Origin of the sequence: Pseudomonas flexibilis (genome assembly GCF_000802425.1) — a bacterium.
GTDB lineage: Bacteria > Pseudomonadota > Gammaproteobacteria > Pseudomonadales > Pseudomonadaceae > Serpens > Serpens flexibilis.
This window is the reverse complement of record NZ_JRUD01000006.1, coordinates 1-55,438: the sequence shown is the minus strand read 5'-3', so window position 1 is coordinate 55,438 and position 55,438 is coordinate 1. Positions and strand designations below refer to the sequence as shown.

The window sequence follows — 55,438 nt, the reverse complement described above, 5'->3', positions numbered from 1 at the left end:
TCGACCAGATCCACCGCACGCTGCGCCGCGATGCGTCGGCGCGTGCGGCCGACGCGGTGCTGGCACTGGTGGGCCGCTGAGATGCAGCTGGGGCTGGATTTCGAACTGGTCGAGGAACTGGTCGCCGGTGTCGACGAAGTTGGCCGCGGTCCGCTCTGCGGCCCGGTGGTCACCGCCGCGGTGATCCTCGATCCGGCCCGCCCGATCCGGGGCCTCAACGACTCCAAGAAACTCACCGAAGCGCGCCGCGAGGCGCTGTTCGACGAGATTCAGGAAAAAGCGCTGGCCTGGTGCATTGCCCGCGCCGAGGTGGACGAAATCGACCGCCTCAACATCCTCCACGCCACCATGCTGGCCATGCAGCGCGCTGTGGACGGCTTGAGCGTTACACCGAAGCTGGCGCTGATCGACGGCAACCGCTGTCCCAAACTCTCTGTGCCCAGCGCCCCGGTGATCGGCGGCGACGCCGAGGTGCCCGCCATCGCCGCCGCCTCCATCCTCGCCAAGGTCAGCCGCGACCGGGAAATGCAGGCGCTGGACCTGATCTACCCCGGCTACGGCCTGGCCGGCCACAAGGGCTACCCCACGCCCGTCCACCTCGAAGCGCTGCAGCGCCTTGGCGCCACGCCTATCCACCGACGCAGCTTTGCGCCGGTGCGCAAAGCACTGGAAATGATCTTGCCCAGCAGTAGTGGACACGGATTTAGGCACTCATCCGAGCTTCAAAGGCTTCCGGGCTGATGTGCCCCAGCGTGCGCATTGTCGTAGCAGTTGCCTTTCGCGCTCATGCTGCAGCGCAACTGATGGGCTCGGATCAGCGTCTGGTAGGCCATCGAGCAGTACTGGCTGCCGCGGTCGCTGTGCACGATCACACCGGTGGGCTGCTTGCGTCGCCACAGCGCCATGCGCAGGGCATCGCAGACCAGGTCGGCCGTCATGCGTTCGCTCATGGCCCAGCCGATCACCCTCCGGGAATACAGATCAATGATCACCGCCAGATACAGCCAGCCTTCTTCCGTGTGCAGGTAGGTGATATCGCCCACCCATTTCTGATTCGGAGCCGATGCCGTGAAGTCCTGCTGGAGCAGGTTGTCCGCAACGGGGAGCGAGTGCCGGGAGTTGGTCGTGGCCTTGAACTTCCTGGCCGCTTTGGCGCGCAATCCTTGCCGTCGCATCGAGGCAGCAACCGTCTTGCGATTGCAGGGCAACCCCGCGTCCCGCAGGTCATGGCAAAGCCGTGGAGCTCCGCTGCGGCCTTTGCTTGCGCTGTAGGCCTGCGCGACCCGCTGATCCCGTTCGGCCCGTTGCTGATGGCGTGTAGAGGGGCGGCGTGAGCACCAGGCGTAGAAGCCGCTACGAGCGACGCCCAGCACACGGCACATGGCTTTCACCGAAAACTGCGAGGTGTGGGTTCTCATGAAGGCGTACTTCACTTGAGGCTCTTGGCAAAGTACGCGGCGGCCTTTTTTACGATGGCCAGCTCTTCGGCTTGCTCGGCCAGAAGCCGCTTGAGTCGGGCGTTTTCGTCGGCCAGAGATTGCTCACGCTCACTGCTGGTCTGTGATTGCTGCTGCTTGCTCCGCCAGCCATAAAGCTGGGACGCATGAAGGCCAAGCTGCTCGGCGGCTCTGCTGACGCCGACTCGCTCAGCGAGCGCCAAGGCTTCATCCTTGTAGGCTTGGGAGTGGCGGGTACGGGTTTGCTTCATCGTGCTTGCGGGTCTTGCCATGGTTCACCTCGTGCAGTGTATCGCTTAACGGGGTGTCCACTGGAGCTGGGCAAGATCAAAATTCTCTAGAGCTTCCCAGCCGATCTGCTGGTGGCTTCGATCCCGGTCAAACGCTTGCGTCATCTTTCTTGGTAACGAAAACGGGGCCTACTCTTTCGAGTGGCCCCGTCTGCCCGGCTAATGCTGCGTAATAGGGGGCGGGTTTAGTTACGCTTCCGGTTCCGCATACGCATTGGCGTTGTTTCGATTGTGTTGAATGACCAAGCCGATGAGGCAGGCTACGGCGATCAGGATGCCAATCGGTTTGGCATAGTGGATTGGCAGATTAAAACCAATCCCGGCCGTTGCGATATACGAAATGGTCACGGCGGTGCCGATCACGGCGGGGATGCTGACAATCCAGTGGAAGCTGCCCCGATCCAACAGATACTTGGTTGCCAGCCACAGCACGCTGGTGGATAGCAGCATGTTGGAGAAGGCGAAGTATCGCCAGATCAGCGAGAAGTCCAGGAACGTCATCAGATACGCCACGCCCAGCAGCGGCGCCGACAAAGCCAGGCGGCGCATGGCGGACTGGGGAATGTTGAAGGCGTCGGTGATGGTCAGGCGCAGCGAGCGGAAAGCGGTGTCGCCGGAGGTGATCGGGAAGATGGCCACTGCCAGGATCGCCATCACTCCGCCAAAGATGCCCAGGTAGCTGGTAGCGATATGGTTGATCACAAAGCCCGGCCCGCCCTGGTCGAGCATAGCCTTGAGTTCGACATAGCCGCCGGGGAAGGTGGCGATGCCTGCCGTAGCCCACACGCAGGCGACTATGCCTTCGCACATCATCGCGCCGTAGAACACCGGGCGAGCATATTTTTCATTGGTGAGGCAGCGGGCGATCATCGGCGACTGGGTAGAGTGGAAACCACTGATGGCCCCGCAGGTTATGGTCAGGAACAGCAACGGCCAAATGGGCAGTCCGCTGGGGTTGGGCGTCAGGAAGTCATGCTCATGGTGGCCGTCGAAGTAGGCGAACAGATCGGTGACCTGAGGCAGGTGGGGCGCTTCACGCAGCAGCGCTAGAGCAACCAGGCTGGTCATCACGATCATCAGCAAGCCAAACAGCGGATACAGTTTGGCGATGATTTTGTCGATGGGTAGCAAGGTCGCGAAGAAATAATAGGCGAGTATTAACAATACCCAAAATGTATTTCCGGCCAGGAACGTGCCTTCGAAATAGGACAGGTTGCTCAGCAGGCCTGCCGGGCTCATGATGAAAACCACGCCAACGAAGAAAAGCAGCATGCAAGTGAAGACCAGCATGAAGCCTTTGAAGATCACGTTGTAATAGTTGCCGGCAATCTCCGGCAGGCTTTTACCATCTTCCTTGAGGCTCATCACGCCGGAGAAATAGTCATGCACCGCACCGCCAATAACGTTGCCGATGACAATCCAGACCAGCGCGATCGGGCCATACAGGGCGCCCAGGATGGGGCCGAAAATAGGGCCGATACCGGCAATGTTCAAAAACTGAATCAGAAATGCCCGCATGGGGCTGATGGGGACGTAGTCGACGCCGTCATGCAGGCGCTGTTGGGGGGTTATGGCTGTAGGGTCTATGCCCGCTTGTTTTTCAACAAATGGGCTGTAGAACTTGTAGCCGAGTAAAAGTATTGCAAGGCTGGCAAAGAAAATGAGCATTTATGGACCTCGTTTTGTAGGAGTAAGCTCCGCTGGCTGCTCTGCTCTAATGGGAGCTTTTTTGAGGGTAAGCCAATGAGCGCTCTCGCTTATTGAGCATCAGCCTAAAGTCGTAGATGTAGAGCGAAGGGGGGCAGATTTATTTTTCCGTCTAGTCTGACTCGTGCAGGAATGAGGGAAAAGGCACGGCATTTATTTATCGCCCCGTTCTTTAAAGCAGAAGACTGCGGGTAACGGCTCGGTTAGCCCCCTCCGGGACCTGATTTTGCCCAGATGGACACCCCCTTGACCCGTCACGCAACACTGGAAGCGTCCGCCATGCCCGCCACTCGCCTCTGGATCAAGAACCCCCTCGCCCTGTTCACCGCCAACGAACAGCGCGCGCCGGGCGGGCTGGTGATTGAAGGCGGGGTGATCGTCGAGCTGCTGGGCGCCGGTCAGGCGCCGGCGCGGCCGGTGGACAGCACCTTCGATGCCCGCGAGCACGTGGTGTTGCCGGGGCTGGTCAATGCCCATCATCACTTCTATCAGACCCTGACCCGCGCCTGGGGGCCGGTGGCCAGTGTGTCGCTGCTCGACTGGCTGATGACGCTCTACCCGGTGTGGGCCGGGCTGACGGCCGAGCAACTGGCACTGGCCAGCCGGGTCGCGCTGGCCGAGCTGTTGCTGTCGGGTTGCACCACCACGGTGGATCAGCATTACCTGTTCCCGGACGGCCTGGAGCAAGCCATCGATATAGAGGTGGAAGCGGTGCGCGAGCTGGGTATGCGCGCCACCCTGTGCCGGGGCTCGATGAACCAGGCCAAGCCCGACGGTGGGCGGCCCTACCGGCGCCTGGAGCAGGACGCCGAGGTGATCCTCGCCGACAGCGCGCGGCTGATCGACCGCTACCACCAGCGCGGCGACGGCGCGCAGGTCCAGATCGCCCTGGCGCCCTGTTCGCCGTTCTCGGTCACCCGTGAGCTGATGCGCGACACCGCCGTGCTGGCCGAGGCGCGCGATGTGCGGCTGCACACGCACCTGGGCGAGACGCCGGACGATGCGGCGTACTGCCTGCGGCGCCACAACATGCATGCCGTGGACTACCTGAAGAGCGTCGGCTGGCTGGGGTCGCGCACCTGGCTGGCCCATGGCATCCACTTCAGCCAGGTGGAGATCGACCGCCTCGGCGCCGCCGGCGTCGGTATCTGCCATTGTCCGAGCGCCAACATGCGCCTGGGCAGCGGTATCTGCCGGACCCTGCAGCTGGAGGTCGAAGGGGCGATCATTGGCCTCGGCGTCGATGGCTCGGCCGCCAACGATGCCTCCAACCTGATGCTCGAAGCCCGCCAGGCGCTGTACCTGCAGCGCCTGCGCTACGGCGCGGCGGCGATCACGCCGGAGAAGGTGCTCGGCTGGGCGACCCGGGGTTCGGCGCGCTTGCTGGGCCGCACGGATATCGGCGAGCTGGCGGTGGGCAAGCAGGCCGACCTGGCGCTGTTCAAGCTCGACGAGCTGCGCTTTTCCGGCAGTCACGACCCGCTGGCGGCGCTGCTGCTGTGCGGCGCCGAGCGGGCCGACCGGGTCATGGTCGGCGGCCGCTGGCGGGTGGTCGATGGGCGGATCGAAGGGCTGGACGTTGCCGCGCTGATCGCCGCGCACAACCAGGCGGCGCGGCAGCTGATTGCCGGTTAGCAGTTGTGGCGCTGCCCACCGCCCCGCCTGCGCGCTTTCCGTTACAATCCCGCCCCTTACCGTCAGTCGTGCCCAGGTCAGCCATGCCCGTTTCGTTCGTCCATCTGCGTCTGCATACCGAGTTCTCGCTGGTCGATGGCCTGGTGCGCGTCAAGCCGCTGGTCAAGGCCGTGGCGGCGGCGGGCATGCCGGCGGTGGCGGTGACCGAAATCAGCAACATGCATTCGCTGGTGCAGTTCTACAAGGCGGCCAATGGCGCGGGCATCAAGCCCATCTGCGGCGCGGACATCTGGCTGGCGAGTCCCGAGGAAGACGGCCCGCTGAGCCGCATGACCCTGCTGGTGATGGATGCCAAGGGCTATCTGAACCTCACCGAGCTGGTCTCCCGCGGCTGGACCGAAGGCCAGCGCAACGGCATGGTGGTGATCGAGCGCGACTGGGTCAAGGAAGCGTCCGAAGGGCTGATCGCCCTGTCTGGCGCCAAGGAAGGGGAGGTTGGCCAAGCGCTGCTGAATGGCGACGAGGCGCTGGCCGAGCGTCTGCTGCGTGAATGGATGGATGCCTTTCCGGAGCGTTTCTACGTCGAGCTGCAGCGCACCAACCGGGTCAACGACGAGGAATACCTGCACGCCGCCGTGCCGCTGGCCGATCGCTTCGGCGCGTCGATCGTGGCCACCAACGATGTGCGCTTCCTCAAGCAGGACGATTTCGCTGCCCACGAAACCCGCGTTTGCATCGGCGAAGGCCGCTCCCTGGACGACCCGCGTCGCCCGCGCCTGTACAGCGACCAGCAGTACCTGAAATCGCCCGAGGAAATGGCCGAGCTGTTCAGCGACCTGCCGGACGCCATCGAGAACACGGTGGAAATCGCCCGGCGCTGCAACATCGAAGTGAAGCTGGGCAAGCACTTCCTGCCGGATTTCCCCACCCCCAACGGCATGAACATCGACGACTACCTGCGCCATGCCTCCTACGAGGGGCTGGAAGAGCGTCTGGCGGTGCTTTGGCCGAAGGACACCACGCCCAACTATGAGGAAGTGCGCCAGCGCTACGTGGATCGCCTGGAGTTCGAGCTCAACACCATCATCCAGATGGGCTTCCCCGGCTACTTCCTGATCGTGATGGACTTCATCCAGTGGGCCAAGAACAACGGCGTGCCGGTGGGGCCGGGGCGGGGCTCGGGTGCGGGCTCGCTGGTCGCCTATGTGCTGAAGATCACTGACCTCGATCCGCTGGCCTACGACCTGCTGTTCGAACGCTTCCTGAACCCCGAGCGGGTGTCCATGCCCGACTTCGACGTCGACTTCTGCATGGACGGCCGCGACCGGGTGATCGAGTACGTGGCCGACAAGTACGGCCGCAACGCGGTGAGCCAGATCGTCACCTTTGGCACCATGGCCGCCAAGGCGGTGGTGCGCGACGTGGCGCGCGCCCAGGGCAAGTCCTACGGCCTGGCCGACAAGCTGTCGAAGATGATCCCCTTCGAAGTGGGCATGACCCTGGAGAAGGCCTTCGAGATGGAGGAGCCGCTGCGCGAGTTCCTCAAGAACGACGAGGAAGCCCAGGAAATCTGGGACATGTCCCTCAAACTGGAAGGCATCACCCGCGGCACCGGCAAGCACGCCGGCGGCGTGGTAATCGCACCGACCAAGCTCACCGATTTCTCCGCCGTGCTGTGCGACGAGGACGGCAACGGCCTGGTGACCCAGTTCGACAAGGACGACGTGGAGCAGGCCGGCCTGGTGAAGTTCGACTTCCTCGGACTGCGCACCCTGACCATCATCAAGTGGGCGCTGGAGACCATCCACCGCGAGCAGCGCCGTCGGGGGGAAAGCGAGCTGGTCGATATCGACCGTATTCCGCTGGACGACAAGAAAACCTACGACATGCTGCAGAAGGCCGAGACCACGGCCGTGTTCCAGTTGGAATCGCGCGGCATGAAGGAGCTGATCAAGAAGCTCAAGCCCGACTGCCTGGAAGACATGATCGCCCTGGTGGCGCTGTTCCGCCCCGGCCCGCTGCAGTCGGGCATGGTGGACGACTTCATCAACCGCAAGCACGGCCGCGCGCCGCTCTCCTACCCGCACCCCGACTACCAGTACGCGGGCCTCGAGCCGGTGCTCAAGCCCACCTACGGCATCATCCTGTACCAGGAACAGGTGATGCAGATCGCCCAGGTGATGGCCGGCTACACCCTCGGCGGCGCCGACATGCTGCGCCGCGCCATGGGCAAGAAGAAGCCCGAGGAAATGGCCAAGCAGCGCGGTGGCTTCATCGAGGGCTGCGCGAACAACGGCATCGATGCGGAGCTGGCGGGCAACATCTTCGACCTGGTGGAAAAATTCGCCGGCTACGGTTTCAACAAGTCCCACTCGGCCGCCTATGGTCTGGTTTCCTACCAGACCGCCTGGCTGAAGGCGCATTACCCGGCGCCGTTCATGGCGGCGGTGCTCTCGGCGGACATGCACAACACCGACAAGGTGGTGATCCTCATCGAGGAATGCCGCCACATGAAGCTGCGCCTCGATGCGCCGGACGTGAACACCTCGGAGTTCAAGTTCACCGTCAACGAGGATGGCCGCATCGTCTACGGCCTGGGCGCCATCAAGGGCGTCGGCGAGGGGCCGGTGGAGGCCATCGTCGAGTGCCGCGCCGAGGGGGGGCCGTTCAAGGACCTGTTCGACTTCTGCAGCCGCGTTGACCTCAAGCGCATCAACAAGCGCACCCTGGAGGCGCTGATCCGCTCCGGCGCCCTGGATCGACTCGGTCCCTACTATCAAGACGAGCCGAAGGCCTACCAGGCCAGCGTGGACCTCAATCGCGCGGTGCTGCTGGCCGCCATGGAGGAAGCCGTGCAGGCTGCCGAGCAGACCGCGCGCAGCGAGCAGAGCGGCCACATGGACTTGTTCGGCGGCCTGTTCGCCGAGCCGGAGGCGGACGTGTACGCCAACCACCGCAAGGTGCGCGAGCTGTCGATCAAGGAACGCCTGCGCGGTGAGAAAGAAACCCTCGGCCTGTATCTGACCGGCCACCCCATCGACGAGTACGAGAAGGAAGTGCGGCGTTTCGCCCGCCAGCGCATCGTCGATCTCAAGCCGTCGCGCGAGCTGCAGACCATCGCCGGGCTGATCGTCAACCTGCGGGTGATGAAGAACAAGAAGGGCGACAAGATGGGCTTCATCACCCTGGATGACCGCTCTGGGCGCATCGAGGCTTCGTTGTTCGCCGACGCCTTCGCCAGCAACCAGGCGCTGCTGCAGAATGACGCGCTGGTGGTGGTGGAAGGCGAGGTCAGCCACGACGATTTCTCCGGCGGCCTGCGCCTGCGCGCCAAGCGCGTGCTGAGCCTGGAAAGCGCGCGCACCGCGCTGGCCGAGAGCCTGCGCCTGAAGGTCGATCATCAGATGCTGCAGGGCGAGCGCCTGCGCTGGATGGCTGATCTGTTCAAGCGCCATCGGGGCGCCTGTCCGCTGACCCTGGACTATACCGGTAGCGAGGCACGCGCCCAGTTGCAGTTCGGGGAGGCCTGGCAGGTGGACCCGACCGACAACCTGATTCAGGCGTTGCGTGACCAGTTCGGACGCGACAACGTCTTCCTGCACTACCGCTAGCGGGAATGACCGCCAGCTCGACCACGGGAGCCCCGAATCTTCGAGGTGGGCTCCTCCCGGAACAGCCGCCCGGCCCCTGGCCGCGAAACAAGACGGATGACTATGAACCCGAACTTTCTGGATTTCGAACAGCCGATTGCCGACCTGCAGGCCAAGATCGAGGAGCTGCGCCTGGTGGGCAACGACAATTCGCTGAACATCGGCGAAGAGATCGGTCGTCTGCAGGAGAAGAGCCTGTCGCTGACCGCCAGCATCTTCAGCAACCTGACCAGCTGGCAGATCGCCCAGCTGGCCCGTCATCCCAAGCGTCCCTACACCCTGGATTACATCAGCCACATCTTCAGCGAGTTTGAAGAGCTGCATGGTGACCGGCACTTTTCCGATGACGCCGCCATCGTCGGTGGTGTGGCGCGCCTGGGCGAGCGCCCGGTGATGATCATCGGCCACCAGAAGGGCCGCGACGTGCGCGAGAAGGTGCGCCGCAACTTCGGCATGCCGCGTCCGGAAGGCTACCGCAAGGCCTGCCGCCTGATGGAAATGGCCGAGCGCTTCAAGATGCCGATCCTCACCTTCATCGATACCCCCGGCGCCTATCCGGGCATTGATGCCGAGGAGCGCAACCAGAGCGAGGCCATCGCCTGGAACCTGCGCGTGATGGCGCGCCTGAAGACGCCGATCATCGCCACCGTGATCGGTGAAGGCGGTTCCGGCGGCGCACTGGCCATCGGCGTGTGCGACCAGCTGAACATGCTGCAGTACTCCACCTATTCGGTGATCTCCCCGGAAGGTTGCGCCTCTATCCTGTGGCGTACTGCCGAGAAGGCCCCGGAAGCTGCCGAGGCCATGGGCATTACTGCCGAGCGCCTGCGCGAGCTGGGCATCGTCGACGAGATCATCAAGGAGCCGCTGGGCGGCGCCCACCGCGATCCGGGCAGCATGGCCGCCAGCCTGCGCGACAAGCTGAATGCTCAGCTGGATATGCTGCAAGGCCTGGAAACCGACGCCCTGCTGGCGCGTCGCTACGAGCGCCTGATGAGCTACGGCGTGGCCTGATCGGTCCGTCCGCGTTGCTGCACCTCGGAGCCGACGTCAGTCGGCTCCTTGCTTTCCGGGGCCTGGCCCCGCTAGCCTCCCGCCATGACGCTTCCTGATCGACTTCTCCATGCCCTCGCGCCCTGGCGCGACGCGGCTGCCTGGCGCGTGGCCTTTTCCGGTGGGCTGGATTCAACGGTACTCCTGCATCTGCTCGCCGAGCTGCGCGAGCGCGAAACCCTGCCGCCGCTTTCCGCCATCCATGTCGCCCATGGCCTGCAGGCCGCCGCCGAACCCTGGCCGGCGCATTGCCGCGCGGTGTGTGAGCGGCTGGGCATCGCACTGCAGGTTGTCCGGGTCGATGTGGATCGCAATGCCGCCAGCCTGGAACAGGCGGCGCGCGAGGCGCGTTATGCCGCGTTCGCCGCGGCGCTGCGGCCCGGCGATGTCCTGCTCACCGCCCAGCATCGCGACGACCAGGCTGAGACGTTGCTGTTTCGCCTGTTGCGCGGCGCCGGCGTGCGTGGCTTGGGCGGCATGCCGGTGAGTCGTCCGCTGGGGGCGGGGAGCCTGGTCCGGCCGCTGTTGGCGGTGTCGCGCGCCGAGCTTGAAAGTTGGGCGAGACAGCACGGTCTGCAGTGGGTGGAAGACCCTTCGAACACCGATACCCGCTTCGCCCGCAATTTTCTGCGCCAGCAGGTCATGCCGCTGCTGGCGGGCTACTGGCCTCAGGTGGCGGGCAATCTGGCGCGCACGGCCGCGCACCTGCGCGAGGCGGATGCCCTGCTGGGCGAGCTGGCCGACCAGGACCTGGTCGCGGCGCGCGAACCGTCGCCCTGGCCCTGGCTGAGCCTGCCTTCATTGCGCCTGGAACCGCTGCAGATGCTGTCCGAAGCACGTCAGCGCAACGCGCTGCGTCACTGGCTGGCGCCGCTGACGCGGCTGCCGGACAGCGAGCATTGGGCGGGCTGGGCCTGCCTGCGCGACGCCGTCGACGATCGTGCGCCGGTCTGGCGTCTGCAGGGCGGCGAGCTGCGTCGCGCCGCCGGCCGGCTCTGGTGGCTGTCGGGCCCCTGGCTGAACAGCGTTCATCTGAACGCCGGCTTTGCGGGAGGGCAGATCGACCTGCCGGGCAATGGCCTGGCGCGCTGGGAGGGCCGCCTGCCTTCGGGGGAGCTGCGGCTGGCCTACCGGCAAGGCGGCGAGCGGATGACGCTGGCGGCGCGCGGCACGCGTGACCTGAAACGGCTGCTCAACGAGAGCGGGCTACCGCCGTTCGTGCGCGACCGTTTGCCACTGCTGCTGCGCGGCGACGAGCTGTTGGCGGTGGCCAACCTGCCCGCGCTATGCACCTCGGAAGTGCGAGGTCGCCTGCATTGGGAATGCCCGAAGGCCAACCTCGGGTTTGAGCTGACCGGTTGATTCCGGTAGACTGCGCTCCCGTCTTATTACAGCTTCTGCGGCTTCCTCCGGAACCCGTGGTAGCTGGCTATTGTCGCATTGCGCAATCGCTCCTTCGCTTACCCCGCGGCGCCGGCCGCTTACTAACGCAGACTTCTAGGGTTTTTCATGACGCGCTACATCTTCGTCACGGGTGGTGTTGTTTCTTCATTGGGGAAAGGCATCGCCTCGGCTTCATTGGCGGCCATCCTGGAGGCGCGGGGCCTGAAGGTCACCATGCTGAAGCTGGACCCCTACATCAACGTGGACCCGGGCACCATGAGCCCGTTCCAGCACGGTGAGGTCTTCGTCACCCACGACGGCGCCGAGACCGACCTGGACCTGGGCCACTACGAGCGCTTCATCCGCACCCGGATGACCCAGAACAACAACTTCACCACCGGCCGCGTCTACGCCGACGTGCTGCGCAAGGAACGCCGGGGTGACTACCTGGGCGCCACCATCCAGGTGATCCCGCACATCACCGACGAGATCAAGCGCCGGGTGATCAAGGGCGCCGGCGACGCTGACGTGGCCCTGGTGGAAATCGGCGGCACCGTGGGTGACATCGAATCCCAGCCGTTCCTGGAAGCGATCCGCCAGTTGCGCGTGGAAGTGGGCGCCAAGCGCGCCATGCTGATGCACCTGACCCTGGTGCCGTACATCGCCACCGCCGGCGAGACCAAGACCAAGCCGACCCAGCATTCCGTCAAGGAGCTGCGCTCCATCGGCCTGCAGCCGGACGTGCTTGTCTGCCGTTCCGAACAGCCCATCGACGTCTCCTCGCGCCGCAAGATCGCCCTGTTCACCAACGTGGAAGAGCGCGCGGTGATCAGCCTGCCGGACGCCGACACCATCTATCGCATCCCCGGCATCCTGCATGCCCAGGGCCTGGACGACTACGTGCTCGAGCGCTTCGGCCTGGAGTGCGACAGCGCCGACCTGTCCGAATGGGAGCGTGTGGTCGACGCCAAGCTGCATCCGGAGAAGGACGTCACCATCGCCATGGTCGGCAAGTACATGGAGCTGCTGGACGCCTACAAGTCGCTGATCGAGGCGCTGAACCACGCCGGCATCCAGAGCCGCACCAAGGTCAATCTGCGCTACATCGATTCCGAAGACATCGAGAACCAGGGCACCGGCCTGCTGGAAGGCGTCGACGCCATCCTGGTTCCTGGTGGCTTCGGTCTGCGCGGCGTGGAAGGCAAGATCAAGACCGTGCAGTACGCCCGCGAAAACAAGATCCCCTACCTGGGTATCTGCCTGGGCATGCAGGTGGCGGTCATCGAATACGCCCGCAACGTGCTGGGCTGGAGCGACGCCAACTCCACCGAATTCGACAAGTCCAGCCAGCACCCGGTGGTCGGCCTGATCACCGAATGGCAGGACGCGACCGGCGCCGTGGAAACCCGTACCGACGCCTCCGATCTGGGCGGCACCATGCGCCTGGGCGCGCAGGAATGCCGTCTGGAAGCCGGCTCGAAGGTGGCCCAGGCCTATGGCGCCGAGGTGATCGAAGAGCGTCACCGCCACCGCTACGAAGTGAACAACAACCTGCTGCCGCAGCTGACCCAGGCCGGCCTTAAGGTCTCCGGCCGCTCGATGGACGGCGCGCTGGTCGAAGTGGTGGAAGCACCGAACCATCCGTGGTTCGTGGCCTGCCAGTTCCACCCGGAATTCACCTCCACCCCGCGTGACGGCCACCCGCTGTTCAGTGGCTTCGTCAACGCCGCGCTGGAATACAAGGCGAACAAGGCATGACCCAGAAGATCATCCGCGTCGGTAACATCGAGATCGCCAACGACAAGCCGTTCGTGCTGTTCGGCGGCATCAACGTGCTGGAGTCCCGCGACCTGGCGATGCAGGCCTGCGAGGAGTACGTGCGGGTGACCGAGAAGCTCGGCATTCCCTACGTGTTCAAGGCCAGCTTCGACAAGGCCAACCGCTCCTCGATCACCTCCTTCCGCGGCCCGGGCCTGGAAGAGGGCATGAAGATCTTCGAGGAAGTGAAGAAGACCTTCGGCGTGCCGGTACTCACCGATGTGCACGAACCCTACCAAGCCGCCCCGGTGGCCGAGGTGTGCGACATCATCCAGCTGCCGGCCTTCCTGTCGCGCCAGACCGACCTGGTGGTGGCCATGGCCAAGACCGGCGCGGTGATCAATATCAAGAAGGCCCAGTTCCTCGCCCCGCAGGAGATGAAGCACATCCTGCGCAAGTGCGAGGAGGCCGGTAACGATCAGCTGATCCTCTGCGAGCGCGGCTCCAGCTTCGGCTATAACAACCTGGTCGTGGACATGCTCGGCTTCGGCATCATGAAGCAGTTCGAGTACCCGGTGTTCTTCGACGTGACCCACGCGCTGCAAATGCCGGGTGGTCGCGCCGACTCCGCCGGCGGCCGCCGCGCCCAGGTCACCGACCTGGCCAAGGCCGGTCTGTCGCAAGGCCTGGCCGGCCTGTTCCTGGAAGCCCATCCGGACCCGGACAACGCCAAGTGCGACGGTCCCTGTGCTCTGCGCCTGAACAAGCTGGAAGCCTTCCTCACCCAGCTCAAGCAGCTGGACGACCTGATCAAGCAATTCCCCGCTATCGAGACCGCTTGAGGCGCTCGCCCAAGCCCCTTTCACTGGAGTGTTAGCAAGCATGGCAAAAATCGTCGACATCAAGGGCCGCGAAGTCCTGGACTCCCGCGGTAACCCGACCGTGGAAGCCGACGTGATTCTCGACAATGGTATCGTGGGCAGCGCGTGCGCCCCGTCCGGCGCCTCCACCGGTTCGCGCGAAGCGCTCGAGCTGCGCGATGGCGACAAGAGCCGTTACTTGGGCAAGGGCGTGCTGAAGGCCGTGGCCAACGTCAATGGGCCGATCCGTGACCTGCTGCTGGGCAAGGACCCGGCCGACCAGAAGGCCCTGGACCGCGCAATGATCGAGCTGGACGGTACCGAGAACAAGGCCAAGCTGGGCGCCAACGCCATCCTGGCGGTCTCCCTGGCCGCCGCCAAGGCCGCTGCCAAGGCCAAGGGCATTCCGCTGTACGCGCATATCGCCGACCTGAACGGCACCCCCGGCGTCTATTCCATGCCGGTGCCGATGATGAACATCATCAACGGCGGCGAGCATGCCGACAACAACGTCGACATCCAGGAATTCATGGTCCAGCCGGTAGGCGCCAAGACCTTCGCCGACGCGCTGCGCATGGGCGCCGAGATCTTCCATCACCTGAAAGCCGTGCTGAAGGCCCGTGGCCTGAACACCGCCGTCGGCGACGAAGGTGGCTTTGCGCCGAACCTGGCCTCCAACGAAGATGCCCTGGCCGCCATCGCCGAAGCCGTGGCCAACGCCGGCTACAAGCTGGGCACCGACATCACCCTGGCCCTGGACTGCGCGTCGTCCGAGTTCTACAAGGATGGCCAGTACGACCTGGCCGGTGAAGGCAAGGTGTTCAGCGCCGAAGGCTTCGCCGACTACCTGGCCGGCCTGACCCAGCGCTACCCGATCATCTCCATCGAAGACGGCATGGACGAATCCGACTGGGCCGGCTGGAAGGTGCTGACCGACAAGATCGGCGCCAAGGTGCAACTGGTCGGCGACGACCTGTTCGTCACCAACACCAAGATCCTCAAGCGCGGCATCGAAGAGAAGATCGGCAACTCGATCCTGATCAAGTTCAACCAGATCGGCTCGCTGACCGAGACCCTGGAAGCCATCCAGATGGCCAAGGCCGCCGGCTTCACCGCGGTGATCTCGCACCGTTCCGGTGAGACCGAGGACAGCACCATCGCCGACCTGGCCGTGGGCACTGCCGCCGGTCAGATCAAGACCGGTTCCCTGTGCCGTTCCGACCGTGTGTCCAAGTACAACCAGCTGCTGCGTATCGAAGAGCAGTTGGGCGGCAAGGCTCCGTACAAGGGCCGCGCCGAGTTCCGTGGCTGATCGCCGACGGTGAAAAAGGGCAGCGCAGGCTGCCCTTTTTGTATGTGTGGGCGTGGATCTTTGTAGGAGCGGCTTCAGCCGCGATGCTTTGTGCGAGGTCTAGCCTGGCCGGCCGCGCCTAGCCGGTCGCCCCTAGCCGGTCGCCCCAAAAGCTCGCGACTGAAGTCGCTCCTACAGGTCTTTGCCGGTCGCCGCTTTTGTGGGGGCGGGCCTAGCCGTCCGGGCATGCACGCATTACCTTAGCCCCTCACTCTGGCTGGGCCGATTCATGTTGAGACCTTTCTACCTGCTTTTTGCTGTACTGCTTCTGCTGCTGGCCGGCCTGCAGTACCGCTTGTGGCTGGGCGATGGCGGCGTGGCGCAGATTCGCGACATGAACCGGCAGATCGAGGCCCAGCGCAGCGAGAACGCCCGCCTGCTGGAACGCAATCGCATCCTCGAAGCCGAGGTCAGGGAGCTCAAGCAGGGCATGGAAACCGTGGAAGAGCGGGCGCGACATGAACTGGGCATGGTCAAAGAGGGCGAAACCCTCTTTCAGTTGACGGAATGATGTCTGACTCCCTGCCGGCCTTCTGGGCCGTGATTCCCGCCGCCGGCATCGGCAGCCGCATGCGCGCCGACCGTCCCAAGCAATACCTGGCGCTGGCCGGCCGCACGATCCTCGAACATACCCTGGCCTGCTTCCTCGACCATCCCGGCCTCAAGGGTGTGGTGGTCAGCCTGGCCGAGGATGATCCGTTCTGGCCGCAGCTGTCCTGCGCCCGGGATCTGCGCATTCACCGCGCGCCGGGCGGCAGCGAGCGCGCTGATTCGGTGTTCAATGCCCTGCTTCGGCTGGTCGAGCTGGGCGCCGGGGAGGACGACTGGGTGCTGGTGCATGACGCCGCGCGGCCCAACCTGGCGCGCAGCGACCTGGACAACCTGTTGGCGGTGTTGGCCGACGACCCGGTGGGCGGCCTGCTGGCGGTACCCGCGCGCGACACGCTCAAGCGCGCCGGCCCGGACGGGCGGGTGCGGGAAACCGTCGACCGCTCGGTGATCTGGCAGGCCTACACGCCGCAGATGTTCCGCCTGGCGCCGCTGCAGCACGCACTGGCCGATGCCCGGGTGGCTGGTGTCGCAGTCACCGACGAGGCTTCGGCCATGGAATGGGCCGGACTGGCGCCGCGCCTGGTGGAAGGGCGCGCCGACAACCTCAAGGTCACCCGCCCCGAAGACCTGCAGTGGCTGGCCCAGCGCTGGGGCCGATGAGGCGAGCGTAGGGCGCTCGGCGCTGTTCCGACCGCCGGCACGGCGTTGCCACCATGGTGGCCAACGCGACATGGCCAGCCCCGTAGGGTGGGTAACTCGCGCAGCGATTACCCACCGAAAGGTGCAGACCGGTGGTGGACAAGCAAAGCGTTGCCCACCCTACGCCAGCGACATCGGCCGTGTGCGGTGGCTAATACCGGTAGATCGCCGCCGCCCCGCTGCGGGTCGGCATGCGTTCCTGCGGCACCACCACGACCTCACCCCCCTGTTGGATCGTCCAGCTGGCCAGTTCCTCGAGCAGGTCCGCGCAGTTGCTCTGCTCGCTGTCCACCTCCAGCGCCTGGCCGGCGCTCTGGTCGGCGTGGCCGGGGATCTTGCGATCGGCTTCCACCAGCAGGGTGGATACCCGCCCTTCACGGGTGGCCTGGGCGATCAGGTTGAGCTGGTCGCTGGACTGCCCCCGGTTGGCCAATGCCTGGAACTGCCCCACCAAGCCCTCCAGGCGCTTCAGGTAGCGCGGCTGCATCACCTGCCAGCTCTTGTCCCGCAATTGCTGGTCATTGAGCAGGCCGGGGTCCAGCGGTATGCCTTCCGGCAGCAGGAACTCGTTGCGGCTGAGCGCGCGGAACATCGCCTGGTTATCCGGTAGCGCGGCCAGCAGCAGTGGCAGCTCGGTGGGGCGGCTGTGATGTTCCAGGATGGCCTTGTCCAACAGGCGGAAGAAGCGCTCGCGATCGCTGTTGATCTCGTCCTGCTTGCCGGAACCGCCGCTTTCGGCGTGCATCGAGCCGGCTCGCTCGCTGGCGCGACCGTAACCCTGGGGCAGTCCGCTCTGGCCTTTCTCGGTCAGCTCGCTGCCCAGCGCCGCTTCCAGCGTTTCCGGGACGCCTTCGGCCAGCGGTACGCGGCTGATGCCATCGCGGTTGCCTTCATACAGGCGCACCCGCTCCAGGGTCAGGCAGAGGATCTGGTAGCGGTCGGCCGATTGCACGATGCGCACCAGTGGGCGAATGCTGGGGCGATCATTGACCACCGCCAGTTCGGGAACGCGGCGTTGCAGGTGAAACACCTGGAAATGACCGGGTGCACTGAAGGCGGCCAGTCCGTCCAGACTGTGGTTCCAGAATTCCTGGGCCTGGGCCAGGGTGCGCAAGGGCTTGAGCAGATCCTCGATGAGCGGTTCGCTGACATCCTTGCGCTCGCGCAGCATGCTCTCCAGCTGGCGGATCAGGGCCTTGAAGCGGATCGGGTCCTGTTCCCGTTCGGGGAAGGTGCGGTGGGTCGGCTGGTAGAGGGAAAGGCAGGGGGTGGCGCTTTCGGTCAGCAATTGGCGAAGGGATTCGCGGGTGAGCAACGCAGCCATGACGCATCTCCTTTGAGGTCAAGAAAGATTCACAGTTGATGCTTGCCGATCAGATGGTCCAGCGCGTTGCCCAGCTTGGTGGTGGCCCCCGTGATGGCCAGTTCGAGGGAGTCGGCCTTGTGGGTCACCGACAACGGATCATGATTCTTCAGTCGTGCCTCGATCTGGCAGCGCTTGTCCTGGGCGCCGCCCTTGCCGCCGTTCTCGTCGTGCAGATGCACCTGCAGGCGGGTCAGGTAGTTGTCGAAGCGGTTCAGCGTGCTTTCCAGCGAAGCGCGCACGCGGTCCTCCAGACCCTGGCTGACGTCGATGCTGTGGTTGCTGTGAACCTGAATGAGCATGGGGGTCTCCTTTCATGTTCAGCGGGCCGAAGAGCCAGGTTTCCCCGGGGCGTCTCGGAAGGCTGATATGCTCTAACGCCATAAACGCCTCTGGAGCATGCTCATGACCATCCGCTCACGCGCCGCGGTTGCCTTCGCCGCCAATCAGCCCCTGCAGATCGTTGAAGTGGATGTGGAGCCACCCCGCGCCGGCGAAGTGCTGGTGCGCATCGTCGCCACCGGGGTCTGCCACACAGATGCCTACACGCTTTCGGGGCAGGACTCCGAAGGCGTGTTCCCCTGCATTCTAGGTCACGAAGGGGGAGGCATCGTGGAAGCGGTGGGCGAGGGTGTCACCTCGGTGGCAGTCGGTGATCATGTGATTCCGCTCTATACCGCCGAATGCGGGGCTTGCAAGTTCTGCACGTCCGGCAAGACCAACCTGTGCAGCGCGGTGCGCGAGACGCAAGGCAAGGGCCTGATGCCCGATGGCACCACGCGTTTCAGCTACCAGGGCCAGCCGGTCTACCACTACATGGGCTGCTCGACCTTCTCGGAGTACACCGTGCTGCCCGAGGTCTCGGTGGCGAAGATCCCCAAGGAAGCCCCCCTGGAAAAGGTCTGCCTGCTGGGCTGTGGCGTGACCACTGGTATTGGCGCGGTGCTCAACACCGCCAAGGTCGAGGAGGGTGCCACGGTGGCCATCTTCGGGCTGGGCGGCATCGGCCTGGCGGCGATCATCGGCGCCAAGATGGCCAAGGCCAGCCGCATCATCGCCATCGACATCAACCCCGCCAAGTTCGCCATCGCCCGCGAGCTGGGCGCCACCGACTGCGTCAATCCCCAGGACTACGACAAGCCGATCCAGAACGTGGTGGTCGAGATGACCGACGGTGGTGTCGACTACAGCTTCGAATGTGTCGGCAATGTGCAACTGATGCGCGCCGCGCTGGAGTGCTGCCACAAGGGCTGGGGGGAGTCCACCATCATCGGCGTGGCCCCGGCGGGCGCGGAAATCAGCACCCGTCCGTTCCAGCTGGTCACTGGCCGGGTCTGGCGCGGTTCGGCGTTCGGCGGCGTCAAGGGTCGTACCGAACTGCCCGGCTATGTGGAAAAGGCGCAGCGCGGCGAGATCCCGCTGGACACCTTCATTACCCACAACCTGCCGCTGGACAAGATCAATGAGGCTTTCGAGCTGATGCACGAAGGCAAGAGCATTCGTACCGTCATTCACTTCTGATTCGTGGGTGTGGAGCCGTCGCCGCCAGGCGCCGCCTCCACCTCGACTGCACGAGGCATCGGCATGACCCTTGAACTCCTTTCCAGCAACAAGTGCTTCGGTGGCTGGAACAAGCGATACCGCCATCGTTCCCGCACCCTCGACTGCGAGATGGTATTCGGCATCTACCTGCCGCCCCAGGCCGTGCGGGGTGCGAAGTTGCCGGTGGTGTACTGGCTGTCCGGCCTGACCTGCACGGACGAGAACTTCATGCACAAGGCCGGTGCGCAGCGGCTGGCGGCGGAGCTCGGCCTGGTGCTGGTGACGCCCGACACCAGCCCGCGCGGCCCCGGTGTGCCCGATGATCCGGAGGGCGCCTGGGACTTCGGCCTGGGTGCCGGCTTCTATGTGGATGCGACCCAACACCCCTGGGCTCAGCATTACCGCATGCACGACTACGTGGTGCGGGAGCTGCCCGCGCTGATCGAGGCCGAGTTCCCGGTATCGGAGCTGCGCGCCATCAGTGGCCACTCCATGGGCGGTCATGGTGCGATGGTCTGTGCGCTGCGCAACCCCGGACGCTACCGCTCGGTCTCGGCCTTTGCGCCCATTGGCAATCCGATCAGCAGCCCCTGGGGGGAGAAGGCCTTCACCCACCTGCTGGGAGACGATCACGCAACCTGGAAGCCCTGGGATGCCTGCGCGCTGATCGCCGCCACCCGCGGCAAGGACTGCGAGCGTCTGCCCATACTGGTGGACCAGGGGGAGGATGACGAATTTGTTGATCTGCAGCTCAAGCCCGAGGTGCTCAGGGCCAGCGCCGAGACCAGCGGCTACCCCCTGACGCTGCGTCGCCAGCCCGGTTACGACCACAGTTATTACTTCGTGGCCAGTTTCATCGAGGACCACCTGCGCTATCACGCCCAACACCTGGCGCAGCCGAGCGCCTGATAGCCGAGTCGGGTAGAATCACGCCCTGTTTTTCTCCAGGGCGTTTCTTCATGCGTATCGGCCACGGCTACGACGTTCACCGCTTCGGCGAGGGCGATTTCATCACCCTTGGCGGAGTGCGGATTCCCCACAAGTTCGGGCTGGTTGCCCATTCCGATGGCGATGTCGTGTTGCACGCGCTGAGCGACGCGCTACTCGGTGCGGTCGCCCTGGGCGACATCGGCAAGCACTTCCCGGATACCGACCCGACCTTCAAGGGCGCCGACAGCCGCGTGTTGCTGCGCCATGTGGTCAAGCTGGTGCGCGAGAAGGGCTGGCAGGTCGGCAACGTGGATGCCACCATCATCGCCCAGGCGCCCAAGATGGCGCCGCATATCCAGGTCATGCGCGAACGCATCGCCGAGGATCTGCAGGTGGAGCTGGATCAGGTGAACGTCAAGGCGACCACCACCGAGAAGCTCGGTTTCACCGGCCGTGAGGAAGGTATCGCCGTGCATGCGGTGGCCCTGCTGCTGCCGCTATGACCGAGACCGATCTGCTCGGGCCTCGCGCCCATGGTGAGCCCTGCGGCAGCGCGCTGCTGAAGGAAACCGCCGAGGACTTCCAGGTCGACGAAGTGCTGGACATCCCGCTCAGCGGCAGCGGCGAGCACCTCTGGCTGTGGGTCGAGAAGCGCAATCTGAATACCGAGGATGCCGCGCGGCGCATCGCCAAGGCCGCGCGCCTGCCGATCAAGGCCGTCAGCTATGCCGGCCTCAAGGACCGCCAGGCGCTGACGCGCCAGTGGTTCAGCCTGCACCTGCCGGGCAAGACCGATCCCGATCTGAGCGCCGCCGAGGACGACAGCCTGCGCCTGCTCAAGCAGGTCCGTCACAGCCGCAAACTGCAGCGCGGTGCCCATGCCGCCAACGGCTTCACCCTGCGCCTGACCCACCTGCAGGCTGACCGCGAGGCACTGGAGCAGCGCCTGCTGCGCATCCAGGCCGAGGGTGTGCCGAATTACTTCGGCTTGCAGCGTTTCGGCTTCGACGGCGGCAATGTCGCGCAGGCGCGCGAGTTCGCCGCCCGGCAGGAGCTTCCGGTGCAGCGCAACCTGCGCTCGCGCCTGCTGTCTGCGGCGCGCAGTTATCTGTTCAACCGGGCACTGGCCGCGCGGGTTGCCAACGGGACCTGGAACCGCGCGCAGGTGGGTGATCTGCTGGCCTTCACCGACAGCCGCAGCTTCTTTCCCGCCGGCGAGGCGGAGTGCAGCGATCCGCGCCTGGCCATCCTGGACCTGCATCCCACCGGTCCGCTGTGGGGCGAGGGGGAGACGCCCGCCGCGGGCGCGACCGGAAAGCTGGAGCAGGAGTTGGCGGCGCGCGAAAGCGAGCTCTGCGCCTGGCTGCAACAGGCGGCCATGGCGCAGGAGCGGCGTATCCTGCGCCTCCCCATCGTCGGCCTGGCGTGGCATTATCCGGCCCCTGACATTCTGCAACTGAGCTTCGTCCTGCCGTCCGGCTGCTTCGCCACCGCTGTGGTGCGCGAGCTGCTCGAGCTGATCCCGGCGGGGCCGACGGATTCTTCATGCGTATTCTGATTGCCAACGACGACGGGGTGCATGCGCCGGGCCTGGTCGCGCTGCACGATGCCCTGGCCGACTATGCCGACTGTACGGTGGTCGCGCCGATGCGCGACATGAGCGGCGCCAGCAGTTCGCTGACGCTCGACCGTCCTCTGCACCCGCAGCGCATGCCCAACGGTTTTATCGGCGTGGACGGCACGCCCACCGACTGCGTGCACCTGGGCCTCAACGGCCTGCTCGAGGACAAGCCTGACCTGGTGGTGTCCGGCATCAACCTGGGCGCCAACCTCGGGGACGATGTGCTTTACTCCGGCACGGTGGCGGCCGCCATCGAGGGTCGTTTCACCGGCAAGCCCGCCTTCGCCTTTTCCCTGCTGTCGCGTAGCCCGGACAACCTGCCGAGCGCGGCGCATATCGCGCGCACCCTGGTCGCCAATCATCACCGGCTTGATCTGCCGCCGCGCACGGTGCTCAGTGTGAACATCCCGAACCTGCCGCTGGGGCATATCCGGGGCATCCGCCTGACCCGTCTGGGGCACCGCGCCTGCGCTGCGCCGCCGGTGAAGGTGGTCAACCCGCGTGGCAAGGAAGGCTACTGGATCTCGGTGGCCGGCGACGCGGAAGACGGCGGTCCGGGCACCGATTTCCACGCGGTGATGCAGGGTTATGTTTCGGTCACGCCGTTGCAGCTGGACCGCACCTTTCATGAGGCCTTCAAGGGGCTCGATACCTGGCTGGAGGATTTGTTGTGATCAACCGCGAGCCACGCCTCTCCCATCGCGGCATCGGGATGACTTCGCAGCGCACGCGGGAACGTCTGATCCAGCGCCTGTACGAAGAAGGCCTGTCCGATGCACGGGTGTTGGAAGTGATTCGTCGCACGCCGCGCCACCTGTTCGTCGACGAGGCCCTGGCGCATCGCGCCTACGAGGACACCGCGCTGCCGATCGGCCATAACCAGACCATTTCCCAGCCCTATATCGTCGGGCGGATGACCGAGCTGCTGCTGGCCGCCGGCCCGCTGGACAAGGTGCTGGAGATCGGCACCGGCTCCGGCTACCAGACGGCGGTACTGGCCCAGCTGGTGGAACGGGTATTCTCCGTGGAGCGCATCCAGGCGCTGCAGGACCGCGCCAAGGACCGCTTGCAAGAACTGGAATTGCGCAACGTGGTCTTTCGCTGGGGCGATGGCTGGGAAGGCTGGCATGCGCTGGCGCCGTACAACGGCATCCTGGTCACCGCGGCAGCCTCGCAGGTGCCGCAGGCCCTGCTGGATCAGTTGGCACCGGGTGGCCGACTGGTGATTCCGGTGGGCGGCAATGGTCATGATCAACAGCTTCTGCTGATCACCCGGGAGGAGCAGGGCTTTGTCCGCCAGGTGCTCGACCCGGTCCGCTTCGTGCCTCTTCTCAGCGGGCCGCTGGCCTGATTTGCATGGACGACACATGAAAGACGCGTTTCTGTTGTACATCAAGGGAATGGCCATGGGCGCCGTGGACGTGGTACCCGGCTTTTCCGGCGGCACCATGGCGCTGATCACCGGCATCTACGACCGGCTGCTGGCCGCACTGGCCGCCACGCCCCAGGCACTGGGGCTGTTCGTGCGCGGTCGCATCGGCCAGGCCTGGCAGGCCTGCGATGCCAGCTTCCTGCTGGTTCTGCTGCTGGGCATTGCCACCAGTATCTTCAGCCTGGCCAAGGGCATCAGCTACCTGATGGAGCATCACCCCATACCGCTGTGGTCGTTCTTCTTCGGACTGGTGATGGTTTCGGTCTGGCTGGTGGGGCGCGAAGTGTCCCTCTGGCGCTGGGACCGGCTGCTGGGGCTGGTCGCAGGCACTGCCTTCGCCATCTGGATCACCCTGGCGGCGCCGCTGCAGCTGACCGCTGATCCCGTGACCCTGTTCTTCGCCGGTGCCCTGGCTATCTGCGCGATGATCCTGCCGGGCATCTCGGGCAGTTTCATCCTGGTGCTGCTGGGGCTTTACCCTGCGGTGCTCGGCGCGCTCAAGAGCTTCGACCTGCCGGTGCTGGCGGTCTTTGCGCTGGGTTGCCTGCTGGGCCTGATGAGCTTTTCCCGCCTGCTCAGCTGGCTGCTGGAACGCGTCCGCGACCTGACGCTGGCCTTCCTGGCCGGCATCATCCTCGGTTCCCTCGGCAAGGTCTGGCCCTGGAAGCAGACGCTGACCTGGCAGACCAACAGCCGGGGTGAGTCCTACCCTTTGCTGCAGGAAAACCTGTTGCCGGAGCGTTACGCCGCCCTCAGCGGCCAGGATCCCCAGGTGCTGCTCGCCCTGTCGTTGGCTGTGCTGGCCATCGTGCTGGTGCTGGGCATCGAATGGCTGGGCCGCCGTACCGCCCCTGTCCGTCCGGGCCTGGCGGACTGATGAAGCGCAGGAGGTCGGCTTGAAGCGAGCGAAGCCAGGCTACCTCGGACTGCTGATCGGCGGCGCCGTGCTGGTCGCCGGGCTGCTGGGCGGTTGCGCCTCGTCTCCCCCTGGCGGGGTGCAGGTCATCGACCGCAACCAGAGCGCCTACATGCGCGAACCCTTGCGTCGCGGTCGCTATCTGGTTCGCCCGGGTGACACGCTCTACTCGATCGCCTTCCGCTTCGGCTGGGACTGGAAGACGCTCGCCGTTCACAACGGCATCGGTGCGCCCTATCTGTTGCGCCCGGGTGATTACATTCGCTTTGACGGTCCTCTCAAGGGCGAAACTTCCCGACAGACGGCAAGCGCGGCGCCACGGCCCCGTGCTCCTGTGCAGCCGGTTACCAAGCCGTCGCCCCCGCCCAGCCCTCCGCCGGTATCCAAACCCAGTCCCGCTGCGGTTGCCCGGCCCAGCGTGCCGCCGACGCCGTCACGCCCCCCGGCGAGTCGGTCAGCAACCGCCTGGACATGGCCAACGGCGGGAACTATGGTTGGGCGCTTTGCTCCAAACGGTAGTTTGAATAAAGGCATTGATATCGCCGGGGAATTGGGACAGCCTGTTTTCGCCGCATCGGATGGCATGGTGGTGTACGCCGGGAGTGGTTTGCGGGGCTACGGCGAGCTGTTGATCATCAAGCATGACGATGTGTATGTGAGCGCCTACGGCCACAACCGTAGGCTGTTGGTGCGGGAGGGACAGCAGGTCAAAGCCGGGCAGACCATTGCGGAAATGGGCTCGACGGGTACTGACCGGGTGAAGCTCCACTTCGAGATTCGCCGTCAGGGCAAACCTGTCGATCCACTGCAGTATCTACCGCGGCGTTGATCCGCAGCCCATCCCGCGAGCGGATGGGCTCTGGTGTACTAGGGAAAGTGCATCTGAGCTGTTGTCGAACTCAGTAAGGGACAATAACAATGGCACTCAAAAAAGAAGCGCCTGAGTTTGATGTCGACGACGAAGTGCTCCTGCTGGAGCCGGCCCTTGTTCTCGATGAAGTCGAGGAGAACGAGAAGTCCTTCGTCAGCGCCAGGATCAAACCGGCGACATCTTCAGCCAGGCAGCACAAGCACATCGACTATAGTCGGGCACTCGATGCCACGCAGCTCTATCTCAATGAAATCGGTTTCTCACCTCTTCTGACTCCCGAAGAAGAGGTCTACTTCGCGCGGCTGGCCCAGCGGGGCGACCCAGCCGGGCGCAAGCGCATGATCGAAAGCAACCTGCGCCTGGTGGTCAAGATCGCCCGTCGCTACGTCAATCGAGGCCTGTCGCTGCTCGATCTGATCGAGGAGGGGAACCTCGGTCTCATCCGTGCGGTGGAGAAGTTCGATCCCGAACGCGGGTTCCGCTTCTCCACCTACGCCACCTGGTGGATTCGCCAGACCATCGAACGGGCCATCATGAACCAGACCCGAACGATTCGCCTGCCGATCCACGTGGTCAAGGAGCTCAACGTCTACCTGCGGGCCGCCCGCGAGCTGACGCAGAAACTCGACCACGAACCATCCGCCGAAGACATCGCCAACCTGCTGGAGCGCCCGGTCTCCGAGGTCAAGCGCATGCTGGGCCTCAACGAGCGGGTGACGTCCGTGGACGTGTCGCTGGGGCCGGATTCCGACAAGACCCTGCTCGATACCCTGACTGACGACCGTCCCTCCGACCCGTGCGAGCTGCTTCAGGACGATGACCTGTCCCAGAGCATCGATGCCTGGCTGTCGGACCTGACCGAGAAGCAGCGTGAAGTGGTGATCCGCCGCTTCGGCCTGCGCGGCCATGAAAGCAGCACGTTGGAGGAGGTTGGGCAGGAAATCGGCCTGACCCGTGAGCGGGTTCGGCAGATCCAGGTGGAGGCGCTAAAACGTCTGCGGGAAATCCTCGAAAAGAACGGTCTGTCGAGCGAGGCGCTGTTCCAGTGAAGGGGTGATGACAACGAAACGGGGCGCCGCAGGGCGCCCCGTTTCGTTTGTACGCGCTGGACTCAGCGTTCGGCGAGCCGCACGCCAAAGTCCTGGTAGCCGCCGGCATTGATCACGTGGCGGTAGCCCATCTCGAGCAGGCGATCCTGCGCCAGGGACGAGCGCCGCCCGCTGCGGCAGTAGAGCACGATGGGTGTGTCCTTGTCGGGCGCTACGGCGGCAATGCCCTCGGCAATGCGGAAATGCGGAATGTGCTGCGCCCCTGGCAGCGCACCCGCGGCGAATTCCTGGCTGGTGCGCACATCGATCAGCACGGCGCTTGGCCCGGCCATGGCCGCCACTGCGGCAGAGTGATCGATGGGGCCGGCCACTGCAGGGCCGCCGGCGAGCAGGGTGGCAGCGAGAAACCATGAGCGCATGGGAACCTCCGGCTACTGATGTCCCTGCCAGCATACTCCCGCGGCGTGATAGCATCGCGCGGTTTTTTCGCGGGTGTCGTCATGCTGGCCGAACTGTTCGCCATTCTGGCTCCGGTGCTGATCACGGCGGGTATCGGCTACGGCTGGGCCCGCAGTGGCCAGGAGTTTCCCTCCTCCTTCATTGCTCAGCTCACCCTGCGCATTGGTACGCCCGCGCTGGTGCTCTCCGCGCTTACCCGCACGCGTATCGAACCCGATGCCTTCCTGGAGATGGTGTTTGCTTGCGTGCTGGTGACCCTGCTGATGGGCGCCACGGGTTGGCTGATCAGTCGCCTGCTGCGCAAGGACTGGCGCATCCTGGTGCCTGCCTTCCTGTTCTCCAACACTGGAAACCTCGGCTTGCCCATTTGTCTGTATGCCTTTGGCGAGCCGGGGCTGGCGCTGGCGGTGGCCTTCTTCATCGTGCTCAGCGTCAGTCAGTTCAGCCTGGGTGAGCTGTTCTCGGGCGAGCGTTCCCTGAAAAAGGCCTTGCTCAATCCCACCCTGCTCAGCGTCGCGCTGGCCTTGCCGGTGGTGTTTCTGGAGCTGCAGCTGCCGCGCTGGCTGCAGAACAGCCTGGACCTGCTGGGCGGCATGACCATTCCGTTGATGCTGCTGACCCTCGGTGTCTCGCTGGCCACCATTCGCGTGCGCCACCTGGCCCAGGGCCTGGTGCTGGGGGGCTTGCGGGTGGGCAGCGGTGCGCTGCTGGCCTGGCTGGTCGGCACCGCGTTGGGCGTGCCGGCCCTGACCCTCGGGGTGCTGGTCCTGCAGGCGGCCATGCCGGTCGGGGTGTTCAACTACCTGTTCGCGCTGCGCGCCAACCGTTCGCCGGAGGAGGTGGCCAGCCTGGTGCTCTGTTCCACGCTGCTGGCGCTGCTGCTGTTGCCCGTGCTGCTGGCCTGGTTGCTGCCGGCCCTGCGCCTCAACTGAACAGACGCGGCAGATTGGGCAGCACCAGCACCAGGGTGACGCCGGCCAGGATGAATCCGGCATCGCGCAGTTTCTTCGACGATTTGCGCATGATCGGGGCCTCGATTCTTGTTGTTGGCACCCTCGTTTCGACTCGCCGGACTTCTACGGGGTTCTGCCGGTTGGCGTACACCCGCCTTGCCGCAGGCAGGAAGGGCGTTCCAGACGCTGCGCTGCAAGCTGCCATTCATCTGAGCACTGCCGTCAACCCGGCTGAGCGCATTGGTCATTGCCCAACGGCTCGCCGCGGCTAAGGTAGGACGAGCGCCGCATCGCCGGCACCTACAACAAGAGAGACAACCTATGACCGATGCCTGGATTTTCGACGCGGTGCGTACGCCGCGCGGCAAGGGCAAGCCGGACGGCGCGCTGTACAGCGTCAAGCCGGTGGACCTGGCCGCCGGACTGCTGCGCAGCCTGCGAGCACGCAACGACCTGGACACCGCCGAGGTGGACGACATCCTGCTCGGCTGCGTGACGCCGGTTCGCGACCAGGGCGCCGACATCGCCAAGACCGCCGCGCTGGTCGCCGGCTGGGACGAGCGGGTCGCCGGCGTGCAGCTCAACCGTTTCTGCGCCTCGGGACTGGAGGCGGTCAATATGGCGGCCATGAAGGTGCGTTCCGGCTTCGAGGACCTGGTGGTGGCGGGTGGCGTGGAGTCCATGTCGCGGGTGCCGATGGGCTCCGATGGCGGCGCCTGGGCGCTGGACCCGTCCACCAACCTCGCGTGTCAGTTCGTGCCCCAGGGCATTGGCGCCGACCTGATCGCCACCCTGGAAGGCTTCAGTCGCGAGGATGTCGATGCCTTTGCCCTGCGCTCCCAGCAGAAGGCGGCACAGGCGCGGCGCGACAACCTTTTCGAGCGCACGCTGGTGCCGGTCACCGACCAGAATGGCCTGGTGCTGCTCGATCACGACGAGTTCATCCGCCCCGATACCAGCCTGGAAGGGCTGGGCAAACTCAAGCCCAGCTTCGAAATGATGGGGCAGATGGGCTTCGATGCCACCGCGCTGCGCAAGTACAGCCAGGTGGAGCGCATCAACCATGTGCACACGCCGGGCAACAGCTCGGGCATCGTAGACGGCGCCGCGCTCATGCTGGTCGGCAGCGAAGCCAAGGGGCGTCAGCTGGGGTTGACGCCGCGCGGCCGCATCATCGCCACGGCGGTGACCGGCAGCGACCCGACCATCATGCTCACCGGCCCGGCGCCGGCCACCCGCAAGGCACTGGCCAAGTCCGGGCTCTCCATCGACGACATCGACCTGTTTGAGGTCAACGAGGCGTTCGCCTCGGTGGTGCTCAAGTTCATGAAAGAACTGCGCGTACCGGAGGAGAAGGTCAACGTCAACGGCGGCGCCATCGCCATGGGCCATCCGCTGGGCGCCACGGGCTGCATCATTCTCGCCACGCTGCTCAATGAGCTGGAGCGCCGCCAGCTGCGCTACGGGCTGGCCACGCTCTGCGTGGGTGGCGGCATGGGCATCGCCACCATCATCGAACGGGTCTGAGCAGGGAGAACGCCATGAGCCAAGCCATTCGCTACGAAGCCGGCGCCGACGGCATCGTCCTGCTGACCCTGGACATGCCCGGGCAGAGCGCCAACACCATGAACGCCACCTACCGCGCCGCGATGGCCGAGACCCTTGAGCGCCTGGAAGCCGAGCGTGAGCAGATCGCCGGCGTCATTCTCACCTCGGCGAAGAAGACCTTCTTTGCCGGCGGCGACCTCAACGAGCTGGTCGCGGTTACCCGTGCCGATGCCGAACCCTTCTTCCGCATGGTGCAACTGCTCAAGCAGCAGCTGCGCCGCCTGGAAACCCTCGGCAAGCCGGTGGTCGCCGCGATCAACGGTTCCGCCCTGGGCGGCGGCTGGGAAATCTGCCTGGCCTGCCAGCACCGTATCGCCCTGGACGCGCCGGACGTGCAGCTCGGCCTGCCGGAGGTCACCCTGGGTCTGCTGCCGGGCGGCGGCGGCATCGTACGTACGGTGCGCCTGCTGGGCATCGAAAAGGCCCTGCCGTTCCTGCTGGAAGGCAAGAAGCTGCGCCCCCGCGAGGCGCTGAAAGCCGGCCTGCTGCATGAAGTGGTGGGCAGTCGCGAGGCGCTGCTGTCCCAGGCCCGCGCCTGGATCCTCGCCAACCCCGAGGCCACGCAGCCCTGGGACGCCAAGGGCTACAAGCTGCCCGGCGGAACCCCGAGCCACCCGGGCGTGGCGCAGATGCTGGCGATCGCCCCGGCCATGCTGCAGGACAAGACCAAGGGCTGTTTCCCGGCGCCGGAGAAGATCCTCTGCGCCGCCGTGGAAGGCGCCCAGGTGGACTTTGCCACCGCCGAGCTGATCGAAACCCGCTACTTCACCGAGCTGGCCACCGGGCAGGTGGCCAAGAACATGATCGGCACCTTCTGGTTCCAGCTCAACGAGATCAATGCCGGCCGGTCCCGGCCGTCCGCGCCAGAGCGCCGTCAGGTGGGCAAGGTCGGTGTGCTGGGCGCCGGCATGATGGGCGCCGGGATCGCGTACGTGAGCGCGGCCGCCGGGGTCGAGGTGGTGCTCAAGGATGTGTCCGTCGAGGCGGCGGAGAAGGGCAAGGCATACTCCGCCGGCCTGCTCGACAAGAAGCTGAGTCGTGGCCACCTGACGGCGGACGAGCGCGAGGCTTTCCTGGCGCGCATTCGCACCACTAATGACGAAGCGGACTTCGCCGGCTGCGACCTGGTCATCGAGGCGGTGTTCGAGAACCGCGAGCTGAAAGGCCGGGTGACCGCCGCGGCCGAAGCCGCCGCGCTGCCCGATGCGGTAATCGCCTCGAACACCTCGACCCTGCCGATCACCGGGCTGGCCCGGGCGGTGCAGCATCCGGAAAGGTTTGTCGGCCTGCACTTCTTCAGTCCGGTGGACAAGATGCCGTTGGTGGAGATCATCCGTGGCGAGCAGACCAGCGACGAGACGCTGGCCCGCGCCTTCGACTTCGTGCAGCAGATCCGCAAGACGCCCATCGTGGTCAACGACAGCCGTGGCTTCTTCACCTCGCGGGTATTCGGCACCTATACCAACGAGGGGTTGGCCATGCTGGGCGAGGGCGTCAGCGCGGCGATGATCGAGAACCAGGCGCGCCAGGCCGGCATGCCGGTTGGGCCGCTGGCGGTCTCGGACGAGGTCTCGCTGAGCCTGATGGCGCATATTCGCGCGCAGACCCGCGCCGATCTCGCCGAGGAGGGCAAGTCGATCCCCGAGCACCCGGCCTTCGTCGTGATCGATGCAATGCTGGAGTGCCACCAGCGCCCTGGCAAGGCGACCGGCGGCGGCTTCTATGACTATCCCGCCGGGGGCAAGAAACAGCTGTGGCCCGGCCTCAAGGAGGCCTTCGCCGAGTCCGCGCAGCAGCCGGAGGCGCAGGAGATTCGCGACCGTCTGCTGTTCATCCAGGCCATCGAGACGGTTCGGTGCCTGGAGGAGGGCGTGCTGACCTCGGTCGCCGACGCCAATATCGGCTCGGTGTTCGGCATCGGCTTCGCCGCCTGGAGTGGCGGGGCGCTGCAGTTCATCAACCAGTACGGCGTGGCGCGGTTCGTCGCCCGTGCCCGCGAGCTGGCGGAGCGACACGGCGAGCGGTTCGCGCCGCCGTCCCTGCTGCTGGACAAGGCGGCCACAGGCGGGCAGTTCTAATGCGCGGGGCCCGTCGCCAGGAGTGGCGGCGGGCCTGGGGCATCTGGTAGAAAGAGGGCGCACCGCACTGTCTTTCGAGTAACCCCTCATGCCCCTGCGTATCTGCATCCTCGAAACCGATCACCTGCGTCCGGAGCTGGCGGACACTTTTGTCGGCTACGGCCACATGTTCAAGCAGTTGTTCACGGACCAGCCCATCGAGGCCGAGTTCGAGACCTTCAACGTCGTGGACGGCCAGTACCCGCCCGAGGATCGGCACTACGACGCCTACCTGGTCACCGGCAGCAAGGCCGACTCCTTCGGCACCGACCCCTGGATCCAGACCCTCAAGGACTACCTGCTCAAGCGTTATGAAAAGGGCGACAAGCTGCTGGGCATCTGCTTCGGCCATCAGCTGCTGGCGCTGCTGCTGGGCGGCCAGACCGAACGTGCGCAGCAGGGCTGGGGGGTCGGGCTGCACCAGTACCGCCTGGAGAATCGCGAGCCCTGGATGCAGCCGGCGCTGGAAGACCTGTCCCTGCTGATCAGCCACCGCGACCAGGTCACCCGTCTGCCGGAGAACGCCACTGTCCTGGCCTCCAGCGAGTTCTGCCCGGTCGCGGCCTTCCGCATCGACGACCGCGTGCTCTGCTTCCAGGGCCACCCGGAATTCGTCGTCGATTATTCGAAGGCGCTGCTCGATGCTCGCCAGGACATGCTTGGCGAGGTCCTGTATCAACAGGCGCTGGGCAGTCTGCAGGAGTCCCACCACGGCAAGGCGGTGGGCGAGTGGATGCTGCGCTTCGTCGCCCAGGGCCGGGACCCGCAGCCGGCTTGAGCGGCGAGGTCAGTGGCCGGCGGCTGAGGGGAGTGCAGCCGCCGTCTCGGCGCTCAGTTCATCGATCACCGTGCTCATGCGTGCACGGCAGCGCTCCATCAGCGCCGGCATGTCGTCGAGCGTCAGTCCGGTGGTGGCGATGGCTGGCAGCGCGCGTACCTTCACCCGCACGCTTTCCGGCCGGTTCAGGTCCAGCAGCTCGGTATAACGGCTGACGCACACCGGCACGATGGGGGCGCCGGCGGCAATCGCCATCTGGAACGCACCCTTCTTGAAGGGCAGCAGCTCGGTCCCGGCGTTGCGGGTGCCTTCCGGGAATACCCAGATGGATACTTGCCGGTCGCGCAGGGCTTCGGTGGTGGTCAGCATGGCCTGCTTGGCGCGGATGGCGTTGCCGCGGTCGAGCAGCACGTTGCCGGCCAGCCAGTAGAGCTGGCCGAACAGCGGAATCCACTTCAGGCTCTTCTTGCCAAGGCTCACCGTGCGCGGCGGCACTACGCCGCCCAGTACGAACAGGTCGTAGTTGGACTGATGGTTGGCGACGATCACGCAGGCCTGATCAGGCTTGTTCAGTTCCTCGATATCGGCATCCACCCGGATGCCCAGGAAACGCTGGCTGGGCAGCGCGAACAGACGGGCGCAGCGCCGCGTATTCTCCGGGTTGAAGGGATGCAGGAGGCACAGGAACAGGCCAGTCAGACTGGCCAGGGCGGAGTAGGCGCACAGCAGGAACAGGCGCAGAGCAGACAACATGGACAGGCTCGTGGCGATTCGGGCGGCTCAGTGTACGGATGTCCATTGAGCCGGGCAAATCAGGCGAAAGGCAAAGAGCAGGGGCCGTCGACCGGCCCCTGCTTGGGTTCAGAAGCCGTACTGCTTGTCCAGTTCGATGGCCTTGTTGAGGGTTTCCAGCAGGTCCTTGCGTACCTTCAGCTTGGTCTGGCGGTGGGCCTTCATGTTGATCTTCAGTAACTGGCCGGCTACCTCGCGGGCGGTAGCCATCAGCGCCTCCGGCTCGACCACGCGATCCAGGAAACCCGCGTCCAGGGCGCCCTGCGGATCGAACATCTCGCCATTGATCACCGAGCGCTGGAAGGCCGCCTTGCTCAGCCGGTCGCGGGACAGCTCGATGCCCACGTGGTGCATGGTCATGCCGATCTGCACTTCGTTGAGCCCGATATTGAACGGACCCTTGACGCCGATGCGGTAGTCCGAGGACAGCAGCAGGAAGGCGCCCTTGGCCACCGCGTGGCCCGGGCAGGCGGCGATGATCGGGTAGGGGTGGGCCAGCATGCGGCGCGCCAGAGTCGAGCCGGAGGCGACCAGATCCAGGGCGTTCTGCGGACTGGAGGTCATGACCTTGAGGTCGTAGCCGCCCGAAAGAATGCCCGGCTGGCCGGTGAAGATGACCACCGCGCGATCCTGCTCGGCGCGATCCAGCGCGGCATTGAAGGCGGCAACCATGGCCGGGGAAATCGCATTCACCTTGCCGTTGTTCAGGGTGAGGGTGGCGATGCCGTCGGCGAATTCGTAGGAGATCAGCTCACTCATGGCGGGTTCCTTGTTGGCAGTGGCGCTGACGTTAACCAGCCGCGGCGGTCAGGTAAAGCACGGTGACCGACCGGTGGGTCATGCGGGACGCCGTTCCACCCGTCTCGCCAGCCCCAGTGTTCGGATGGAACCCTAAGCGCATGAAAAAAATGAAGAAAATGAAAAATAAAATTTGCTTTTGGAAAAACACTCGACTAGATTAGCGGGCCTCGACGGGGTGAACGCCTCGATCGAGATCCGGTGAGGTGTCCGAGCGGTTGAAGGAGCACGCCTGGAAAGTGTGTATACGGGAAACCGTATCGTGGGTTCGAATCCCACCCTCACCGCCACTTTCAATACACAAAGCCCTGCATATGCGGGGCTTTGTCGTTTCCGGGGTTTGGCTATTCCACACCAGCCCAGCTTCACACTTCCTTGGCCTGACCGCTGGGGGTGAAGTGCCCTACACGATCATTTCTTCGTGCTGCAAAGCCGGGATAATGGCGAACATTCTTTCTCGTATTCCGGTAGTGCCGCATGGAAATCAAGGTCAACTTTCTCGACAACCTTCGCCTCGAAGCCAAGTTCGATGACTTCACCGTGGTGGCGGATCAACCCATCCGCTACAAGGGCGATGGCTCGGCGCCCGGGCCGTTCGATTACTTCCTGGCTTCGTCAGCGTTGTGCGCGGCGTACTTCGTGAAGCTGTACTGCCAGACGCGCGATATTCCCACCGAGAACATTCGCCTGTCGCAGAACAACATTGTCGACCCGGAAAACCGCTACCAGCAGATCTTCAAGATCCAGGTCGAGTTGCCTGCGGATATCTCGGAAAAGGACCGCCAGGGCATCCTGCGCTCCATCGAGCGCTGCACGGTGAAGAAGGTGGTGCAGACCGGACCGGAGTTCGTGATCGAGGAAGTCGAGAACCTGGACGCCGATGCCCAGGCCTTGCTGCTGCCCGGCACGAACCCCGAAGCGAGTACCTATATTGCCGGCAAGGACCTGCCGCTGGAGCAGACCATCGCCAACCTGTCCGGCATCCTGGCCGGCCTGGGCATGAAGATCGAGATCGCCTCGTGGCGCAACATCGTGCCCAATGTGTGGTCGCTGCACCTGCGCGATGCGCACTCGCCGATGTGCTTCACCAACGGCAAGGGCGCGACCAAGGAAAGCGCGCTGGCGTCGGCGCTGGGCGAGTTCATCGAGCGGCTGAATTTCAACTTCTTCTACAACGACCAGTACTGGGGCGAGGAGCTCGCCAATGCGGCGTTTGTGCACCACCCGGACGAGCGCTGGTTCCAGCCCGGTCACGACGATGCGCTGCCGGCCGAGATTCTCGACGACCACTGCCTGGAGATCTACAACCCCGATGGCGAGCTGCGCGGTTCGCATCTGTACGACACCAACTCCGGCAATGTGCAGCGCGGCATTTGCTCGTTGCCGTTCGTGCGTCAGTCGGACGGCGAGGTGGTGTATTTCCCATCCAACCTGATCGAAAACCTGTACCTCAGCAACGGCATGAGCGCCGGTAACACGCTGGCCGAGGCGCAGGTGCAGTGCCTGTCGGAAATCTTCGAGCGCGCGGTGAAGCGCGAGATCCTGGAAGGGGAACTCGCCCTGCCGGACGTGCCGCACGAGGTGCTGGCCAAGTACCCGGGAATTCTCGCCGGCATCCGGGGGCTGGAAGAGCAGGGCTTCCCGGTGCTGGTCAAGGATGCGTCCTTGGGCGGGAAATACCCGGTGATGTGCGTCACCCTGATGAACCCGCGTACCGGCGGTGTGTTTGCCTCGTTCGGGGCCCACCCGAGCTTCGAGGTGGCGCTGGAGCGCAGCCTGACCGAGCTGCTGCAGGGCCGCAGCTTCGAAGGCCTGAACGACCTGCCTCAGCCGACCTTCGAAAGCCATGCGGTGACCGAGCCGAACAACTTTGTCGAACACTTCATCGATTCCAGCGGCGTGGTGTCCTGGCGCTTCTTCAGTGCCCGGGCCGACCATGCGTTCGTCGAATGGGATTTCTCCGGCCAGGGCGAAAACTCCAATGCCGAGGAGGCCGCCACCCTGTTCGGCATCCTCGAAGACATGGGCAATGAAGTGTACATGGCGGTCAATGAGCATCTGGGCGCTACGGCGTGCCGCATCCTGGTGCCGGGCTACTCGGAAATCTATCCGGTGGAAGACCTGATCTGGGACAACACCAACAAGGCCCTGCTGTTCCGCTCCGACATCCTCAACCTGCACAGCCTGAACACCATGGGTCTGCGGGCGCTGCTGCGCCGGCTGGAAGACAGCGAGCTGGATGACTACAGCGATATCGCCACGCTGATCGGCATCGAATTCGACGACAACACCGCCTGGGGGCAGCTGACGATTCTGGAGCTGAAGCTGCTCATCTGCCTCGCCCTGAAGAAGTTCGCCGACGCGAAGGAGCTGGTGGAAGCCTTCCTGCAGTACAACGACAACACCGTCGAGCGGGGCCTGTTCTACCAGGCCCTGAACGCGGTGCTGGAAGTGCAGCTGGACAAGGACCTGGCGCTGGAAGACTACGAGGTCAACTTCCGCCGCATGTTCGGCAACCCGCGCATGGACGCGGCGCTCGGCTGCCTCGACGGCAGCGTGCGCTTCTACGGCCTGACGCCGACCAGCCTGCAGCTGGAAGGGCTCGAGCGGCACCAGCGCCTGATCGACAGCTACCGGAAGCTGCACGCAGCGCGCGCCCGGGTCGTGGCGTAACGAGTGCGACGCGCGCCCGCACGGCGGGCGCGCCTTGTGTCCGGGTCACTCGGCCCGCGTCACCCGCCAGACCACATTGGCCAGATCGTCGGCGACGATCAGCGCCCCGCGCGGATCGACAGTCACGCCCACCGGCCGGCCGCGCGTCTTGCCATCCTCGGTTCGAAAGCCTGTGACGAATTCCACCGGCTGTCCCGCCGGCTGCCCGCTTCTGAACGGCACGAAGATCACCTTGTAGCCCACCGGGTGCTTGCGGTTCCAGCTGCCGTGCTCGCCAATGAACACCCCGTCGGCGAACCGCTCGCCCATCGCCGGGGTGGAGAAGTCCAGGCCCAGGGCGGCGACGTGGGAACCCAGCGCGTAGTCGGGGGTGATGGCCGAGGCGACCTTGTCGGGATCCTGCGGTCGCACGCGGTCATCGACGTTCTGCCCCCAGTAGCTGTAGGGCCAACCGTAGAAGCCGCCTTCGCGCACCGAGGTGAGGTAGTCCGGCACCAGATCCTCGCCCAGTTCGTCCCGCTCGTTGACCACCGCCCACAACTGCCCGGAACCCGGCTGGATCGCCAGCGCCGTCGGGTTGCGCAGGCCGGTGGCGTAGGGCTTGTAGGCGCCGGTTTCCGCGTCGATCTGCCAGACCATGGCGCGGTCCACCTCGGCCTCCATGCCGCGCTCGGTGATATTGCTATTCGAGCCGATACCGACATACAGGTAGCGGCCGTCCGGGCTGATGGTCAGCGCCTTGGTCCAGTGGTGATTGATCTCGGCGGGCAGGCGGGTGATCTCGGCGGGCGGTCCACTGGCCTTGGTCTGCCCGTCCCGATAATCGAAACGCACCAGGGCGTCCTGGTTGGCCACGTACAAATTGCCCTCGAACAGCGCCAGCCCATACGGCGCGTTGAGGTTGTCGGCGAAGACCGTCTGCAGCTCGTAGCTGCCGTCGCCATCGGCGTCGCGCAGCAGAGTCAGGCTATCGCCGCTCTCGACCGGGGTGGTGCCCCTGGCCTTGATAACGCCGGCGATCACATCCTTCGGCTGGAGAGCCGGCGCGCTGCCGCCGCGTCCCTCGGCGACGAGAATGTCGCCATTGGGCAGCACCAGTGTCTGGCGCGGGATCTTCAGGTCGGTGGCGATGGCCGTGACGCGGTAACCCGACGGTACGGTCGGCGTCTGGTCGCCCCACGGCACCGGTTCGGCAATGTTCATGCTCGGCAGCAGCCCGCGCGTGGGCTCGGGCAGGGTGGGGGAGGTGCCGTATTCCTGAACGGTATCCTCACCGCCGCCGCAACCCGCGAGTGCCAGGGCCAGCGCCGAGGCGGTCAATGCATTCGACGGTTTCATCGGACCTCCCTCGCGTGCGGGCCGGCAAGGCCGACCCAGGTCGCAATGCATGCCAGCAGGGTGACGATCACCGAAAGCACCAGCCCGGTCGGCATGGTCGCCCAGGCGTCCTTGGCGTGCTGGAGGGCATTGATGAAGCCCAGCCCCCAGGTCGCCACCAGAAGCAGCACGTAGGTCATGGCCCGTCCCCGGCGGCCGGCAGCGATCAGGTTGGCCAGGGCAAACAGAATCGCCAGGCCGCAGAAGACCAGCCCCCCGGCAATCAGCCAGGAGGCGAAGTTGCTCCACTGGATGTGGTAGCTGCGGTAGTAGGCGATATCGCTCAGCAGGGCGCCGAGAAACAGCGGCACGGTCCCGGCCAGCAGCGTCGCATGCAGCGGGTTCGGCGTGCTTCGATAGGTGCGGTAGATGGTGTCGGTCACGGTGTTCCCCTCATCGCTGGGTGAGCCGGCTCGCTCTGACTGTGCCTAGAAGGGGATCGTGCGCTTGGCCCAGAGTTCAGTCGTCTGGTGGCGCCGCCTCGGATTCGCAACTGATCGGGCCCCTGTGCCCAGTCACGAACTAACCCCTGGCCATGGAGTCACGTGCACGTCTGCGGCGAAAAAGCCGGAACTGCCTCGTCAGCCGGCATGAGGAGCACGCCATGAACAACATGACGGTCAGCGACTACTTCGTCGAACGGCTCTATCAGTGGGGCGTGCGGCGCATCTATGGCTATCCCGGGGATGGCATCAATGGCGTGTTCGGCGCGCTGAACCAGGCCGATGGCAAGATTCGGTTCATCCAGGCGCGCCATGAGGAAATGGCGGCGTTCATGGCCTCGGCTGATGCCAAGTTCGGTGGCGGACCGGGGGTGTGCATCGCCACCTCAGGCCCCGGAGCTTCCCACCTGGTCACCGGCCTTTACGATGCGCGCCTCGACCACATGCCGGTGTTGGCCATCTGCGGCCAGCAGGCGCGTACCGCCATGGGCGCCCATTACCAGCAGGAGGTCGACCTGGCGTCCCTGTTCAAGGACGTCGCCGGCGCCTTCGTGCAGCAGGCCGCCGCGCCGGCCCAGGTGCGTCATCTGGTGGACCGCGCCATTCGCAGCGCGTTTGCCGAACGCAAGGTGGCGGTGATCATCCTGCCCAACGACCTGCAGGACGAGCCCTACAACGAGCCGCCGCGTGCCCACGGCGCGGTGCGTTCCGGCATCGGCTACAGCCGCCCGAAGGTGGTGCCCTACGAGCGCGAACTGCAGCAGGCTGCCGAGGTGCTGAATGCGGGCAACCGCGTGGCGATCCTGGTGGGCGCCGGCGCGCTGGATGCCACCGACGAGGTCATCGCGGTGGCCGAGCGGCTGGGCGCCGGCGCTGCCAAGGCGCTGCTCGGCAAGGCGGCCCTGCCGGACGACCTGCCGTGGGTCACCGGCTCGATCGGCCTGCTGGGTACCGAGCCGAGCTATAAGCTGATGACTGAATGCGACACCCTGCTGATGATCGGCTCCGGCTTTCCCTACGCCGAGTTCCTGCCGGAGGAAGGCCAGGCGCGCGGCGTGCAGATCGATATCAACGCCGACATGCTGAGCATTCGCTACCCCATGGAAGTGAACCTGCATGGGGATGCCGCCGAGACCCTGCGCGCCCTACTGCCACTGCTGGAAGAAAAGACCGACCGCGGCTGGCGCCAACAGGTGGAGCACTGGCGTGGCGAGTGGGAGAGGACCCTGGAAGCACGGGCGCTGGCCAGCGCCAACCCGATCAACCCGCAGCGGGTCGCCTGGGAACTGTCGCCGCGCCTGCCGGACAACGCCATCATCACCTGTGATTCCGGCTCCTGCGCCAACTGGTTCGCCCGGGACATCAAGATCCGCCGGGGCATGCGCTGTTCGTTGTCCGGAGGCCTGGCCTCCATGGGCGCCGCAGTGCCCTATGCCATCGCCGCCAAGTTCGTGCACCCGGATCGCCCAGTGGTGGCGCTGGTGGGCGACGGCGCCATGCAAATGAGTAACCTGGCCGAGCTGATCACCGTGGCCAAGTACTGGCGGGAGTGGCAGAACCCGCACTGGGTCTGCTGCGTGTTCAACAACCAGGACCTCAACCAGGTGACCTGGGAGCAGCGCGTCATGCAGGGTGATCCGAAGTTCGCGGCCTCCCAGGACATTCCCGACGTGCCCTACCACCGCTTCGCCGAATCCATTGGGCTGAAGGGCATCCATGTCGATCGGGAAGACGCCGTGGCGGCTGCCTGGGACGAGGCGCTGGCGGCCGACCGGCCGGTGGTGATCGAATTCAAGACCGACCCGGATGTCCCGCCGCTGCCGCCACACATCAAACTGGAACAGGCCAAGGCTTATCTATCGGCGCTCTGGCAGGGCGATCCCGACCGCTCCGGAATCATCCGGCAGACCGCCAAACAGGTACTGGGATCGCTGATGCCGGGGCATCGCGACAGGCAGTGAACGCTCCCGCGGCTTCTGCCGCGATGGGGCTGCGCCAGGACATTGCGGCTGAAGCCGCGTCACAAAGGCGGGCCGGCAGCCGCGTCCGCCGATGGAACTAATTCCAGCCGACGAACCCGAAAAACCTGGGCCTGTCCGTTCGGGCAGGCCGTTTTTTGCGTGTTGATAGGAGGTTCAGGCGATGAATTGGGAGCTGTTATTGGAAGAGGCGCTGTGGATCCGGGTCGCCCTGATCGTGGCCGTGACGCTGCTCAGTTACTGGGTACTGCGCGTGGCGCTGTCCTTCGTGACCAAACGGCTGCACAAGCGTGCCGAGGCAACCGCCAGCCGGCCGCTCAGTATCGTGGCGCAGATGCTCGCCCACACCAGCCACCTGCTGCTGTTCGCCTTCTCGCTGCTGATCGGCTTGAAGGTGGTCGAGCTGCCGGCGCGCTGGGAAGTCGCCCTGTCGCACGGCTGGTTCATTGCCCTCGCCTTCCAGGTGGCCCTGTGGGCGGACATGGCGGTGCGCCTGTGGGTGGAGGGTCTGACCCGCAACGGCAAGGCACGCAATCCGGTCACCACCACGCTGATCGGCATCATGGTGCGCCTGGTGGTGTGGACCATCATGCTGCTGTCGATCCTGGCCAACCTGGGCGTCAACATCACCGCGCTGGTGGCCAGCCTGGGGGTGGGCGGCATCGCCATTGCCCTGGCCGTGCAGACGCTGCTCAGCGACGTGTTCGCCTCGCTGTCCATCGGCATCGACAAGCCCTTCGAGATCGGCGACTTCGTGGTGTTCGGCGAGGTGGCCGGCACCATCGAGCACATTGGCCTGAAGAGCACCCGCATTCGGGCGTTGAGTGGCGAACAGGTGGTGTGTTCCAACGCCGACCTGCTCGGGCAGATCGTGCACAACTACAAGCGCATGAATACCCGACGCATCGTCTTCAAGTTCGGCATCGCCTACGAGACATCGAGCGCCCAGGCCCGCCAGGTGGGGCAACTGGTCAAGCGCATCATCGATGGGCTGGACGAGGTGACGTTCGATCGAGCCCACCTGCTGGCCTTCGACGACAGCCAGATGACCTACGAGGTCGTCTACATCATGCAGAGCGCCGACTACAACCGGTACATGGACATCCAGCAGGAGATCAACCTGGCGCTGATCGACGGGCTCGACGAGCTGGGCGTGAGTTTTGCCTATCCGGTGCGGCGGGTGGAGTTCATGGGCGGGCGCCTCCCGGAGGTCAAGGTGGCCGGCGTGGCGAAGGAGGCGACTCGGCAGGATGCTGCACGGATGGGTTAGCGGTGACGGCTGCGGTTGTGCCGACGGACGGATGATCTGGCAAACTGCCATGCCCTCTCGGAACGCCCGCGCTGTCGCCGATGCCCACGCCGTTGTTTGCCTGTCGTCTCCTGCTGCTGCCCACCCTGTTGCTGCTCGCCGCCTGCGCCGGGGTTCGCGTGTCTGCCCTGGACACCCAGGACTACATGGCGCAGCGCCGTGGCGATGTGCTGACCACCGGCCGGCTGAGCGCCTCGGTGGGTGTCGCCCTGCAGGTCACCGGCATCGAGGCGGACGCCTGTGAGGATCAGCCGCCGCGTTGCCGGGAGGCGCTGAAGGTTGCCGAGGGGTTGTCGGACGAGCTGCGCCTGTCGGTGCTCGCCGAGCTCTGGCTGCAGGAGGCGCTGCGGCTGGACGATGCGCGTTACGAGGAGCGGGTGGCGGCCTACCTGGAAACGGCGCGTTACGCCTACGCCTACCTGTTCCTGACCGGACGCACGCTGGAAGAGCGCGCCCTGGATGACCGGCAGACCCAGGTGCGCGACTACTACAACTTCGCGGTGCAGCAGGCCGCGCTACTGATGTTCCGCCATTACCAGCGCACCGGAAGCATTGCGCAGCCGGACCGCGCGCGGCGGGTCGGTGACTGGACGGTGGTCGAGGCGTTCGGCAATCTGCCCTTCGATCCGCGCCAGTCGCAGCCCCTGGAGCTGATGCCGGCCTCGGAACTGAGCTTCGCCGGCGTGCGCAACCAGTACCGCCGGGACGGGCTGGGCGCCGAGCTGGTGCTGGGCACGGCGCGGCGGGTGGTCGATCGGCACAGCGCCACCCGCAGCTGGAGCGAGACGCCCTTCATCGCGCTGACCGCCGTGGTGACCTTTCCCGGCGACAGCCTGGAGGCGGTGCTCGGCACCCGCGAGGCGGTGATCAGCGCCTACGATCCCTACCGGCACGCCAGTCTGCCGCTGGCCGGGCGGGTCATTCCCCTGGCCGCCAACTTCACCTCCGCCTACGGCGTGTGGCTGGCGCGCTCAGGCTTTGCCGCCCAATCGCTGCTCACGCTGATCGGCAAGGGCGAGGTGCTCGAGCGCCCGCATGTGTACCTGCTGCAGCCCTATGATCCCGGCCGCCGCACCATCGTCATGCTGCACGGCCTGGCGAGCAGTCCGGAAGCCTGGATCAACGTGGCCAACGAGGTGATGGGTGACGAGGCGCTGCGGCAGAACTACCAGATCTGGCAGGTCTACTACCCCACCCAGGTGCCGCTGGCGCTCAACCATCAGGAAATCCACGACGCCCTGCAGGGCGCCCTGCGCCACTTCGATCCAGAAGGGACTGCCCCCGCGTCGCGGGACATGGTGCTGGTGGGGCACAGCATGGGCGGCGTGCTGGCCAAGCTGATGGTGTCGCGGTTCGACGAAGGCCCGTGGCGCGAGTATCTCGTTCGGCAGAAACTCGACGGCCTGGCTGGCGTACGGCTGGAGCACCTGGCCCGCGAGCGCCTGCAGCCGCTGCCGCAGGTCAGCCGTGCGGTGTTCATCGCCGCGCCGCACCAGGGCACGCCACTGGCGGAGAATTTCCTGGCGCGCTGGGCGTCGCAACTGATCCGGCTGCCGGTGTCGGTGGTGGTGCGCCTCAACGAGATGGCCCAGTTGCTGGTCGATCCGACATCGGCAAAGCCGGTGGTGCTGACGCAAGGCGTGACCAGCATTCACAACCTGGCCAGCCACAATCCGCTGATCCAGCTGGGCGGGCGGCTGCCGATTGCGCCGTCGGTGCGTTACCACTCGATCATCGGGCGGAACACGCCGGATCAGCCGCTGGCCGAGTCCAGCGACGGCATCGTGCCCTATGCCAGCGCCCATCTGCCCGGGGCGGAGTCCGAGCGGGTCATCCCCGGCGGGCACAGCGTGCAGGAAACGCCCCAGGCGATTGTCGAGCTGCGGCGAATCCTGCGCGTGCACCTGGCGGCGCTGCGTCAGCTTCCGGCGGAGTAGGCGTTAGCGGTGCAGCACGTACTCGCCGCGCAGGCGCACGGCGTCGGCGCCGTCCGCGGCGGGAATGCGGATGTCCAGGTACAGGCGGGCCAGGCCGCGGCGGCGGAACTGGCTGGTGAACTTCTCCCAGTCCGCCGCGGACGGTGCCGCGCAGATGGCCACGGCGTCGTCGGCCACCGGCAGCGGGTAGTCGATCTGTCCGCCCTTGATGACGATGTGGCCTTCGCCCAGCTCGCTGTCGCGCAGGCGCAGCGTCAGCCAGCCCCAGCCGGCCAGCACGCACAGGCTGTAGAGGCTGCCGCCGAACATGGTGCCCTTGTGGTTGCTGTTGGCGGCCAGCGGCATGGCCAGCTGCAGGCTGTCGCCATCCCAGGCGCGCACGCTGAGCTGCATGGCGCGGGTCAGCGGGATGTCGTGGTGGATGAGGTCTTCGAGGAAGCGGCAATCGGTGGTCATGGTGTGTTCCTGGTCCAGCGGTGCGCCACATGATCCTCGCCGGGCGCATGGCCTGCAATTGCCCCCGCGTTCAATAGCCCAGCCAGATCAGGCACAGCGACAGGGTGAGCAGCGAGCCCAGGGTCGAATAGAGCACCACCCGCGACACGCGCGCGCCGCTGCGCTGGTAGTACTCGGCCAGCATGTAGGGGCCGGTGCCGGTGGGCAGCGCGGCCAGCAGCACGGCGCTGTGCGCCCACAGCGTCGGCAGTTCGAGCCACTCGAAGGCCACATACCAGGCCAGCAGCGGTTGCAGGATCAGCTTCATCGCCACCAGCGGAAGCACGCCGGGGGTGCTTTCCTGCTGCTTGTGGGCGAGGAACAGGCCCAGCGACACCAGCGCGCAGGGTGTGGTGGCGGCGCCGAGGATGCTCAGCAGATCGCTTGCGGGTTTGGGCAGTGGTACGCCGCCCCAGGCCCACAGTGCACCCAGCACCGGCGCAACCACCAGCGGGTTACCGGCCAGCGCCCGGCTGACCTTGCGCAGCGCAGGTCCCAGGGCCTTTTCGCCCTGCAGGGCCACTTCGACGCCGACCAGCGCCAGGGCGAAGATGCCGCACACCACCACCAGCGAGGCGATCAGCGCCGGCTCCAGGCCGTTCTCGCCGAAGACGATGATGCACAGCGGAATGCCCACGTAACCGGTGTTGGCATAGGCGGCACCGAGGGCGTCCAGCTGGGCATCGGCGGCCGCCCCCTTGCGGATGCGCCACACCAGGGCGAGCAGGAAAACCACCAGCGCACTGCCGCCGAAGGCCAGCAGGAAGCCCGGCTGCCAGAGCCGTTCCCAGCTGGAGTTGGCGGTCACGCTGAACAGCAGCGCCGGCAGCGCCAGCCAGACCACGAAGCGGTTGAGCTCCGAGGCGGCGTGCGGGCCGAGGCGGTTGGTCCTGCGGCACACATAGCCGATCAGGATCAGGGCGAACACGGGCAGGACGATGGTGACGACGGAGAGCATGGACTTCTTCACCGGACAGGAGCCGAGCAGCCTACTTGAGCCAGGCATCGCTCGCCAAGGCGAACCACCGGCTCTGGCGCCGGGTCTATCGGCCATTGCCCGGGGAGGAATGACCGTGACACGGATGCTCTGCCTGTTGACCTGCTGCCTGGCTCTGGCCGCCTTCGAGGCGCCGGCTCGCGATTACCGCTTCGCCGACGCCCATGTCCACTACCTGGATTTCTTCCAGGAAAGCGAAGGCATGGACGCGCTCTTCGCCGCAATGGACGCCGCCGGGGTGGAGCATGTGATGCTCTCCGGCATCCCGGTGGCCAAGAAATGGCACGAGGATGAGCCCAAGCGTCCGCGCTACTACGCGGGCGACGATGCCGGGGCCTACTGGTACAGCGCCACCGATGTGTTCGTCGCCGCCGCGGTGAAGGCCCTGCCGGCGGATCGCCGGCGCCGCGTGCACCCCTTCCTGACCGGTTTCAACCCCGCCGACAAGAACGCCGACGCTCATATCCGTCGCATGCTGGAGCTTGACCCCGGGCTCTGGCAGGGCATAGGCGAGGTGTTCACCCGGCACGATGACCTTACCGCGCTCACCTATGGCGATGTGCCCCGCGCCAACAACGAGGCACTACGGCGCGTCTACCATCTGGCCGCCGAATACGACCTGCCGGTGCTGCTGCACGCCAACATCACCTCCAAGCGCGAGCGCAACCCGCTGTACCTGCCGGAAATTGAGGAGGCGCTGCGCAACCATCCCCATGTGCGCTTCATCTGGGCGCACGCTGGCACCAGCATGGAAATCCATCGGCACCAGGAAAAACTGGAATTCCTGCGTCCGACCCTGGCGCGCCTGCTGGAGGACTATCCCAACCTGTACATCGACCTGTCCTGGACGGTGCTGCGGCCGTACCTGCTGGACGCCAAGGGCCGGCCCGATCCGCGCTGGGTGGAACTGGTGGAACGCTACCCGGAGCGTTTCATGCTCGGCTCCGACGTAGTGGGCAGCTTCGGCAGCCTGGGCGAACTGATCCACGACTTCCGCCCGTTCCTCGACGCACTACCGGCCCCGGTGGCGCGGCGGGTGGCGCGCGACAACTTCCTGGCCATCCTGCCGGCGCGCGGCTCGGCCGACCAGCGGTAGAAAAATGCATTAAAGGTACTGGGGCGGACGTCGATACCCGTAATGTGACCGTTCGGTCACGATCCATCCTGCCCGCTATGTACGAGTGATCCATCGATGTTCCGAGATATGAAAGTGGCGCCGCGCGCCGCGCTGGGATTTGGCCTGATTGCGTTGGTGGTACTGCTGCTGGGGCTATTCGCGCTCAATCAGATGTCGGTCATGCGCGAGCAATCCCGGGACGTCGACGAGAACTGGCTGCCGAGCATCCTGGCGCTGAGCGATCTGGATCGCACCATGCTGCGTATCCGCGCGGTCACCCTGCGCCTGTCGGCGGTGCGCGACGAGCGCAGCCAGCAGCAGACCCTGGCGCAGCTGAACGAGTTGCTGGGCACGCTCGATGGCCTGGAGCGGGAGTATCGCCGCTACCTCAACGACGAGGAGGAGCGCCAGCTGTACGAGCGCTTCACCCGCCACCAGCGCAACTACCTGGGCGAGCATGCGCGCCTGATGGACTTCATCCGCGCCGGCAACGACGCGCAGGCCATGGAGGTGCTGGCCGGCGCCATCAACCAGCATGCCAATGACATGTCCAGCAGCCTGGGTGCGCTGCTCGACTTCAATCGCGCCGCGGCCGGCAAGGCGGCACGCTTTGCGGAAAACGTCTACGGCAACGCCATCGTCGGCGTGATCGTGGTCATCGTGGCGGCGGCGCTGCTGACCATCCTGCTGGCCTGGCTGTTCACCCGCAGCCTGCTGGTGCCGCTTGGCCAGGCGCTGGAGGAAGCCCTCGCCGTGGCGGCCGGCGACCTGACCCGCGAGATCCGCGTCACCGGTCGCGACGAGCCGGCGCAGTTGCTGGACGCCCTGCGCACCATGCAGGGCAACCTGCGCAGTGCCGTGCAGCAGATCGCCGACTCCTCCAGTCAGCTGGCCTCGGCCGCCGAGGAGCTGAACGCGGTCACCGAGAATTCCTCGCGCGGCCTGCACCAGCAGAACGACCAGATCGAGCAGGCCGCCACCGCCGTCAACGAGATGACCAGTGCAGTAGAGGAGGTGGCCCGCAGCGCGGTGGATACCTCCCAGGCCACCGGCGAAACCAACCGCACCGCCCTGCAGGGCCGCGATGCCGTGAAGCAGACTGTCGGCGCCATCCGCCAGCTGAGCGCCGAGGTCAACAGCAGCGCCGGCCAGGTGGGGCAACTGGCGGTCAAGGTACGCGACATCGGCCAGGTGCTCGACGTGATCCGCGCCATCGCCGATCAGACCAACCTGCTGGCGCTCAACGCCGCCATCGAGGCCGCCCGTGCCGGTGATGCCGGGCGCGGCTTCGCGGTGGTGGCCGATGAAGTGCGCGCACTGGCGCACCGCACCCAGCAGTCGACCCGAGAGATCGAGCAGATGATCGGCGGCGTGCAGCAGGACACCGAGCAGGCGGTCGGTGCCATGCAGCACAGCCTGGAACGGGCCCGCAGCAGCGAGGACGTGGCGCAGGCGGCCGGTGAGGCGCTGGAGCAGATCGCCCAGGCCATCGCCGGCATCAACGAACGCAACCTGGTGATCGCCAGCGCCGCCGAGGAGCAGGCCCAGGTGGCGCGCGAGGTGGACCGCAACCTGGTGGCGATCCGCGACCTGTCGCTGCAGAGTGCCGCCGGCGCCAACCAGACCAGCGCCGCCAGCCAGGAGCTGTCGCGGCTGGCGGTGGGGCTCAACGGACTGGTCACGCGCTTCCGCCTGTAGTCGCCGGACGACCTTCGTCCGGGTCGTCCTGCCGGAGCGCAGCCACTAGAATGGGCCGCCCAGCCCTTCAGACAAGTGCATCCATGGACATCGAGCTGGCTCGAACCTTTCTGGAAATCACCCGGGGCGGCAGCTTCATTGCCGCCGCCGAGCGCCTGCATGTCACCCAGACGGCCATCACCGCGCGGGTGCAGAAACTCGAAGCCCAGCTGGGCTGTTCGCTGTTCGTGCGCAACCGCGCCGGCGCGCGCTTGACCGCCAACGGCGAGAAGTTCATCGGCTACGCCAGCCAGCTGGTGCAGAGCTGGGAGGCTGCGCGCCGCGACCTGCCGCTGCCGGAAGGATGCGATTCCAGTCTGGCGGTGGGCGGCGAGATGAGCCTGTGCAACCCGCTGATGCTGTCCTGGGTCGCTGAGCTGCGCGAGCGGATTCCCGGCCATGCGATTCGCGCCGAGGTGGGGGAGAACGGTTACCTGCAGGAACGCCTGGAGCTGGGCCTGCTCGACTGCGTGCTGGTCTACCACCCCAGCTACTGGCCGGGCCTGCAGGTGGAGCCGGTGCTCGAGGAGCGCCTGATCCAGGTGCGCAACCCGGCCAAGCCCGAACCCTACGTGTATGTGGACTGGGGCGAGCCGTTCCGGCAGCGTCACGACGCGGCGCTGCCCGAGCGGGCGCGCGCCTCCCTGGCCTTCAACCTGGGGCCGCTGGCCCTGCAGTACCTCCTGCAGCAGGGTGGCAGCGGCTACTTCCGCAGTCGGGTGGTCGAGCATTACCTGGCCAGCGGGGCGCTCGAGCGCGTGCCGCAGGCGCCCGAGTTCAGCTACCCGATCTACCTGGTCTATTCCCGCGAGCGCGACAGCCAGGTATTGCGCCAGGCCATCGGCCTCCTGCACGACGTGCTGGCGCGTCCCAGCGACTGGTCGCAGCGCTGGGATCCGATGATCTGATCAGCCGGCCTGGCGCAGCAGATCCTGTTGCAGGGCGGCGATGACATCGGTCTGGGTGATCATGCCCACCAGCACCTGATTCTCCAGCACCGGCACGCAGTGCAGCCCCTGGCTGGACATCAGGGTGATCAGCTCGGCCAGATGCAGCCGGTGGTCGACGCTCACCACCGGGCAGGTCATCACCTCGCGCAGCAGGGTTTCACGGCGGCGGCCCAGCGGCCACAACTGGCGGCGGCGCGACTGGCCGATCAGGTCGATGACGCTGACGATGCCCACCAGCCGATTGTTCTCCAGCACGGGCAGGTTGCGCAGCCGATGGCGCTTGAGCATGGCCAGCGCCTGGTCGACAGTGGTGGTCGGGCTGGCGATACGCAGGTCGCGGGACATGATCTGCGCCGCGTTGATGTCGCCCATGCGCCGGCGCAGGGCATGACGCTCGGTGCTGCGCAGCAGCTGTTCCAGGTCGTCGGGCGTGATGTCGACGAAGCCGTCGAACTCGTCCAAAGCCTGGCGCAGATCGTCCGGGGACACGCCGGTGCGTTGCTCCGGCAGCGGATCGGCGGTGCCATGCAGCTCGTTGGAGCTGGCGGCAGCCTTCGGATAGCGGACGCCGGTCAGGTTGTTGTACATCAGGGCGCTGACCAGCAGCGTGAGCGCGCCGCTGAAGGCGGGCAGTACCAGGGCGAGCCCCGCGCCCTGGGTGTCCGCACCCGTCACGATCAGGCTTAGCGCCATGGCCCCGCCCGGGGGGTGCAGGCAGCGCAGCAGGTACATCAGCAGCAGCGATACACCCAGGGTCAGCGCGGCGACCCACAGACCGACCTCGCCGCCGTGGAAGTGAACCACCAGCGCGGCGCACAGGCCTGCCACGGCATAACTGCCCAGCAGCGACCAGGGTTGGGCCAGCGCGCCGGAGGGCACCGCATACAGCAGCAGCGCCGAGGCGCCGAGCGGGCCGAGCAGGTGCAGCGTCAGCGGCAAACCGAACAGTTGACTGTTGACCCAGGTGCACAGGGCGACCGCCAGGCCGGCGCCCAGGGTGGCGCGCAGCCACTCGCGAGGACGCGGTGAAGGGTTGGTAGGCAGCAGGTTGGCAAGCCAGGCGGGCAGGGGGGAAACCGGAAGGGCCATGATGTCCAGCAGGGTACGGCGGCAAGGCGAAAGGCGTGCAAGTCTGTACAAGGACCGAGATCAAGACAAATGAAATAAATTGGCTTTCGGGTGCAGGAAAATTGATATCAATGGCCTTTTGGTTGGCTTTGCATCAGTAATGGTGCAGGTCTGGAGCAATTTATTTCATTGTCGGCCCTCGTAAACGAGCGACTAGCATGGGCTGCACGCTGCATAGAGAGGAGCCATGCGATGAACAACAACGAGCGCGAGGCATTGATTGCCGCATTCAACGAGCTTCTGGCCGCCGAGCGCGCCGGCGCGCAGGTGGCTGCCGCCAGCCTGAAAGAAGTGCAGAGCGAGGCGCAGCGCAGCGTGCTGCAGCAGATCCATCGCGGGGAGGCGGACAGCTGTCGGCGCCTGCGCGACTGCCTGTTGCAGATGGGCGCCGAGCCCACCAGGGAGCGCGGAGCCTTCTACGAGAAGTGCATGGCCATCCCCGATCTGGTCGAACGCCTGAAACTGGTGGATCGAGGCCAGCAATGGGTGATCCGCAAGCTGGAAGCCCTGCTGCCGCAACTCGGCGACCCGCGCTTGCGCGAGGAGATGGAGGCGGTGCTGGTCACCCATCGCGACAACAGCCACGACTACGCCGCGCGGGCAGGACTGCTGTAGGGCGACCGGAGCTATCCGGGCACGTCCGGTGCGCGGGTGTTCACCGGCGGGGTCACGGCCTCGGGCGACACCGCTGGAGCTTCTGCCCATTCCCCCGTCCTGGCCGTTTGCTGGTCGTACTCCTGCTTGACCTCCTTGACCACCTGCCCCGCCTTGATCATCGGGTAGATCAGCAGCCCCACCCGGGCCAGGGTGCCGACGCGGCCCAGGCGCTTGCCGAACAGCGCGAGGAAGGCGGTGGCGCCGATCACCCAGGGCGCCTTGCGGGCATCCTGGTAACGCCCGGGGGCGCCGCCCATCAGCTGGCGAATATGGTCGAGCGGATGACGCAGCGGCTCGGCGTTGTACAGCACCTGCTGGCGGTACATCTCCATGCGCAGCCGGATCAGCTCCTTGTGCTGATCCATTGCCGGTGGTCGGCTCAGGGGTTCGTTCATGGCAACAGACGCTCCCGGTTGCGGGCCATTTCTTCAAGGGTGTCGTGGAACGGTCGCGCCTGGTTGCGCACCTGGCTCTTCGCCTTGCCGAAGCAGATGGCCACGCCGATGGCATACAGCACGCACAGGCCGAGAATCGCCAGCATGCGGTAGTCGTCCCAGGCGGCGATGACGATGGCCGAGGACAGGCCGATCACCAGCAGCAGGCCGAAGACCAGCCCCAGTGCCGCATAGGTCAGCAGGCGGAGCGTGCGGGCCTTTTCTTCCTTGATTTCCAGGCCGAGCAACTCCACATGACCTTCCAGCAGACCGAGCAGGGCGCCGCCGATGCGGCGTACCGATGGCCCGTCGTTCTGACCCGAGGCGGACGGCGGCGAGAGGTTCTCGTCCATGGGCGCTCCCTTCAGCGACGCGGCGAGCTGAGCAGGCCCAGCAGGAAACCCACGCCGGCGGCAATGCCCAGCGACTGCCAGGGATGCTCGTGCAGATAGTCCTCGGTGGCCTGACGGGCCGCCTGGCCCTGCTCGCGCAGGGTGTTCTCGCTGTCCTTGAGCAGGCCCTTGGCGCGTTCGATGTTGGCGTTGATGCGGTTGCGCAGCTCCTCGGTCTGGCCGCCGGCGCTGCCGGTGGTCTGCTTTAGGAGACTTTCGGCGTCGCTGATCAGGGTCTGGAATTCCCGGGAAATGGCGCGCTGGACATCATGCAGGTTGCGCCGGTGCACCTCCTTGTCGAAGGGGCGCTGCCCGCCCGCGCCGCCGCTGCCCATGGAGCCGAAGGTGCCCATGCCGGCGCCGCTGCTGGCGGAACCGGTGGTACTGCCGGGATTGAGGGGTTCGAAAGGATCATTCGTGGCCATGCGCGTTCTCCTGACGGGTGTGAACTCCCCGTTTCGAGCCCCGCTGCGCTGCAAGGTTCCTTGCCGCTGCCGACAGGATGGCGCGCGGTATACTGCGCGCCCCCGTCCGGAGAACGCCCATGCTTCCTGAATGCCAACTGTTCGGTACCCTCGGCTGCCACTTGTGCGAAGTGGCCGAGGCACTGCTGATGCCCTTCGTCGAGCACGGCCTGTTGGTGGAGCTGGTCGACATCAGCGAGCGCGAGGAGTGGGTGGAGCGCTACGGCCTGACGATTCCGGTGCTCCGCCGTTGCGACAGCGGTGCCGAGCTGAACTGGCCCTTCGACGCCGAACAGGTGGTGGCCTTCCTGCGTTAAGCCGGTCAGCTGATGCTGCGCGGCAGCCAGAAGAACATCACGAAACAGAACACCGTCAGGCCGATGCAGAAGGCCGCGAAGCGCCGCAGGCGCTTTTCGCGCGCCTGCTCCTCCAGCGCCGGCAGCGGCATGCCGCAGTCCTGGCAGTCGTCACGCGCAGATGGATTGTCCTGCTGGCAGTAGAGACACCTGGCCATCGTTACCTCCCCATGGCGTTTGGCGTGTGCCGGTTCATTCGAACTGCTCCAGGCGCTGGCGATCGAGGATGGTGATCACCCGGCCTTCCTGGCTGATGATGCCGTCGTCCAGCAGGTGGCGCATGATCCGCGAGAAGGTCTCCGGCTGGATCGACAGGTGACCGGCCACCAGTTGGCGGGTCATCGGCAGCTCGAAGGACGGACTGCCGTCCTGCACGCGGCCAAGCTGGGTGAGCAGGTAGCGCACCACGCGGTGGGTGGCGTTCTTCAGCGACAGGGTCTCGATCTCGTTGAGGCGCTGGTGCAGGCGGATACTCAGCTTGCCGAGCAGTGCGAAGGCCAGGCGGTTGTTGTCCTGCAGCAGGCGCATGTAGGTGGCGTTGGGGAACCGGTACAGCTGGGTGGGCGTGACCGTCTGCGCGGAGGCCACGTAGTTGGGGGTGTCCATCAGCATCATCGCCTCGGCGAAGGTCTGCCGGTTGGTCAGCACCTCGAACACCTTCTCCTGGCCGTCCGGCGTGAGCCGGTAGATCTTCACTGCGCCGGAAATCACGAAATAGAAGAAATGCGCCGGGTCGCCCTGGCGGAACAGCGTGTCGCCCTTCTCCAGGTTGAGCAGTTGGCTGCCCTGCATCAGTTGATCGAGCTGCTCGTCGCTGAGCGGCTCGAACAGATGGTGGCTGCGCAGGATTTGGCTGTGGACTCGGTGTAACACCATGAGCGTCTCTCCGTTCAGGCCGCTTGATCGGTAAGGGTGACTGCCTTCAACGGGCAAACAGTACGTTGTTTTCCAGGTGGATGTGCTGCATCAGGTCATCCCGCAGCTCCGCCAGTCCGCGATAGAGGGCGCGCCAGGTGTTGCAGGCATGCGGCGGCGGGGTGATGTCGTCGGTCATCTCATTCAGGCGGGCCAGCGCCTCGCCGTGCTGGTCGTGCTCGTAGCGCATCACCGCGATGGGGCCCTGCGCATGGGGATGGGGCGGCTCGCTCAGCAGTAGCGGGAAGAGGATCTTTTCCTCCTTGAGCATGTGGCTTTCCAGTTCCTGCTGCATGTTCCACAGGTGTTCGGCCAAGCCGTTAGGGCAGGTCGGATTCTGGCCATGCACCTGCTCCACCCGGCTGGCCAGGCGGATCAGCTCGGGCAGCTGTTCGCGATGGCGGGCGTGGAAGCGGGTGAGGATGTGCTCGATCAGCTCGGTGTTGCTGGCCTGGCGCCAGTCGGGCTGGTCGGTATCGCCGTGCAATGCTTGCAGCTGCGCGGTGATGGCGTCGGCATCCAGGCCGCGCCTGACGCAGGCCTCGCGCAGTGTCTGCTGGCCACCGCAGCAGAAGTCCAGTTGGTGCTGGTGAAATACGCGGGTGGCACCGGGCAGGTCGGTGGCGAGGTCGCCGAGGGTCTGGTCGATCAGGGATGTCATGGCAGGGGCTCCGTTGAGCAGGCTTGCTGGTCTATCGCAAAGCACGTGCCACATACAACCTATTGATATAGCTAGGATTTTAAAAAGTAATGGTCAAAATAACCCGAAGCGAGTAGGGTTCTTTCGACCCTGTACGGTACTAATCACCATGATGGACGACAGCCTACTGGCCGACCTTGCCACCGAATTGCCGCACACCGTGCGCCTTCAACGCCTGGTGCACACCCTGCAGCAGCGTTTCCGCTGTGGTGCCGTGGTGCTGCTGCGCCTGGAAGATGACAGCCTGCTGCCGGTGGCGGCGACCGGCCTGGTGCGCGAGGCGCTGGGACGGCGTTTCGTGGTGGCCCGGCACCCGCGGCTGGCGACCATCCTCGCCCAGCGCGAGCCGGCCTGGTTCGAGCCGGGCAGCCGCCTTCCCGACCCCTATGACGGGCTGCTGGAAGGGCAGGAGGGCGACCCGCTGCCCGTGCACGACTGCATGGGGCAGAGCCTGTACGTGGAGGGTCGCCTGTGGGGCGCGCTGACTCTCGATGCGCTGCATGCCGGCACCTTCGACGATGCGGCGCGCCGCGACCTGCAGCGCTGTGCCCTGCTGATCGAAACGGCGGTGCGCATCACCCGCCTGGAGCATGAGAACCGCAGCTTGCGGATGGCGCGCAGCGACGTGCTGGAGCAGAACGTCAGCCTGGTGGAGGGCGAGCTGCTCGGTCGTAGCGAGGCGATCCGGGCGCTGCTGCACGAGCTGCAGGTGGTGGCCGAATCCGAGCTGCCGGTGTTGTTGCTCGGCGAAACCGGGGTGGGCAAGGAACTGTTCGCGCGCTGGTTGCACCGGCATTCGCCGCGCCGCGACCGGCCGCTGGTGCATGTGAACTGTGCGGCGCTGCCTGAGTCCCTGGCCGAAAGCGAACTGTTCGGCCACGCCAAGGGCGCCTTCTCCGGCGCCAGCAGCGAGCGACCGGGACGTTTCGAGGCGGCCAATGGCGGCACCCTATTCCTCGACGAGGTGGGCGAACTGCCGCTGAGCGTTCAGGCCAAGCTGCTGCGCACCCTGCAGAACGGTGAAATCCAGCGCCTGGGCACCGACCAGCCGCGCCGCGTGGATGTGCGCATCATCGCCGCCACCAACCGCAACCTGCAGCAGAGCGTGCGCGAGGGGCTATTTCGCGCCGATCTCTATCACCGGCTGTCGGTCTACCCGGCGCCGATCCCGCCGTTGCGCGAGCGCGGCAACGATGTGCTGCTGCTGGCCGGTCACTTCCTGGAGCTGAATCGCACGCGCCTGGGGCTGCGCAGCGTGCGCCTGTCGCCGGCCGCCGAGCAGGCGCTGCTGGCCTATCCCTGGCCGGGCAATGTGCGCGAGCTGGAGCATGTGATCAGCCGTGCGGCGCTGCGCCTGCTCAGCCGGGGCGGCGAGCGCGGCGCGATTCTCACCCTGGAGCCGGAATTGCTGGATCTGGACAGCACCGCCAGTGCGCCGCCGTCGGCGGCGCCGCAGAGCTCCAGCGCGGTCTTGCCGGTGACGGACCCGCAGCCGTTGCGGGTCGTCGTCGATGCCTGCCAGCGCCAGGCCATCCGCCAGGCCCTGGAGGCGACCGGCGGCAGCTGGGCCCAGGCCGCCCGCCTGCTGGAACTGGACCCCAGCAACCTGCACAAGCTGGCGCGAAGGTTGGGCATGAAGTAGGGCGTGCACCCGAACCAGTAGGAGCGACTTCAGTCGCGAGCTTTGGGTGGGTCCCGCACGAGCGCCACGGCTAGAAACTCGCAGACAAGTGCGCTTGTATGTTTGTGCCTGT

General features: G+C 65.8%; 50 protein-coding genes, 1 tRNA gene and 1 pseudogene. 34 read left to right on the top strand and 18 right to left on the bottom strand.

What is annotated here, in order from left to right:
- The first annotated feature begins 81 nt into the window (after nt 1-81).
- Nucleotides 82-741, top strand: coding sequence for a ribonuclease HII (gene rnhB, locus SF06_RS05175; protein WP_052199716.1), 660 nt, complete (start codon nt 82-84; stop codon nt 739-741).
- Here the strand turns inward: rnhB and SF06_RS05170 are convergent.
- Both SF06_RS05170 and SF06_RS05160 read right to left on the bottom strand, forming a co-directional pair.
- A pseudogene (locus tag SF06_RS05170) lies at nt 704-1,729 on the bottom strand (IS3 family transposase). The gene rnhB and the pseudogene SF06_RS05170 overlap by 38 nt on opposite strands.
- A gap of 207 nt (nt 1,730-1,936) precedes the next feature.
- On the bottom strand, nt 1,937-3,415 hold the full coding sequence (locus SF06_RS05160; protein WP_039560218.1) for a carbon starvation CstA family protein: 1,479 nt from the start codon (nt 3,413-3,415) through the stop codon (nt 1,937-1,939).
- Nucleotides 3,416-3,733: 318 nt separating this feature from the next.
- On the opposite strand from SF06_RS05160, the gene SF06_RS05155 reads away from it, so the two are divergent.
- From SF06_RS05155 to ispD, 9 genes are all read left to right on the top strand, one after another.
- Complete coding sequence (locus tag SF06_RS05155; protein WP_039560217.1) at nt 3,734-5,089, top strand: 8-oxoguanine deaminase; 1,356 nt, start codon at nt 3,734-3,736, stop codon at nt 5,087-5,089.
- An 83-nt stretch (nt 5,090-5,172) separates the two neighbouring features.
- Entirely contained in the window at nt 5,173-8,700 is a 3,528-nt protein-coding gene (gene dnaE, locus SF06_RS05150) for a DNA polymerase III subunit alpha (RefSeq protein ID WP_039560216.1), read from the top strand.
- Nucleotides 8,701-8,802: 102 nt separating this feature from the next.
- Nucleotides 8,803-9,753: an acetyl-CoA carboxylase carboxyltransferase subunit alpha gene (locus SF06_RS05145; protein WP_027589205.1), complete on the top strand. Its 951-nt coding sequence runs from the start codon at nt 8,803-8,805 to the stop codon at nt 9,751-9,753.
- An 84-nt stretch (nt 9,754-9,837) separates the two neighbouring features.
- Entirely contained in the window at nt 9,838-11,154 is a 1,317-nt protein-coding gene (gene tilS, locus SF06_RS05140; RefSeq protein WP_039560215.1) for a tRNA lysidine(34) synthetase TilS, read from the top strand.
- Between the two features lie 147 nt (nt 11,155-11,301).
- Complete coding sequence (gene pyrG, locus SF06_RS05135; protein ID WP_027589203.1) at nt 11,302-12,933, top strand: CTP synthase; 1,632 nt, start codon at nt 11,302-11,304, stop codon at nt 12,931-12,933.
- Nucleotides 12,930-13,775: a 3-deoxy-8-phosphooctulonate synthase gene (gene kdsA, locus SF06_RS05130; RefSeq protein ID WP_027589202.1), complete on the top strand. Its 846-nt coding sequence runs from the start codon at nt 12,930-12,932 to the stop codon at nt 13,773-13,775. The genes pyrG and kdsA overlap by 4 nt, the downstream gene beginning before the upstream one ends.
- A 40-nt stretch (nt 13,776-13,815) precedes the next feature.
- Nucleotides 13,816-15,105: a phosphopyruvate hydratase gene (eno, locus tag SF06_RS05125; protein WP_027589201.1), complete on the top strand. Its 1,290-nt coding sequence runs from the start codon at nt 13,816-13,818 to the stop codon at nt 15,103-15,105.
- A gap of 268 nt (nt 15,106-15,373) precedes the next feature.
- Nucleotides 15,374-15,655: a cell division protein FtsB gene (ftsB, locus tag SF06_RS05120; RefSeq protein WP_027589200.1), complete on the top strand. Its 282-nt coding sequence runs from the start codon at nt 15,374-15,376 to the stop codon at nt 15,653-15,655.
- Nucleotides 15,652-16,356 (top strand): 2-C-methyl-D-erythritol 4-phosphate cytidylyltransferase, encoded by a 705-nt coding sequence (gene ispD / locus SF06_RS05115; protein WP_037008440.1) that lies wholly within the window; start codon nt 15,652-15,654, stop codon nt 16,354-16,356. The genes ftsB and ispD overlap by 4 nt, the downstream gene beginning before the upstream one ends.
- Before the next feature lie 190 nt (nt 16,357-16,546).
- Here ispD and SF06_RS05110 read toward each other — a convergent pair whose 3' ends face one another.
- Complete coding sequence (locus SF06_RS05110; protein WP_027589198.1) at nt 16,547-17,719, bottom strand: baeRF3 domain-containing protein; 1,173 nt, start codon at nt 17,717-17,719, stop codon at nt 16,547-16,549.
- A 29-nt stretch (nt 17,720-17,748) separates the two neighbouring features.
- A complete protein-coding gene (locus SF06_RS05105) occupies nt 17,749-18,060 on the bottom strand; it encodes an HPF/RaiA family ribosome-associated protein (RefSeq protein ID WP_027589197.1) in 312 nt (103 codons plus the stop codon).
- A 103-nt stretch (nt 18,061-18,163) separates the two neighbouring features.
- On the opposite strand from SF06_RS05105, the gene SF06_RS05100 reads away from it, so the two are divergent.
- The 9 genes from SF06_RS05100 to rpoS all read left to right on the top strand — a co-directional run bounded on the left by SF06_RS05100 (nt 18,164) and on the right by rpoS (nt 26,119).
- On the top strand, nt 18,164-19,279 hold the full coding sequence (locus SF06_RS05100; protein WP_027589196.1) for an S-(hydroxymethyl)glutathione dehydrogenase/class III alcohol dehydrogenase: 1,116 nt from the start codon (nt 18,164-18,166) through the stop codon (nt 19,277-19,279).
- Between the two features lie 63 nt (nt 19,280-19,342).
- The gene (gene fghA / locus SF06_RS05095) at nt 19,343-20,209 is read left to right on the top strand and encodes an S-formylglutathione hydrolase (RefSeq protein WP_027589195.1); all 867 of its coding nucleotides are present in this window, start codon (nt 19,343-19,345) and stop codon (nt 20,207-20,209) included.
- 50 nt (nt 20,210-20,259) lie between these two features.
- Nucleotides 20,260-20,733 carry a 2-C-methyl-D-erythritol 2,4-cyclodiphosphate synthase gene (ispF, locus tag SF06_RS05090; RefSeq protein ID WP_027589194.1) on the top strand — a complete coding sequence of 158 codons (474 nt, stop codon included), beginning with the start codon at nt 20,260-20,262 and terminating at the stop codon, nt 20,731-20,733.
- Complete coding sequence (gene truD / locus SF06_RS05085; RefSeq protein WP_039560214.1) at nt 20,730-21,788, top strand: tRNA pseudouridine(13) synthase TruD; 1,059 nt, start codon at nt 20,730-20,732, stop codon at nt 21,786-21,788. The genes ispF and truD overlap by 4 nt, the downstream gene beginning before the upstream one ends.
- The gene (gene surE, locus SF06_RS05080) at nt 21,776-22,525 is read left to right on the top strand and encodes a 5'/3'-nucleotidase SurE (RefSeq protein WP_039560213.1); all 750 of its coding nucleotides are present in this window, start codon (nt 21,776-21,778) and stop codon (nt 22,523-22,525) included. The genes truD and surE overlap by 13 nt, the downstream gene beginning before the upstream one ends.
- Nucleotides 22,526-22,563: 38 nt before the next feature.
- Entirely contained in the window at nt 22,564-23,202 is a 639-nt protein-coding gene (locus SF06_RS05075) for a protein-L-isoaspartate(D-aspartate) O-methyltransferase (protein ID WP_051587318.1), read from the top strand.
- A 16-nt stretch (nt 23,203-23,218) separates the two neighbouring features.
- Nucleotides 23,219-24,160: a polyprenyl-phosphate transporter gene (locus SF06_RS05070; protein ID WP_027589190.1), complete on the top strand. Its 942-nt coding sequence runs from the start codon at nt 23,219-23,221 to the stop codon at nt 24,158-24,160.
- Between the two features lie 19 nt (nt 24,161-24,179).
- Nucleotides 24,180-25,028, top strand: a complete 849-nt coding sequence (locus SF06_RS05065) for a peptidoglycan DD-metalloendopeptidase family protein (protein ID WP_027589189.1) — start codon at nt 24,180-24,182, stop codon at nt 25,026-25,028.
- Between the two features lie 89 nt (nt 25,029-25,117).
- Complete coding sequence (gene rpoS, locus SF06_RS05060) at nt 25,118-26,119, top strand: RNA polymerase sigma factor RpoS (protein ID WP_027589188.1); 1,002 nt, start codon at nt 25,118-25,120, stop codon at nt 26,117-26,119.
- A 62-nt stretch (nt 26,120-26,181) separates the two neighbouring features.
- On the opposite strand, the gene SF06_RS05055 is transcribed toward rpoS, so the two are convergent.
- Nucleotides 26,182-26,538, bottom strand: a complete 357-nt coding sequence (locus SF06_RS05055) for a rhodanese-like domain-containing protein (RefSeq protein WP_039560212.1) — start codon at nt 26,536-26,538, stop codon at nt 26,182-26,184.
- 81 nt (nt 26,539-26,619) lie between these two features.
- Here SF06_RS05055 and SF06_RS05050 point away from each other — a divergent pair, with 81 nt between their 5' ends.
- The 4 genes from SF06_RS05050 to SF06_RS05035 all read left to right on the top strand — a co-directional run bounded on the left by SF06_RS05050 (nt 26,620) and on the right by SF06_RS05035 (nt 32,034).
- Nucleotides 26,620-27,510, top strand: coding sequence for an AEC family transporter (locus tag SF06_RS05050; protein ID WP_027589186.1), 891 nt, complete (start codon nt 26,620-26,622; stop codon nt 27,508-27,510).
- A 342-nt stretch (nt 27,511-27,852) separates the two neighbouring features.
- Entirely contained in the window at nt 27,853-29,058 is a 1,206-nt protein-coding gene (locus SF06_RS05045) for an acetyl-CoA C-acetyltransferase (protein WP_039560211.1), read from the top strand.
- A 14-nt stretch (nt 29,059-29,072) separates the two neighbouring features.
- Nucleotides 29,073-31,217, top strand: a complete 2,145-nt coding sequence (locus SF06_RS05040) for a 3-hydroxyacyl-CoA dehydrogenase NAD-binding domain-containing protein (protein ID WP_039560210.1) — start codon at nt 29,073-29,075, stop codon at nt 31,215-31,217.
- 88 nt (nt 31,218-31,305) lie between these two features.
- The gene (locus SF06_RS05035) at nt 31,306-32,034 is read left to right on the top strand and encodes an amidotransferase (RefSeq protein WP_039560209.1); all 729 of its coding nucleotides are present in this window, start codon (nt 31,306-31,308) and stop codon (nt 32,032-32,034) included.
- 9 nt (nt 32,035-32,043) lie between these two features.
- Here the strand turns inward: SF06_RS05035 and SF06_RS05030 are convergent, their stop codons facing one another.
- The gene (locus tag SF06_RS05030) at nt 32,044-32,787 is read right to left on the bottom strand and encodes a lysophospholipid acyltransferase family protein (protein WP_027589182.1); all 744 of its coding nucleotides are present in this window, start codon (nt 32,785-32,787) and stop codon (nt 32,044-32,046) included.
- A gap of 108 nt (nt 32,788-32,895) precedes the next feature.
- A complete protein-coding gene (locus tag SF06_RS05025; protein WP_039560208.1) occupies nt 32,896-33,585 on the bottom strand; it encodes a crotonase/enoyl-CoA hydratase family protein in 690 nt (229 codons plus the stop codon).
- A gap of 239 nt (nt 33,586-33,824) precedes the next feature.
- Here SF06_RS05025 and SF06_RS05020 point away from each other — a divergent pair.
- A tRNA-Ser gene (locus SF06_RS05020) sits at nt 33,825-33,914 on the top strand.
- Between the two features lie 187 nt (nt 33,915-34,101).
- The gene (locus SF06_RS05015) at nt 34,102-36,297 is read left to right on the top strand and encodes an OsmC domain/YcaO domain-containing protein (protein WP_039560207.1); all 2,196 of its coding nucleotides are present in this window, start codon (nt 34,102-34,104) and stop codon (nt 36,295-36,297) included.
- Between the two features lie 45 nt (nt 36,298-36,342).
- On the opposite strand, the gene SF06_RS05010 is transcribed toward SF06_RS05015, so the two are convergent.
- On the bottom strand, nt 36,343-37,635 hold the full coding sequence (locus tag SF06_RS05010) for a PQQ-dependent sugar dehydrogenase (RefSeq protein ID WP_039560206.1): 1,293 nt from the start codon (nt 37,633-37,635) through the stop codon (nt 36,343-36,345).
- Entirely contained in the window at nt 37,632-38,057 is a 426-nt protein-coding gene (locus SF06_RS05005) for a DUF2231 domain-containing protein (protein WP_039560205.1), read from the bottom strand. The genes SF06_RS05010 and SF06_RS05005 overlap by 4 nt, the downstream gene beginning before the upstream one ends.
- 221 nt (nt 38,058-38,278) lie before the next feature.
- On the opposite strand from SF06_RS05005, the gene SF06_RS05000 reads away from it, so the two are divergent.
- The 3 genes from SF06_RS05000 (at nt 38,279) to SF06_RS04990 (ending at nt 43,342) form a co-directional block, all read left to right on the top strand.
- Nucleotides 38,279-40,078: a thiamine pyrophosphate-requiring protein gene (locus SF06_RS05000; RefSeq protein WP_039560204.1), complete on the top strand. Its 1,800-nt coding sequence runs from the start codon at nt 38,279-38,281 to the stop codon at nt 40,076-40,078.
- 181 nt (nt 40,079-40,259) lie between these two features.
- Complete coding sequence (locus SF06_RS04995) at nt 40,260-41,366, top strand: mechanosensitive ion channel family protein (protein WP_039560203.1); 1,107 nt, start codon at nt 40,260-40,262, stop codon at nt 41,364-41,366.
- An 80-nt stretch (nt 41,367-41,446) separates the two neighbouring features.
- Entirely contained in the window at nt 41,447-43,342 is a 1,896-nt protein-coding gene (locus SF06_RS04990) for an esterase/lipase family protein (protein WP_052199715.1), read from the top strand.
- 3 nt (nt 43,343-43,345) lie between these two features.
- Here the strand turns inward: SF06_RS04990 and SF06_RS04985 are convergent, their stop codons facing one another.
- Nucleotides 43,346-43,798 carry a thioesterase domain-containing protein gene (locus tag SF06_RS04985; RefSeq protein WP_027589174.1) on the bottom strand — a complete coding sequence of 151 codons (453 nt, stop codon included), beginning with the start codon at nt 43,796-43,798 and terminating at the stop codon, nt 43,346-43,348.
- 70 nt (nt 43,799-43,868) lie between these two features.
- Nucleotides 43,869-44,795, bottom strand: a complete 927-nt coding sequence (locus SF06_RS04980; RefSeq protein WP_039560202.1) for an AEC family transporter — start codon at nt 44,793-44,795, stop codon at nt 43,869-43,871.
- A 124-nt stretch (nt 44,796-44,919) separates the two neighbouring features.
- Between SF06_RS04980 and SF06_RS04975 the strand changes: the two genes are divergently transcribed.
- The 3 genes from SF06_RS04975 (at nt 44,920) to SF06_RS04965 (ending at nt 48,596) form a co-directional block, all read left to right on the top strand.
- A complete protein-coding gene (locus tag SF06_RS04975) occupies nt 44,920-45,930 on the top strand; it encodes an amidohydrolase family protein (RefSeq protein ID WP_234703300.1) in 1,011 nt (336 codons plus the stop codon).
- 108 nt (nt 45,931-46,038) lie between these two features.
- Nucleotides 46,039-47,649: a methyl-accepting chemotaxis protein gene (locus tag SF06_RS04970; RefSeq protein ID WP_234703298.1), complete on the top strand. Its 1,611-nt coding sequence runs from the start codon at nt 46,039-46,041 to the stop codon at nt 47,647-47,649.
- Nucleotides 47,650-47,732: 83 nt separating this feature from the next.
- Nucleotides 47,733-48,596 carry a LysR family transcriptional regulator gene (locus SF06_RS04965; protein WP_027589170.1) on the top strand — a complete coding sequence of 288 codons (864 nt, stop codon included), beginning with the start codon at nt 47,733-47,735 and terminating at the stop codon, nt 48,594-48,596.
- Here SF06_RS04965 and SF06_RS04960 read toward each other — a convergent pair whose 3' ends face one another.
- Nucleotides 48,597-49,727, bottom strand: a complete 1,131-nt coding sequence (locus SF06_RS04960; protein ID WP_037008434.1) for an HPP family protein — start codon at nt 49,725-49,727, stop codon at nt 48,597-48,599.
- 231 nt (nt 49,728-49,958) lie between these two features.
- Here SF06_RS04960 and SF06_RS04955 point away from each other — a divergent pair, with 231 nt between their 5' ends.
- A complete protein-coding gene (locus SF06_RS04955) occupies nt 49,959-50,381 on the top strand; it encodes a DUF6306 domain-containing protein (protein ID WP_039560199.1) in 423 nt (140 codons plus the stop codon).
- Between the two features lie 11 nt (nt 50,382-50,392).
- On the opposite strand, the gene SF06_RS04950 is transcribed toward SF06_RS04955, so the two are convergent.
- From SF06_RS04950 to SF06_RS04940, 3 genes are read right to left on the bottom strand one after another with little or no spacing between them, the layout of a single operon-like run.
- On the bottom strand, nt 50,393-50,818 hold the full coding sequence (locus SF06_RS04950; protein WP_234703297.1) for a hypothetical protein: 426 nt from the start codon (nt 50,816-50,818) through the stop codon (nt 50,393-50,395).
- A complete protein-coding gene (locus tag SF06_RS04945) occupies nt 50,815-51,210 on the bottom strand; it encodes a phage holin family protein (RefSeq protein ID WP_039560198.1) in 396 nt (131 codons plus the stop codon). Before SF06_RS04945 ends, SF06_RS04950 begins: the two co-directional genes overlap by 4 nt.
- Before the next feature lie 11 nt (nt 51,211-51,221).
- On the bottom strand, nt 51,222-51,602 hold the full coding sequence (locus SF06_RS04940) for an ElaB/YgaM/YqjD family protein (protein WP_081993402.1): 381 nt from the start codon (nt 51,600-51,602) through the stop codon (nt 51,222-51,224).
- A 191-nt stretch (nt 51,603-51,793) separates the two neighbouring features.
- Here SF06_RS04940 and SF06_RS04935 point away from each other — a divergent pair, with 191 nt between their 5' ends.
- A complete protein-coding gene (locus SF06_RS04935; RefSeq protein WP_027589165.1) occupies nt 51,794-52,030 on the top strand; it encodes a glutaredoxin family protein in 237 nt (78 codons plus the stop codon).
- Between the two features lie 5 nt (nt 52,031-52,035).
- Here the strand turns inward: SF06_RS04935 and SF06_RS04930 are convergent, their stop codons facing one another.
- From SF06_RS04930 to ytfE, 3 genes are read right to left on the bottom strand one after another with little or no spacing between them, the layout of a single operon-like run.
- On the bottom strand, nt 52,036-52,227 hold the full coding sequence (locus SF06_RS04930) for a hypothetical protein (RefSeq protein ID WP_027589164.1): 192 nt from the start codon (nt 52,225-52,227) through the stop codon (nt 52,036-52,038).
- 34 nt (nt 52,228-52,261) lie between these two features.
- Nucleotides 52,262-52,945: a Crp/Fnr family transcriptional regulator gene (locus tag SF06_RS04925; RefSeq protein WP_027589163.1), complete on the bottom strand. Its 684-nt coding sequence runs from the start codon at nt 52,943-52,945 to the stop codon at nt 52,262-52,264.
- A 46-nt stretch (nt 52,946-52,991) separates the two neighbouring features.
- The gene (gene ytfE / locus SF06_RS04920) at nt 52,992-53,645 is read right to left on the bottom strand and encodes an iron-sulfur cluster repair protein YtfE (RefSeq protein WP_027589162.1); all 654 of its coding nucleotides are present in this window, start codon (nt 53,643-53,645) and stop codon (nt 52,992-52,994) included.
- 148 nt (nt 53,646-53,793) lie between these two features.
- Here ytfE and norR point away from each other — a divergent pair, with 148 nt between their 5' ends.
- Nucleotides 53,794-55,326 carry a nitric oxide reductase transcriptional regulator NorR gene (gene norR / locus SF06_RS04915; protein WP_039560197.1) on the top strand — a complete coding sequence of 511 codons (1,533 nt, stop codon included), beginning with the start codon at nt 53,794-53,796 and terminating at the stop codon, nt 55,324-55,326.
- Nucleotides 55,327-55,438: the final 112 nt, after the last annotated feature.

Excerpts from the sequence above, each read along its gene's own strand:
- SF06_RS05030 (WP_027589182.1), bottom strand. The coding sequence starts at position 32,787 with ATGTTGTCTGCTCTGCGCCTGTTCCTGCTGTGCGCCTACTCCGCCCTG.
- ftsB (WP_027589200.1), top strand. The coding sequence starts at position 15,374 with ATGTTGAGACCTTTCTACCTGCTTTTTGCTGTACTGCTTCTGCTGCTG.
- SF06_RS04975 (WP_234703300.1), top strand. The coding sequence starts at position 44,920 with ATGCTCTGCCTGTTGACCTGCTGCCTGGCTCTGGCCGCCTTCGAGGCG.
- SF06_RS05040 (WP_039560210.1), top strand. The coding sequence starts at position 29,073 with ATGAGCCAAGCCATTCGCTACGAAGCCGGCGCCGACGGCATCGTCCTG.
- SF06_RS04950 (WP_234703297.1), bottom strand. The coding sequence starts at position 50,818 with ATGAACGAACCCCTGAGCCGACCACCGGCAATGGATCAGCACAAGGAG.
- tilS (WP_039560215.1), top strand. The coding sequence starts at position 9,838 with ATGACGCTTCCTGATCGACTTCTCCATGCCCTCGCGCCCTGGCGCGAC.
- SF06_RS04995 (WP_039560203.1), top strand. The coding sequence starts at position 40,260 with ATGAATTGGGAGCTGTTATTGGAAGAGGCGCTGTGGATCCGGGTCGCC.
- SF06_RS04945 (WP_039560198.1), bottom strand. The coding sequence starts at position 51,210 with ATGGACGAGAACCTCTCGCCGCCGTCCGCCTCGGGTCAGAACGACGGG.
- SF06_RS04985 (WP_027589174.1), bottom strand. The coding sequence starts at position 43,798 with ATGACCACCGATTGCCGCTTCCTCGAAGACCTCATCCACCACGACATC.
- SF06_RS05045 (WP_039560211.1), top strand. The coding sequence starts at position 27,853 with ATGACCGATGCCTGGATTTTCGACGCGGTGCGTACGCCGCGCGGCAAG.
- dnaE (WP_039560216.1), top strand. The coding sequence starts at position 5,173 with ATGCCCGTTTCGTTCGTCCATCTGCGTCTGCATACCGAGTTCTCGCTG.
- SF06_RS05015 (WP_039560207.1), top strand. The coding sequence starts at position 34,102 with ATGGAAATCAAGGTCAACTTTCTCGACAACCTTCGCCTCGAAGCCAAG.
- ytfE (WP_027589162.1), bottom strand. The coding sequence starts at position 53,645 with ATGACATCCCTGATCGACCAGACCCTCGGCGACCTCGCCACCGACCTG.
- SF06_RS04930 (WP_027589164.1), bottom strand. The coding sequence starts at position 52,227 with ATGGCCAGGTGTCTCTACTGCCAGCAGGACAATCCATCTGCGCGTGAC.
- SF06_RS05010 (WP_039560206.1), bottom strand. The coding sequence starts at position 37,635 with ATGAAACCGTCGAATGCATTGACCGCCTCGGCGCTGGCCCTGGCACTC.
- SF06_RS05160 (WP_039560218.1), bottom strand. The coding sequence starts at position 3,415 with ATGCTCATTTTCTTTGCCAGCCTTGCAATACTTTTACTCGGCTACAAG.
- norR (WP_039560197.1), top strand. The coding sequence starts at position 53,794 with ATGATGGACGACAGCCTACTGGCCGACCTTGCCACCGAATTGCCGCAC.
- pyrG (WP_027589203.1), top strand. The coding sequence starts at position 11,302 with ATGACGCGCTACATCTTCGTCACGGGTGGTGTTGTTTCTTCATTGGGG.
- SF06_RS04925 (WP_027589163.1), bottom strand. The coding sequence starts at position 52,945 with ATGGTGTTACACCGAGTCCACAGCCAAATCCTGCGCAGCCACCATCTG.
- SF06_RS05155 (WP_039560217.1), top strand. The coding sequence starts at position 3,734 with ATGCCCGCCACTCGCCTCTGGATCAAGAACCCCCTCGCCCTGTTCACC.
- SF06_RS04955 (WP_039560199.1), top strand. The coding sequence starts at position 49,959 with ATGAACAACAACGAGCGCGAGGCATTGATTGCCGCATTCAACGAGCTT.
- SF06_RS05105 (WP_027589197.1), bottom strand. The coding sequence starts at position 18,060 with ATGCTCATTCAGGTTCACAGCAACCACAGCATCGACGTCAGCCAGGGT.
- SF06_RS04970 (WP_234703298.1), top strand. The coding sequence starts at position 46,039 with ATGAAAGTGGCGCCGCGCGCCGCGCTGGGATTTGGCCTGATTGCGTTG.
- SF06_RS04940 (WP_081993402.1), bottom strand. The coding sequence starts at position 51,602 with ATGGGCACCTTCGGCTCCATGGGCAGCGGCGGCGCGGGCGGGCAGCGC.
- SF06_RS05025 (WP_039560208.1), bottom strand. The coding sequence starts at position 33,585 with ATGAGTGAGCTGATCTCCTACGAATTCGCCGACGGCATCGCCACCCTC.
- SF06_RS05110 (WP_027589198.1), bottom strand. The coding sequence starts at position 17,719 with ATGGCTGCGTTGCTCACCCGCGAATCCCTTCGCCAATTGCTGACCGAA.
- eno (WP_027589201.1), top strand. The coding sequence starts at position 13,816 with ATGGCAAAAATCGTCGACATCAAGGGCCGCGAAGTCCTGGACTCCCGC.
- ispD (WP_037008440.1), top strand. The coding sequence starts at position 15,652 with ATGATGTCTGACTCCCTGCCGGCCTTCTGGGCCGTGATTCCCGCCGCC.
- SF06_RS04990 (WP_052199715.1), top strand. The coding sequence starts at position 41,447 with ATGCCCACGCCGTTGTTTGCCTGTCGTCTCCTGCTGCTGCCCACCCTG.
- SF06_RS05100 (WP_027589196.1), top strand. The coding sequence starts at position 18,164 with ATGACCATCCGCTCACGCGCCGCGGTTGCCTTCGCCGCCAATCAGCCC.
- rpoS (WP_027589188.1), top strand. The coding sequence starts at position 25,118 with ATGGCACTCAAAAAAGAAGCGCCTGAGTTTGATGTCGACGACGAAGTG.
- SF06_RS04935 (WP_027589165.1), top strand. The coding sequence starts at position 51,794 with ATGCTTCCTGAATGCCAACTGTTCGGTACCCTCGGCTGCCACTTGTGC.
- surE (WP_039560213.1), top strand. The coding sequence starts at position 21,776 with ATGCGTATTCTGATTGCCAACGACGACGGGGTGCATGCGCCGGGCCTG.
- fghA (WP_027589195.1), top strand. The coding sequence starts at position 19,343 with ATGACCCTTGAACTCCTTTCCAGCAACAAGTGCTTCGGTGGCTGGAAC.
- SF06_RS05075 (WP_051587318.1), top strand. The coding sequence starts at position 22,564 with ATGACTTCGCAGCGCACGCGGGAACGTCTGATCCAGCGCCTGTACGAA.
- kdsA (WP_027589202.1), top strand. The coding sequence starts at position 12,930 with ATGACCCAGAAGATCATCCGCGTCGGTAACATCGAGATCGCCAACGAC.
- SF06_RS04960 (WP_037008434.1), bottom strand. The coding sequence starts at position 49,727 with ATGGCCCTTCCGGTTTCCCCCCTGCCCGCCTGGCTTGCCAACCTGCTG.
- SF06_RS05050 (WP_027589186.1), top strand. The coding sequence starts at position 26,620 with ATGCTGGCCGAACTGTTCGCCATTCTGGCTCCGGTGCTGATCACGGCG.
- SF06_RS04980 (WP_039560202.1), bottom strand. The coding sequence starts at position 44,795 with ATGCTCTCCGTCGTCACCATCGTCCTGCCCGTGTTCGCCCTGATCCTG.
- truD (WP_039560214.1), top strand. The coding sequence starts at position 20,730 with ATGACCGAGACCGATCTGCTCGGGCCTCGCGCCCATGGTGAGCCCTGC.
- SF06_RS05000 (WP_039560204.1), top strand. The coding sequence starts at position 38,279 with ATGAACAACATGACGGTCAGCGACTACTTCGTCGAACGGCTCTATCAG.
- SF06_RS05070 (WP_027589190.1), top strand. The coding sequence starts at position 23,219 with ATGAAAGACGCGTTTCTGTTGTACATCAAGGGAATGGCCATGGGCGCC.
- SF06_RS05145 (WP_027589205.1), top strand. The coding sequence starts at position 8,803 with ATGAACCCGAACTTTCTGGATTTCGAACAGCCGATTGCCGACCTGCAG.
- SF06_RS05055 (WP_039560212.1), bottom strand. The coding sequence starts at position 26,538 with ATGCGCTCATGGTTTCTCGCTGCCACCCTGCTCGCCGGCGGCCCTGCA.
- SF06_RS04965 (WP_027589170.1), top strand. The coding sequence starts at position 47,733 with ATGGACATCGAGCTGGCTCGAACCTTTCTGGAAATCACCCGGGGCGGC.
- SF06_RS05035 (WP_039560209.1), top strand. The coding sequence starts at position 31,306 with ATGCCCCTGCGTATCTGCATCCTCGAAACCGATCACCTGCGTCCGGAG.
- ispF (WP_027589194.1), top strand. The coding sequence starts at position 20,260 with ATGCGTATCGGCCACGGCTACGACGTTCACCGCTTCGGCGAGGGCGAT.
- rnhB (WP_052199716.1), top strand. The coding sequence starts at position 82 with ATGCAGCTGGGGCTGGATTTCGAACTGGTCGAGGAACTGGTCGCCGGT.